The following is a 57,671-nucleotide window of genomic DNA, read 5'->3' on the forward strand; positions in this document are numbered from 1 at the left end:
ATGAAGTGGCTGACATGGATATTGAGGCGCAGTCCCAGCTGCTTGGCGCCCTTGATGGGGGCTCTTTTTTGCGTGTCGGAGGTTCAGAACCCGTGCATATTGACGTGCGCATCATAGCGGCTACCCAGCGCAATCTTGAAGATGAGGTGCAGGCTGGCCATTTCCGTGAGGATCTGTTTTATCACCTCAATGTGGTGCCACTGCATATTCCGCCCTTGCGGGAGCATCGGGAGGATGTGCCAGAGCTCTTAAGTTATTACGTGGACAGTTATGTGGCACATGAGAAACTGCCTTATCGGCGGTTTGATGTTCGGGCTCAGAATTATCTCAGAAACCACAGTTGGCATGGCAATATCCGTGAACTGAAAAACCTGGTGCAACGGCTGCTGATTCTTGGGGCAGGGGATGATATTACTCAGGATGAGGTGGAGGTCGCGCTGGGCAGTGTCGGGCTGGCACTAGAGAGTGGTGCACGTTTCCCTGTCTCTTTTGACCAACCGCTACGGCAGGCGAGGGAGGCGTTTGAAAAGGCCTACCTGGAGTACCAGTTGGAGAAGCATGCGGGAAATGTCAGTCAGATTGCAGCAGAATCGGGGATGGAACGTACCCATCTTTACCGCAAATTAAAATCGCTGGGCATTGATGTAAAGGACAAACGGTAGTAAGTTCGCCGATTTGTGCCGGGCAGCATTTTTCCTGGGTGCGGCTGAAGATCGAATCAACCGGAAAGTGGCAGAACATAAAAAATGAAAATCATCATCTTAGGTGCCGGACAGGTTGGGACATCAGTGGCTAACAATCTGGCCTCCGAAGCGAACGATATTACGGTGGTCGATCAGGATGCTGACCTGTTGAGGGACCTTCAGGACCGCCTGGATCTGGGTACGGTTCAGGGCCATGCCGCTCACCCCGAGGTGCTGATGCGGGCCGGTGCAGAAGACGCCGATATGATTCTGGCCGTTACCAACAGCGATGAGACCAACATGGTGGCCTGTCAGGTGGCCTACAGTCTGTTTCGCACGCCGACTAAGATTGCTCGTGTTCGCGCCCTCGGTTTTACCAAATATCCCCAACTGTTTTCCCCGGAGGCAATGCCGATTGATGTATTGATCAGCCCGGAGCAGCTGGTGACCGACTACATCATGCGGTTGATCGAAAATCCAGGGGCACTACAGGTGTTGGATTTTGCCGGTGGCCGGGTTCGATTGGTAGCTGTCCGCGCATACTATGGCGGGCCACTGGTCGGCAATGAGTTGCGTACCTTATACGAGCATATGCCCAATATTGAAGCCAGGGTAGCGGCCGTTTACAGGCAGGGGCGTGCCATTCAGCCGGAAGGAGATACCATCATTGAGGCCGATGATGAAGTGTTCTTTATTGCGGCCAAAGAGAATATTCGGGCTGTCATGAGTGAGCTGCGTCGGCTGGACAAACCCTTCAAGCGACTGATTTTTGCAGGGGGTGGCAATATCGGCATGCGATTGGCCCATGCCCTGGAGCGTGATTATCAGGTTAAGTTGATTGAACGCGATCGTGACCGGGCGCAGAAAGTCTCTGAAGAGCTTCCCAAGACCATCGTACTGCATGGTGATGTCGCCGACGAAGACTTGCTGATGGAGGAGAATATTGAGGGCACGGATGTTTTCTGTGCTGTCACTAACGATGATGAGGCGAATATTCTTTCTGCCATGCTGGCGAAGCGGCTGGGTGCGCGTAAGGTGATGGCGCTGATTAACCGAGCAGCCTATGTCGACATGGTACAGAGTGGGCCCATTGATATTGCCATCTCTCCTCAACAGGCCACTATCGGCAGCCTGCTGACCCATGTGCGCCGTGGCGACGTGGTGATGGTGCATTCGCTGCGACGTGGTGCAGCAGAGGCGATTGAGGCGGTTGCACACGGGGACCCGAGTTCATCCAAGGTTGTGGGCCGTGCTATCGAGGATATCAAGCTCCCTAAAGGGACCAATATTGGTGCGGTGGTTCGAGGTGATGAGGTGTTGATTGCCCACCACGATACGGTGATTGAATCAGAGGATCACGTCATTCTGTTTCTGGTGGATAAGCGACAGATCCCCGATGTGGAGCGCCTGTTCCAGGTCGGCATCACATTCTTATAAGAGGCGACTAACGATGCCGGTGATGAAATGTTCATCCACTGAGCTGAGGTAGCTGGGCAATATGCAATTCAGTGCCATACAACGCATTCTTGGTATTCTGCTGATGGTGTTCAGCGTTACCATGCTGCCACCCTTGCTCGTCTCTATCTGGTATGACGATGGGGCCTACTCCGCGTTCCTGATTGCCTTCATTATCATCCTGATGGTGGGGGCGGTCTCCTGGATCATGGTGTCAGATCAGCGGCGAGAACTGCGCTTGCGGGATGGATTCATGGTCGTGGTGATGTTCTGGACCGTGCTGGGGATCAGTGGTTCGCTTCCCTTCACCCTCGCAGTCGATCCACACATGTCGCTAACAGACGCCGTGTTTGAGTCAATCTCAGGGCTAACAACAACGGGCTCTACGGTAATCATGGGGCTCGATGAATTGCCACCGTCTATTCTCTTCTATCGCCAGCAGCTGCAGTGGCTGGGTGGCATGGGTATCATTGTTTTGGCTGTTGCGGTATTACCGATGCTCGGCATCGGCGGTATGCAGTTGTATCGTGCTGAAACCCCTGGCCCGATGAAAGACTCCAAACTGACCCCGCGAATTACCGAGACAGCAAAAGCGCTCTGGTATATTTATCTGGGGCTAACAATCGCCTGCACACTGGCCTACTGGGCGGCTGGGATGTCACTGTTTGATGCCATTGGGCATGCCTTCTCGACCATCGCCATCGGTGGTTTCTCAACCCACGATGCCAGTATCGGCTTTTTTGACAGTACCCTGATCGAGATGATCGCGGTGGTATTTCTGCTGCTTTCGGGTGTTAACTTTGCCCTGCACTTTATCGCTATCAGCCGACGTAATCCGAAGGTGTATCTCGTCGACAGCGAGTTTCGTTTTTATCTGGCGGTACTCTTGTTTGTGGCGATTGTTGTAACCGTTGTGCTCTACACAACGGGTACATACAGTGATCTGGGTGAGGCCTTTACTAAGGGTCTTTTCCAGGCGGTGTCGATAGGAACCACCGCTGGTTTTACCACAGCGGATTACTCACTGTGGCCTGGGTTTGTTGCCATTGTGTTGCTTTTCACCAGCTTTATTGGCGGCTGTGCCGGCTCGACGGGTGGTGGCATCAAGGTGATACGGTTTCTGCTACTGATTAAGCAGGGGCTGCGAGAGATCACCCGGCTGATCCATCCCAGTGCCCAGATTCCAATCCGGGTCGGGCAAAAGACCATTACGCCCCGTGTCGTTGAGGCGGTCTGGGGGTTTTTCGCCCTCTACGTGGCCAGCTTTACCTTTATGTACCTAGCCCTTGCGCTGACGGGCCTGGATCTGATGACTTCATTTTCAGCCGTGGCAGCGTCTATCAATAATCTGGGGCCGGGGCTTGCCTCAGTAGGCACAAATTATGCGGGCTTGAATGATCCGGCAAAATGGATACTCTGTTTTGCTATGTTGTTAGGTCGATTAGAGATTTTCACCCTGCTGGTGTTGCTGACACCAGCCTATTGGCGAAAGTAGTAACCTTCATGTCTGAGCCCTCTCTGAGTATGGATAAACCAGCCCTTATTAGGGCACTGCAGCGAGTGCTGCCTGAACGCTTGATTATCCACGAGGACGAGGCGCTACGCCCTTACGAGTGCGATGGTCTTTCCGCATATCGGCAGGTGCCCTTGTTGGTTGTGTTGCCTGAGAACAGTGAACAGGTACAACAAGTGATGCAGTGCTGCCATCAGCGGGGTGTGCCGGTTGTCGCCAGGGGGGCGGCGACAGGGTTGTCGGGTGGCGCGCTGCCGTTAGCCGATGGCGTGTTGATGAGTCTGGCGAAGCTCAACAAAATTCTGGATATCGATCCGCTTAATCGTACGGCTCGGGTACAGCCGGGTGTACGCAATCTAGCGATTTCTCAAGCAGTAGAGGCACAAGGTCTCTACTATGCGCCGGATCCCTCATCGCAGATCGCCTGCACCATTGGCGGCAATGTGGCAGAGAACTCGGGTGGGGTGCACTGTCTTAAGTACGGACTGACTGTGCACAACGTGCTGGAATTGAAGGTGGTCACGGCCTCCGGAGAGTTGGTGGTCTTTGGGGCCGCTGCACTGGATGCACCAGGGTATGACCTGCTGGCCTTGATGATTGGCTCAGAGGGGATGCTGGGCATTGTGGTCGAGGTGTTGGTGAAACTGCTGCCTACCCCACAGCGTGCCCAGGTCTTGCTGGCAGCCTTTGATGATGTGAGCAAGGCGGCGAATGCAGTAGGCGATGTGATTGCGGCGGGCGTGATTCCGGCCGGCCTGGAGATGATGGATGGCATGGCCATCCGCGCTGCAGAGGATTTTGTTCATGCCGGCTATCCGGTCGATGCTGAGGCGATGCTGCTCTGTGAACTGGATGGGGCCAATGATGAAGTCTCGGCCCAGTTAGCCAAGGTACGGCAACAGTTGCTGGATTCTGGTGCAACCGAAGTGCGTACAGCCAAAAATGAGGAGGAGCGGGCGCTATTCTGGAAGGGCCGGAAGTCAGCCTTTCCTGCGGTGGGACGCATTTCACCCGACTATTACTGCATGGATGGCACGGTGCCTCGCAAACGACTGGCGGAAGTTTTGCTCGAGACCAGCCGTTTATCGGAACACTTTCAACTGCCTGTCGCCAATGTGTTTCATGCCGGCGATGGTAATCTTCATCCTCTCATCCTCTACGATGCAAATAAGCCAGGTGAGCTAAAGCGGGCGGAAGATCTGGGTGCGGCGATCCTGGAGCTCTGCGTCAAAGTGGGTGGTACGATCACCGGCGAACATGGGGTAGGACATGAGAAGATCCACCAGATGTGTGTGCAGTTCAGTGCGGCGGAACTGACCCAGTTTCATGCGGTGAAGCACGCTTTTGATCCTCTGGGGCTCTTAAATCCCGGCAAGGCAATTCCCCAGCCGAGGCGCTGTTCTGAGTACAAATCGCTTGGATCAGAAACCCTAACGCCACCCAGTGCGCGGGGAGTCTAAGGTGGGCGTGTCGATTGCAAACCACGATAGCTCTGCCGCACTGGTGCAGACGATAGCGGAGGCGGCTGAAAAAGGTCGGGCTCTGCAAATGACAGGATCTGGCAGCAAGGCCTTTTATGGGCGGCAGGCAACGGGTGACCCGATTGAAGTCTCACCACACTGCGGGGTAATCAATTACGAACCGCGTGAGCTGGTGATAAAGGTCCGCGCCGGTACGCCGATGTCCCAACTGGAGGCGCTCCTCGCATCAGAGGGACAGATGCTCCCCTTCGAGCCTCCCCACTTTGGACCCAATGCCACGCTGGGCGGAACGATAGCCAGTGGCCTGTCAGGGCCCCGTCGCCCCTATGCAGGTTCTGCCAGGGATTTCGTACTGGGTACCACCCTCATCAATGGTCTCGGCCAGCGTCTGCGTTTTGGTGGCGAGGTGATGAAGAATGTGGCGGGCTATGATCTCTCACGCCTGATGGTGGGCGCGATGGGAACGCTGGGTCTGTTATTAGATGTCAGCATGAAGGTACTGCCTTTGCCTGAGATCGAGTGCACCCTGGTGCAGGAACTCAGTGAGGCAAAAGCAATTCTTCTGATGAATCAACTCGCCGGTATGGCGTTACCTCTGTCGGCTGCCAGTTATGATGGACTCAAGCTGTATCTTCGACTGTCGGGTTCTGAACCTGGTGTGACGGCAGCCCGTAGTCAACTGGGCGGTGATTTGTTGGAGGAGGATAACGCGTTCTGGCAAAAAATACGGGAGCACCAACACAGCTTCTTCAATACAGATAAACCGCTCTGGCGGCTTTCGATAGCACCAGCCGCTCCCCCCTTGGCGCTTCCGGGTAAACAGCTGATCGATTGGGGTGGCGCGCAGCGCTGGCTGATCTCGGATCAAATTCCGGCAGCAACGGTTCAGCAGGCCGCCGAGGCACAGGGTGGGCATGCGCAGTTGTTTAGAGGCGGTGATCGTTTAGGCGTGGTGAACCAACCGTTATCTGCAGACTTGATGCTGATCCATCAACAGTTGAAGCAGGCTTTTGATCCCAAGGGCATTCTCAATCCAGGCCGACTCTACCCGGAATTCTAATGCAAACAACCTTGCTGCAATCCTTTTTGAATACCCATGAAGGTCAGGAGGCCGATGCGATCCTGCGCAGTTGTGTGCACTGCGGATTCTGTACCGCCACTTGCCCCACTTATCAGCTGCTGGGTGATGAGCTGGATAGTCCACGAGGTCGTATCTACCTGATTAAACAGGTTCTGGAAGGCCAGCCTGTTACACACAGGACCCAGTACCATCTCGATCGCTGTTTGACCTGTCGCTCTTGTGAGACCACCTGCCCTTCGGGGGTAAATTATTCACGGTTATTGGATATTGGCAGGGTAGTAGTAGAGCGGCAAGTAAAGCGTAAGCCCTTGGCCGGAGTAGTACGCTGGGGTTTGCGGCAGGTGTTGCCCTACCCGCGTCGTTTTGGCCCGTTGCTGCGTTTGGCTAGATTGGTTAAGCCGTTGTTGCCTGCGCAGATGAAACAGAAAATACCGCCGGCAGAAGTGGCTCAAACAAGGCCCGTGACAGGTCATTCACGCATACTGTTGGTATTGGAGGGGTGCGCCCAATCTGTTGCAACACCCAATACCAATACGGCTGCCGCTAGGGTCCTGGATCGACTCGGTATCTCTCTGATTTCGCCAGAGGCACAGGGCTGCTGTGGCGCAGTGAGTCAACATCTATCAGCCGAATCGGAAGCTGCAGGTTTCATGCGACGTAATATTGATGCTTGGTGGCCCCATATAGAGTCAGGCGCAGAGGCAATTTTAGTGACGGCCAGCGGTTGTGGCACTCAAGTAAAAGAGTACGGACATCTGTTGCAGCACGATCCGGCGTATGCAGAGAAGGCCGCTAGGGTGTCGGCGATGGCCAAAGACCTGTGTGAGGTGTTGGAGGGCGAACCGCTGGAGACGCTGAAACCCTCTAAGTCCGGAAAGCGGATAGCCTATCACTCCCCTTGCTCTCTGCAGCATGGGCAGCAACTGGCCGGACGTGTTGAGGCTGTTTTGGGTCGGTTGGGATTTGATCTGACGCCTGTGGCGGACAGCCATCTCTGCTGTGGTTCAGCGGGAACCTATTCGATTCTGCAGCCGGAGCTTTCCAAACAGTTGCTGAAGAACAAACTGGCAGCACTTGAGAAAGATGATCCGGACCAGATTGTTACCGCCAATGTTGGTTGCCAGTTGCATCTCGGGAGTTGCGCTGCTCGCCCGGTCAGGCATTGGATCGAGTTGGTTGATGAGGCTTTGAGCAAGTTGGATGGTTAGTGGGCAGCCATTTTTTTCACCGCTTCAAACAGGTCGTGTAGTTTTTTAGCGGTAACGGGCTTCGGTTCAAAACGATAGAGTGATGAGTCGATAAGGTGCCCGTTTGTACGGCCGCTGCAGATGACGATCTGAATATCGGGATTGATACTTCTTAAATCACTGATCAAGTCCGTTCCGCAGCCATCAGGCAGATTGTAATCCAGTAGCGCCAGATCAATGGTCTGCCGTTCACAAGCGGCCCGGGCGGCCCCGCAACAGTCCGTTGCGGTGACCTGATAACCCAGATCCTCAAACTCCCAGGTCAACATCTGCCGTAGTGAGTGATTATCCTCGACTATCAGCAGATGTCTGGGATGGTTACTCATCTTAGGCTACCAGGGCTTCTTTCAGCTTATTGCGCGCCCGGAACAGGCGGGTTCCTACGCCTGCAGAGGTGATGCCCAGGCGATCGGCGATCTCCTTCTGTGAATAACCACCGATCACTTGTTGCACCAGAGGTTCACGATACTCTTCTGGTAACTCTTCAATCGCCCTGCGTAGCACGAAGGCTTCGGTAGAGGTGTCATAGTAATTGTCCCTGGACTCCAGTGTCTCCAGGGGGATGTCAGACTCCTGCAGCTGTTTGCGCTCAAAGCGACGGGCATTTTCCCGGCGCAGTATGGTGAACAACCAGCCCTTGGCAGCCTTGGGGTTCTGCAGCCGGTGCAGTGATTTCCAGGCGCGAAGCAGTGTTTCCTGAACCAGATCCTCAGCGGTGTGCTTGTCACCGGCCAGCCAGTGTGCGTAACGCTGCAGATCCTTTGAGTAACTCGAGACCAGTTCGTTAAAGAGGTTGTTATTATTAGCAGGTGACGCCTCAACGGTGGTCTGTTCGGTCCAAGTCTGTACAAGGGCTAGGTTGCTCATGCTCTTCTTCCTTTCTCTCAGATTCAAATAATGATTTGCTTGCGGAGAGATAGAGCAGATGCCGTGCCAACTTCATAACACTATGAATAATAAAGAAAATATCAATTATAGGGGGTGCTGTAACGTAACGTTTCGTTGTAACGAAACGTTCAGTATAACGTTCTGTTGGAGTGATTAGCCCTCTGCTTGGGGGTATCCAGGATTCTAAGGCAGGATCAGGTCGTATTTTTTAATTTTGCGATCCAGTGCAGGGCGTGAGATGGCCAGGATATCGCAGCTCTTGCCCTTGTGACCGTGGGTATAATCAAGCACCCGCTGTATATGTTCAGCCTCTACTTGGTCCAATGTGCGCTCGACCAGGCTGCTATTTGGTGTGGTGTTGGCCGATTCTTGTGTGCTATTGACCGGCTGTCTGAACAACAGCAGGTCGGGTGTGAGTACGTTTCCTCTGGCATGTACCAGGGCTTGGGTGAGCAGGTTTTCCAATTCCCGGACATTGCCTGGCCATTGATAACGCTTCAGTGCGGCCAGCGTGGCGTCGGTGAGTTGTGCGGCCGGTTTATGGATTTTGCGGGCGATGCGGCTGATCAATGCATCGGCCAGTAGGGGAATATCCTCCAGTCGCTCACGCAGGGGTGGGAGGTGAATCGAAACAACCTTGAGGCGATAGGCCAGATCTTCCCTGAATCGACCTTCTGCGGCTTCCTTGAACAGATCCCGATTCGTTGCCGCAATGATGCGTGCGTTAGTCTTGATCTGCTGACTACCGCCTACCCGTTCCAGGGTCTGCTCCTGTAGAACCCTCAGCAGCTTGGCTTGTAGAGGCGCCGCCAGTTCACCGATCTCATCCAGGAAAAGCGTACCGTCCTGGGCCAGTTCGAACTTACCCTGTTTACGTTCGGTAGCCCCGGTGAAAGCGCCTTTTTCATGGCCGAACAGCTCACTTTCCAGCAATGTATCCACAATCGCCGCGCAGTTGATAGCGACGAATGGTCCGGTGACCCCAGAGTGATTATGGATCAGTCGCGCCACCACCTCTTTGCCGGTACCGGACTCACCAGTGATCATTACTGTGGCATTGCTGCCTGCGCTGAGTGCAATCTCCTTGCTGACCTGTAGCATCGCCTCACCGCGACCGATCAACTCCTGGTGCGCTTTGGGCTCCTGGTCGTCGGGTTTGAGTGCCTTGACCGCTCGGGAGAGGCGTTGATTTTCCAGGACGCGATCGACGACGTGCTGCAGTTCGCTAATTTTGATCGGCTTATGGATGAAGTCCGCCGCGCCGAGTTTGATTGCCTCAATGGCCAGCTCCAGGTCATGCTGCCCCGTCATCATGATCACGGTCTGGTCGAGCGACTCATCCTTGATTTTCTGCAGCAGATCGATACCGTTTCCATCGGGTAGTTGTTGATCGAGCAGTAGCAGGTCATAAGCGGCCTGCTTGATCTTATCCAAACCCTGATCGCAGCGATTTACCCCCTCAACCATAAAACCCTGCTCCTCGAAATGGAGCTGAAGTATCTGGTTCAGACTATCGTCATCTTCAATGATCAGTAGACGGTGTGTCATGGGTGTTATCGCCTCCAGGGCCATAGCATAACGCAAGTGCAGGATGATGGCAGAGGTTGTTTTGCAGTCTGCTCAGGTCATGGAAAGGAGGGTGGATACCGTTGCCAGTAACAGCGCATAACGCAGGCCTTTGCCCAAGGCTATGAACAGCAGTGCCGGTAATGGTCGGATGCCGGCCCAGCCCGCGGCCAGACAGAGTGGGTCCCCAATTATGGGTAGCCATGAGAGCAGCAGGATAGGGCTGCCATATCGACTCAGGCGGTGCATGGCTTGTTGGTGGCTCGGTTTAACCAGTGCACGGGCAGGATAGCGTTTTTGTATCCACCAGCCAATGAGCCACCCGGTCATTCCGCCAAGTGTGTTACCCACCGTAGCAATCAACCAGAGTAGAGCGTCTGGGGCGAATGCTTCATGGGCGGCATAGACCAGGATCGCCTCGGAACCACCCGGTAGCAGCGTGGAAGAGAGAAAACTGCTGGAAAAAAGCAGCCAGAGGCCGGCGAAATCGGTCATTGTTGGCAGATCTAAAAGGTTTTGGTCTTGATCAGGCCAACGATGAGGCTGAGCCAACCCGCCAGTAGGCAGAGTCCACCGAACGGTGTGATCATTCCCAAAGGCTTAATCCCGCTGATGGCCATCAGATAGAGACTGCCAGAAAAGAGCACTATACCCAGCAGCATCAGCCAGCCGCTGCGCTTGATCCAGGATGAGACGGGTAGTTGGAGCAGTAAGAGTCCAATGACCAGCACGGCGATACTGTGTAGGCCTTGGTACTGTATACCCGTCTGATATGCCGCCATCAGTTCTGGGGGGACAGTTTCACGTAGGGCGTGGGCACCAAATGCACCCAGTGCCACCGTCAGAAACCCACTCAGCGCTGCACCTATCAACAGTGGCTTTGCTTCTACAGGGAGATTCAGTGCAGTCGCTCCTGGTCAAGTGCTTCAATAATTCCCAGAACCAGTTGGCGTGTCTGTTCATTCATCCCTTTGCAGAGCTTGTCCGGGTTTCGCTCGCCATTGATCAGGGGGCGGATCACGGCGGCCAGCCTGGCCATTGGACCGCCGGCTCGCTGCATCTGCTCCGCCATGTCGGCGGTCAGGGTCAGTGCCTCCACATTGCCACTGGCGGCTGCCTGGATCATGCTGGCAAGTCCCGGCGCGGCGAGAGCAGGTTCTGGTTTCTGGTTTGGGTCGGGTAGGGTGGAGGGGTCTTGCAGACCACGCATGATGGCCTCGGCAATCACTTGGTCCTCCTCATCCAGGCCGCGTATCAGACTCATATCTCGTTGACCATTGAGTATCTGTCGAACGGTTTGCACCAATGTCTGCCAGCCAGCCTCTTCGGCTTGCCGTAATGTGGCATCAAGTGAATTGCGAGCGGCGGTGTTTTGTGACAGTTGCACTACCTGGCAGATGAAAGCCGCATGCATGGTAATGATCTGCTGATGTCGGGGTGGGAGATTTTTCATAAGAAACACAGTGTTGGCGAATTGAGTGTTACCTTAACCGAGGGTTGGCGTTGTGAAAAGGGGGTGAGGTAAAAGACTATCCATCAGTTTCTTATCAAGCCAATAAACAGGGCTTATGCAACGCCCAAAACTATTGTTTGGCACTTTTATTAGCAAATCTTTATGTTGTCCTTCCTGATTTCTGGAATGCACTGTTATTCAGATTAGGATTGCAGCCTGGGTTTTTGGCGCGATTCGATCATAATCCAGATTAAAATCAATAGATTAAAAGATTAGTGATCTAACTGCAGCTCATTAATCAGCTCAAGGAAAGAGACGGAATTTGAGATTATTCCCGGAATTATCCGGGTATCGGCTCGAGAAAACGCTATCTGAAAATGGTAGTGATTTTAACACTGCAGTGAAACTAGGAGAAAAAGTACCATGCCTACATTTGTGCGTACTGATAAATGTGATGGCTGCAAGGGTCAAGATAAGACCGCTTGTATGTACATCTGCCCACATAACCTGATGAAACTGGATATGGACGGTTCTTTGACCGGTCATGCCATGAAATCTTTCAACCAGGAGCCTGATCAGTGCTGGGAGTGTTACTCCTGCATCAAGATCTGCCCACAGCAGGCTATTGAAGCCCGTCCGTATGCTGACATCGTCCCACTGGGCGCATCTGTTCAGCCACTGCGTGGTACTGATTCCATCATGTGGACCATCAAGTTCCGTAACGGCACCATGAAGCGCTTCAAGTTCCCCATCCGGACCACCCCAGAAGGCTCTATCGATCCTTACGGCGGCAAGCCAGAAGCTGATATTTCCAAGATCGCTGAAGCCGGTTTCTTCGTACAGTGCAACGGTTTCCGTGCTGGCGATGCCAGTGAGCTGATCAAGAAATAAACACGGCATTGCCGAAAGTTTTCGTAAAGAATTTAGTATAAAGAGGAAATTCAAATGGCTGGTGAATTCGGAAATCCAGAAGTCATCGAGGAAGAGGTAGACATCCTCATTATCGGTGGTGGTATGGGCGCCTGCGGCGCGGCTTACGAGCTGGGCCCATGGGTAGACGCTGCCAAGAAAGAAGGCGTAGACATTAAAGTTAAGCTGGTTGATAAGGCCGCTATGGATCGTTCAGGTGCTGTTGCGCAGGGTCTCTCTGCTATTAACACCTACATCGGTTCAGAGCAGGATCCTGCCGACTACGCACGTATGGTCTCTAACGATCTGATGGGTATCACCCGTGACGATCTGACCTATGATCTGGGCCGTCACGTTGACGAGTCTGTGCATCTGTTCGAAGAGTGGGGTCTCCCCATCTGGAAGACAGACGAGAACGGTGAGCGTTTCGACGGCTCCAAGGGCATGACCCCGCTGAAAGACGGTGGTAAGCCTGTACGTTCTGGTAAGTGGCAGATCATGATCAACGGCGAATCCTACAAGTGGATCGTTGCTGAAGCGGCCAAGAAAGCCCTGGGTATCGAGAATATCCAAGAGCGTGTCTTCATCGTTAAGCTGGTTAATGACAAGAAAGACAAGAACCGCGTTGCCGGTGCTGTCGGTTTCTCTGTCCGCGAACACAAGCTGTTCGTTTACAAGTTCAAAGCCTGTCTGCTGGTAGCCGGTGGTTGTGTCAACATCTTCCGCCCACGTTCAGTAGGTGAAGGTCAGGGTCGTGCCTGGTATCCAGTATGGAATGCCGGTTCTACCTACTCCATGGCTGCAGAGGCTGGCGCTGAGCTGACTCTCATGGAAAACCGCTTCGTACCGACCCGTTTCAAAGACGGTTACGGTCCTGTTGGTGCATGGTTCCTGCTCTTCAAATCAAAGGCTACCAATGCCTTCGGTGAAGTGTACATGGATCGCAATAAGGAGATGTTGGACGACTATCCTCCTTATGGCCAGGCGGCAGTTCCTGCTTCCTGTCTGCGTAATCACTTGATGCTGAAAGAGATGAAGGAAGGTCGTGGTCCTATCTGGATGGACACCGTTACCGCACTCGCCAACCTGCGTGAGACCCTGACTCCTCGTGAAGTTAAGCATCTCGAAGCAGAGGCCTGGGAAGACTTCCTGGATATGTGTATCGGTCAGTGTGGTATCTGGGCTGGTGAAAACGTTGAGCCAGAGAAGAAAAACTCTGAGCTGATGCCAACCGAACCCTACCTGCTGGGCTCACACTCTGGTTGCTGCGGCATCTGGGTTTCTGGTCCTGAAGATGTAGGCGCGCCTACTGACGAGGCACTGCCAGGCGCACCTGAGCATTTGCCAAAGGGCTGGAACTGGGGCTACCGTGGTATGACCACTGTACAGGGTCTGTTCACCGCTGCTGATGGTGTGGGCGCTTCTGGTCACAAGTTCTCATCTGGTTCACACGCTGAAGGCCGTATGTGTGCCAAGTCCATGGTCAAATTCGTTATGGACAACCAGGGTCACACCCCTGAGTTGGACACCAGCGTTGAAGACCTGGTTACTGAGATCTACCGTCCAGTCCGTACCTTCCTGGAGTTCAAGGACTACAGCACCGCGATCGATGTTAATCCCAACTACATCACCCCGCGTATGCTGCAGTTCCGTCTGCAGAAGATCATGGATGAGTATGTTGCCGGTGTTGCTACCTACTACACCACCAACGAGCACATGCTGGCGCTTGCTGAAGAGAAGCTTGGCTATCTGAAGGAAGACTCCCTGAAGATGCGTGCGAAAGATCTGCACGAACTGCTTCGTGCTTGGGAGAACTACCATCGCATCCTGACTGCTGAAGCGCACATGAAACACATTCAGTTCCGTCAAGAGTCTCGTTATCCTGGTTTCTACTACCGCATGGATAAGAACTTTGTTGATGAAGAGAACTGGAAGTGCTTTGTGAACTCCATCTATGACAAAGAGACCAAGCAGTGGACATGCTTCAAGCGCGCCCACGTTGATCTGGTCGACAAAGCTAAGCTGTTCAAATAAGTCTATTTGACAGCCTGATGGCTTAGGAAGTCCGGGTGTCGCAAGGCACCCGGATTTTTTCATTTTGAGCAAAAAACCCAGGGTAGGGTAGAAATAGTTTATTATTGAAAGAGAAATCAGGACGCGCAGGCCAAAAAGTAAAGGCCGGCGGATTTCTTGTCCCGTTAGATTCAAACCGTGCTATCCGAGGCTCCCATGAGCGAAAAATTCGATACTCCCTTTCAAAGTAATATTGTACCTACCATCCTGGAACTGGGTTCAACCCTTAAATTCCGCTGTTATAAAGGTATCTCCTGCTTCAATGCCTGCTGCAAGAATGCAGATATCACCCTGACACCCTATGACATTATCCGGCTGAAACAGCGCCTGGGAAAAACCAGTACGGAGCTGCTAAAAGAGCATACCGTCCCCTTTCAGATGGATCAGGATGGCTTGCCTGGCGTAAAACTGCGTACCACGGATGATGGCGCCTGCCTGTTCATGACCGATGAAGGCTGTAGCGTCTATGAAGACCGCCCCACCGCCTGTCGTTACTATCCACTGGGTAACATGATTCGCCTGGATACCGGCTCGAAAGAGGCGCATGTGGATTATGTGCTGATCAAAGAAGAGCATTGCAAAGGCCATGAAGAAGCACGTGAGCTGACCGTGCATGATTACCTCGTCGAGCAAGAGACCGCGCAGTACGACGAGATGAACAAAGAGTGGCAACAACTGATGCTGATGAAACGCTCCGGCGGCCCCAGCGTCGGCAAGCCTCCTGAGGCCACCTTGCAGATGTACTTCATGTGCGCGTTTGATATGGATCGTTTCCGCCGTTTTGTTCTCAGTGACAACTTCAAGGCCACCTACGACCTGGAAGATTCAACCTACGAGGTATTGGCCAAGGAAGATGTCTCACTGATGCAGTTTGGCAGTCGCCTAATGAAGCAGGTCTTCTTTGGACTGCGCACTATTCCTGAAAAGAACGGTGTCTGGGAGAAGCGTGTCGATGAACGCCAGGAAGTGTGGGATGCTCGTCGCCAGGCCGAGATCCAGCGCCAGCAGCAGACTGAAGATGAGCGGTATAGTGGTGATGATTGATAGGCCGGATATTTGGTAGTTTTAATCACAAAACATAAAAACGGCCACTTAGAGGGCCGTTTTTTTATTCCAGGTTACTAGTCCAAATTTAGCGTACGTGCACTAGCTCTATTATGGCATCAATTAAGTTATTCAAAGGGTTAGGCTAATTTATGCGTGACCAAGGTCCTGTCTTTTATCGATATTAATATCGAGCTAGCAATCAAACAACTTTCTTGCGACGAGCTACACCAATTCCAGCAAGGCCTAGGCCCAGCAGAGCAATAATAGTCGGTTCTGGTACAGAATTAGGATTACTCGGATCATTCGCAGAACGACCGAAGCGCAGGTCATCAAAGGCCAGTATGTCGTTGGTGGCGTTAAAGGTCACACTTGAAATCAATTGGCCGTAATCGATAAAGCCTACAAATGCAGCGCCTCCATTGATGGACGATGGCATGTTGATGGTTTGGGTGACGTTTGAGCCATCGGTGTAGACGATGGTTTGTTGTGGAACAAGATTGGTCTGTAGACCATTAACGTAGAAACCGAAGGCGTCAACTGGGTTAGTGAAGCTAAAAGTCACCGCCCCCCCGCCCACATAGCGGAAAAACGCACCACTCGACGTTGTGTTGAAGCCGCACAACGCACCACAACCCGAATTGTTGGTTGTTGTACCGCCAGTGATGGTGATATTGCCCGGTAGTGGAGACTCAAAATCTACAACATTCAGTGGCCCTGTCACCGCTAAAAAGTTCGCGGCGGCGGCGGTTGAGTTAGTCATATTTGCAAGCGAGGTTGCCGCGTCATCAGCTGCCAAGTAGGTTACGGGCACCGCGTTTGCCGCTAAAGAGAAAGCGTATAGGGCGCCTGCCATGATGAGTTTTGATTTGATTGCCATGTCGTTTCCCTGGTTTAAATAGAAATTCCGGATCTAGACCGGACGTGTTTTTAGTAGGTCAGTAGCTGAACTTCTATAAAGGCAATAATAATGCCATAAAATTATTGTGCAAATTATTCAATAGGTTAGTTGGTTTATCACTTCGGTAAAGATATGCGGTGTAAAAAATATCGACACTAATCGGCTGGTCCATAAGATTGTTCACGCTAGGATCAAGAGGTCTGGGTCAGATAACAAATAGCTTTAATATTCAGTAACCCAATTTCATTTGGCCCCGAATGAGTTAAGGCATGGCAATACTAAATGCTTTGCCTTTATATTTACCGTTGAACGAGTTGGGGTAGTGATCGATAAAGAGGACGGCCAGACTGTTCAGTGAGTGCCTCAATTCTCGGCTCAGTCGAACCTGGGTAAAGTCCAGTGTGGACCCTTTGATCCACGCGCAATAGCCGAGCTGAGAATAGGCAGGCGAGTCCAGCCCTTTGATAGGCCGAGAATTCATGCCACAGGATATATTGGATACCCTGGTTCAGGTCTATTCTGGTCTTGATGCTGGGTATTGCCGCCCTCATACTGGGATACCGTAAATCAAGTGAAAAGAGTGGCCGGGATCAAAGCTTCATTCTAGTTGTGTTGATCCAATGGTTACAAGGATACAAGCTTGCGAATAGTGGATAACTTGAGGGAGCTCGCGCGGCCCAGGGCGGCGAACTGGTTCGAGTTGTACGTTCCCAGATCCCAGACTGTCTATGCAATCGAATCGCTTGCTGCTACCGGAGAGGTGCAGCTTGAGCCCGGTGCGCGACAGGCACCCCGCCTTCACCTGGATAATATTCGCCAGTCGCTGTCAGAACTGGATGATTTCTGCAAGACCCACCAGATTGCACTGCCTGTATATCAAGTCGCCCCCTCAAAACTGCTCTCATCCCCTGAAGAGACTGCAGCGCAGGCATTATGCCATGTACGCCGCTGGGGCGAACGACTTGTTTCATTGCAGGAGGAGATGCACGCACTACAGCAGGAAAAGGAGAATTTGAAATTACTGCAGAAACTGCTGAAAGCGCTCCATGAAGAGGACACTGGAATCGAACTGTTTGCACACCATGGTGATTTTCTGTGCAAGGGAATCTATGCCTGTCCGCACAGTCACCCGATAAATCCGGTTTTGAATGAGACTGTAATTCGCTCGTATGTCCAGGATGAAACGGCGTTTTTCCTATTCGCCACACTTCCGGATCGGCAATCAGATGTCGATCATTTACTGGAGCAATCGGACTGTATCGAAGTAGAGATTCCTGACTGGCTTTCTCCTGGACGATCGGCACAAGAACACGCCGTTGCAGAGCGGCTTGCCATTCTCGAACGCTTGTACCGCGATATTCAACTCAAAATTGAGCTGCATTGGGCCAGTAGTGAGCTGAAAAAGAGCCTGGCGAATGCCACGGTATTGCGCTGGTTTGTCGACAATGCGAAGGAGGTGACCGAGCACGGGCAGTATTGCCATGTAACCGGGTGGAGTACCCTGGAAAAACCTGACTCCGTGGAATCGGTTCTGGAAAGTGCCAATATTCATGCGATAGTTCGCCATCCGTTTCCACCGCTGAACTCCCTGCCACCCGTGCGTATCCTGGAGACCTGGTGGAGCCGGCCGTTTCACCTGTTCCAGGTCTTCTCAGGCACACCAGGAAGCAATGAAATTGACCCGAGCTTTATTATACCGATCGTTGTCCCCCTGCTTTTTGGTTTCATGTTTCCCGATGTCGGTCACGGGTTGATACTGCTGTTAGTCGGAATCATTTTTGGAGTCCGACAGCGAAACATCCGCTTCTTGATCCCCTGTGGTGCCTCCTCGATTATCTTCGGTATATTGTTTGGTGAACTGTTCGGAATGGAGGGGTGGTTGCCAGTGTTGTGGTTTCGTCCGCTTGATGAGCCTTTGCGGGTTTTTGAGGTTTCCCTGTTAGTCGGGTTTGGGTTGATTTTGGTCGGTATGCTATTTTCCGCGGTTGAGGCCAAGTGGCGCGGGGTGGGGCTTGAATGGAGTGCAAGGGAAGCGCCGATAGTAGGATTGTATATCACGGCTGCGGTCGGCATATTATTTAACAAGGCTCTGATAGCAATACCAGTTCTTCTGGTCTGGTACCTGGTTGGTAGCACCTGGGTTCAGAGCCGGCGTGGAAAAATAGACATTTCAGTGACTATCGGGAGTCTGTTGCAGACTGTTTTTGAACTGTTGTTGAACACCATTTCTTTCATGCGAGTCGGTGCGTTTGCACTGGCGCATGCCGGGCTTACTATTACCGTCATCATGCTCGCAGAGAATATAGATAATGAGGTGGGTCATCTCCTGGCTCTCGTTATAGGCCATCTGCTGGTTGTCGGAGTAGAGGGGTTGGTCGTCTTTATCCAGACTACTCGCCTTATTTTCTTCGAGTTCTTTATCCGATTTCTAAGCGTTGAAGGCAGGCCGTTTAAGCCCCTGGAGTCACCGGGGAAGAATAGAGCGGATACGAAGATTAAAAGTGTCAGGCTCGATTAATAGCAGAATAACGGTGCAGATCTATATTATCTGAGATTTCAGGCGGTGCAGCGCTCCTTAATCGCTACATCACCCCAGCAAGCCACTCCCCCAATTTCATATCGACGACCAGGATGTGCTCGGTCAGCCAGTGCTCCAGGTACTCAAAGTCTGCTTCGCTCATCTTTCCGCCGTCCTGCAGATACTTCTGCTGAAATGCAGCGGCGCTCTCGATCAGCTCCCGGTGTTCGGCCTTGTGTCCGGCGAATTTCGGGTAGTTGTATTTCAGCATCAGGCGTTCTTCGTGCTTGAAGTGCCAGACGGTGCAGGCGATCAGCTCCTCAAGTACGGCCGCCCGGTACTCTGGCGATTCATCATCCACCACGGAATGTTTGAAGATGTTAAACAACTCCACCAATCGTCGATGATCCTCGTCTATCTCATCGACTGCGACACTCAGGGTTTTGTCCCAAACCAAATCTCTCATGGCCGTCTTCCTAAACGGGTAGATATTAAACGGATCACTTGGAGCCATATTACTCTTCCATCTTACTGGAAGAAAGGCTATGTGAATTTGTATGACATTAAGTTTAGCAGCATGACAGGCAGACAAAGCTTGTTGGTGTCGCGTTGCAACCAATCATGAGAGGGTAAGCCAGAGAAACATAGTCAGTCTTATTGCCAGACTTCAGAGAGATCTGGGTCAGATAACTAATAGCTTTAATATTCAGTAACCCAATTTCACTTGGCCCGAACAAGTTAATGCATGGCAATACTAAATGCTTTGCCTTTATATTTACCTTGGAACGAGTTGGGATAGTGATCAGTGATCTCCACGATTTTCTTCATGGACTTGCGAAAATTATCGGGATCCTTGCTCTGGCTATAGGCGTGGAAATGGTCACCATGCTGCTGACAGTTACCACATTCTGAGTGCTCGTAGGTGTGTGCTTCGATATAGACCCCTTTGCCAAGCCCCGATACACGTTGGCCATGGTAGCCCGCAAGGATTACGCCTTCTATTTTTGTGCCGCCTTGTAGGCTGATTTTCCAGTTGGTTGGGTTGTATGCCATGAGTACCAGGATAGTTGGCATCTTACTGTGGCCGACAGTGACGGTGACTATACCCTCTGTCTTCTGTCCAGCATACTTTTGGTGGCAGTCCTGGGCCTCGCGCAGATCAATCTTTCCTGTCTGATCTTTTTTGCATTTTGACCACCAGGGCAGGCTTCCACCAGGAACAAAACCCTCGTAGACACCTACCACATGGACCTTAGAATTCTTGCTATATGATTTTCCTATACGTTTAACTTTACGAGTATCGTCAGCCTGTGTTTGAGAAGCTTTTCCAGATACATTTACGCCGCTAGGCATTTGTTTTTGAGATACGGGTGTTCCAGAGAACGACAGCTGGCTGGCTATTGCCCTATCAAAGGGAGAACGAGAGTTGTTCATTTGGACTTTTATTTTGAAGAGCTCTTCTGCGTCACGGTTGGAAGTGAAATCGATCACGGTATGAGAGTCTTTTAGCACCCTGCGGATAAGTTCTTGGGTCTCGGTGGTCATCACAGAATCTGGTGTCGCATGTGCAAGGGACTTGGTTAACCGATGAATCGCAGACCAGGTGTGTAGGCTTTGTAGATTGGCTGAGGCTCCAGCGTTTAATAGGGCGTTTAGAACAGGTGTGTCAGGAAGTTCGAGCGCAAAATCCAGTGGATACCGCTCTCGGCCTGCTAGGTCCTTGATGGGTTTGTTGACGTCAGCCCCAGACGTGATCAGGAGGTTAACGACTTCAACTTGTCTAAGGATAAGTGATGATATGAGCGGTGTATTATTTGATGTTTTGTTGACTTTATTAACGTCTGCACCAAGGCGGTTCAATGCCTTTGCGATTTGTTGGGCTGTAGCGAGTGGGTACTGTGGATGTCTGGAGCTATAAGAATAAATCAGGGTCTCGAAAAGCGGTTTGTCATTCTCCTGTTCGGGCTTAATCACAACATTGTTATCGATCATTGCACTGAGAGTAGAAATATCTCGTTCTTCAATGGACTTATTGATGAGATGGATGTCTGCTTCTGCAATGATGCCAGATGTGATTCCTCTTTCTGCCACAAGGTCAGCCATACCTAACTCTTTGTGGAAGACTAAAAACTTACCGACAGACCAGCCGTCTCCAGTGGAAACGTCGACATTTGCGCCCTTTCGTATGAGGTGCTTTACCAGGGCCCATTGCTTTGTTTCAACTGCCCTCGATAGGGCGGTGCGATTGTCACGGTCTTTTGATTCTATATCAGCACCAGAGCGCAGAAGAAAGTCTGCAGTTTGCGGTTTATTATAATAGATTGCATTGTGGAGTGCCGATCTGCCTATATTGTCCTTCAGCTCAATATCTGCGCCTAGTTCTATGCAGGTTTTTACTAATTCAAGCGATCCCTTAATCGCAATATGTAGAGGCGTTAAGTCTTGCTGATTTCTGCTGTTGATATCCACGCCTTCAGCAACTAAACGTTGTAGGGCATAGGTGTTATTTGATACAGCAGCAAGATGCAGGAGAGACTGTCCATCATGTGTTACGGTATTAATATCGGCTTTATATTGAATAAACTGATCAAGGATTAGTTTGGTTTTAGCTTGGTGTCGGTTGCGTGACTGTTCAATATAGTGGGCAAGTGCTGTATAGCCCTTATTGTCTTTGATATTCACCTCAATTTTTTTCTCTACCAACAGCTGAATAATCTTTTTTAAACTATCGTCAGTCATCTTGTGATGGGTAGAAACTGCTACGTGTAATAAGGATCCACCTGTTTTGTTTACTGGTGCGTTAACATTGTTAGCCTGGTTTGTGCGGAGGAGCATCTCAACCCGAGCAGCATCGCCCATTTGAATTGCTGAGACTACTTCGTTGGTCGAAGAAAAAAGCGGAAAACTGATTGTTATGCTTAAGACAACAATAAGCTGATTTATACGCGTCCCTAGCTGCATTTTTTGAATTCCCTTTATTTGTGCATATTTTTGGAAAGGTGATCTTGGTGCCCACTCGGTCAGTGCAAAGAGATTCTGCAGACCTGTCATTTACCATAGAAAGCGCGTGTATTCTTAATCTATTGGTGTTTGAGGCTATCATGTGGGGTCTGAGAGACTCAAGGAATAAAAGGTTAGGTGTGATGTAAGGTTTCGACTGTGGTAGGTGTAATACTGAACCAATGGTCATCTTCGATTTAAATGACCCATTTTCTATCAATCGAGTCTGATCTCTTGGTATGCAATATTGAGTGCGCACATTTGCGGTATTTGGTAAGCTTTAAATTCATAAGCCCGGTATGCGTGAAAACAAGGACGGGTGACCAAGGCCAAGATAAGGAATAACAACAGTGCCCACGATTTATGATCTAAAACCTCGATTTCAGGCGTTATTGCGCCCTCTTAACGCCAGTCTTGTAAGGCATGGGGTTACCGCCAATGGAGTAACCTTGGCGGCTATGACTGTTTCCATCGCTCTGGGTTTAGTTATTGCATTGAATCCGGGGGCAAGTGAAATCCTCTTATTAATGCCGGTTTGGCTGTTTCTGCGGATGGCGATGAATGCCATCGATGGTATGTTGGCCCGAGAGCATGGCATGCAAAGTAGCCTGGGTGCTATTTTCAATGAACTGGGAGACGTTATCTCCGATGCGGCGCTTTACCTGCCGTTGGCATTGGTTGCCGGTGTTAATCCCGTCAGTGTGGTGCTGCTTGTTGTATTATCGATTATGGTTGAGATGGTGGGAGTGGTCTCGATCCAGATTGGGGGTAGCCGCCGCTACGACGGGCCTTTCGGTAAGAGTGACCGGGCCTTTGGTTTTGGCCTGCTCTGTTTGCTGCTGGGTATTGGTCTAATACCAGGAGGTTGGTGTGACGGGTTGCTCTGGGTAATGCTCTTACTCACCCTGCTGACGCTCGTTAATCGGGGGCGGCATGCGCTCGCTGAAGCAGGGGGTATCCAGTCATGATCGATACTGTGCCGCAGCCCGTTCTATGGGCGCTGGGAGGTGTTTATGCGCTTCTGATTTTTTCTAGTCTGTTGGTGCGGGTATTGCAAAAGCGCACCGGTAAAGATTACCGCGAATTAAGTGACCGTATTCGCTCCTGGTGGGTGATGGTAACAATTTTCACACTTGCCATTGTTGTCAATTCTACCTTATCAATAATCTTCCTGGGTATGGTCTCTTTTCTGGCATTGAAAGAGTTTCTCTCAATGATTAGCACACGCCGGGCTGATCGGCGTGTAGTGCTCTGGGCATTTCTAGCCATCCCGATTCAGTTCTATTTTGTCGCGATCAGCTGGTACGGAATGTTTATCATCTTTATCCCGGTGTACATGTTCCTCTTGATGCCTGCTCGCATGATCATGACAGGTCAGACAGAGGGGTTCCTCAAAGCAGCGGGAGTTTTGCATTGGGGATTGATGACAACGGTCTTTAGTATCAGCCATGCGGCCTATCTACTGGCATTGCCTGTTGAGCAAAACCCTCAGGCTGGGGGTGCCGGTTTGCTCTTTTACTTGGTGTTCCTCACGCAGTTTAACGATGTTGCCCAATTTACCTGGGGTAAGTTGCTGGGTCTTCATCCAGTGGTTCCGAAGGTCAGTCCAAAAAAGACTCGAGAAGGGTTGTTGGGAGGTGTACTAACTACAACATTGATGGCCTGGCTAATCGCACCCTACCTGACTCCGTTATCCTATGAATGGGCATTGGGAGCAGGACTTTTGATTGGGATAGGAGGTTTCATAGGGGATGTGGTGATTTCTGCCATCAAACGGGATATTGGAATCAAAGACAGTGGCAACATGATACCTGGCCATGGGGGCATTATGGATCGGATCGACAGTCTTACTTTTACTGCCCCGTTATTTTTCCACTACATCTACTATCTCCATTATTGATGACTATGAATAAACTGTTCCGAACGCTCTTCTTTATGTTGGTGGTGAGGCCTTTGGTGCTTGTAGTGCTTGGATTGAATGTACGCAGAAAAGCACTTCTTCCTGAAAAAGGCCCTGCGGTAATTATTGCCAACCACAACAGTCATCTCGATACGTTGGCGTTGATGTCGCTTTTTCCGATCAGCATGTTACCTAGGTTGCGTCCAGTGGCCGCGATGGATTACTTCATGACCAATCCGTGGCTCAGTTGGTTTGCGCTCAATATCATCGGCATCATCCCGCTGCAACGCAAGGTGAAAGCTGGAAGCAGTGATCCTCTAGCCGGGGCTGTGGCTGCACTGGAGAATGGCGATATCCTGATCCTTTTCCCCGAAGGAAGCAGAGGTGAGCCGGAACAGCTTGGGCAATTTAAAACAGGTGTGGCTCATCTGGTTAAACGATGTCCTGAAGTGCCCGTTATCCCTGTTTACCTTCATGGGTTGGGTATGGTGTTGCCGAAGGGTGAGTTCATTTTGGTTCCTTTTTTTTGCGATGTGTTTATCGGTGAGTCGCTTGATTGGCAAGGAGACCGTAATCTCTTCATGCAAAGGATGACAAGCGCCATGGACGCATTGGCGGTTGAAGGTGGCTTTCCACCGTGGGAATAGTGGTTGCCGGGATCTGGGGGGTTGCTGAGGCAACACTCTTTTTCCTGGTGCCTGATCTCTGGCTCAGTAGGTTGTGCATTACCCATTCACTTCGTTATGCTGCATTAGCGGCCGTCGTGGCATCGTTAGCCGCTGTGTTTGGTGGTTGTTTGATGCTGCTATGGAGTCAGTATGATTTGATGTCGGCGTTGGCCTGGGTAGAGGCTGTACCCGCAATATCTTCGGATATGACGCAGAAGGTGCATGCTCAATTGAGCGCGCAGGGTTTGGTCAGTCTATTTATTGGTGCGTTTAGTGGTATCCCCTACAAGATATATGCAGTTCAGGTTGCTCACTCCGAACTTTCCCCATGGTTTTTTCTTTTGGCCACAATACCTGCAAGGCTGAGTCGTTTTCTATTGGTCGTTTGGGTAGCACATCGATTATCAGATTGGTTGAGGCGGCGCTACACTCAAAGGGTACTGCTCAGATTATGGGCAGCACTCTGGACTTGTTTCTATGTGGGTTATCTCTGGTGGATGCCTGGTTGAGTTTTGCCAAGAGGAGGATCTTACATTCTAATTGCATTACGAAAACCATCTGGGTGTAAGAGGTCGCTGCTGATGAGTTGCTCATAAGGTGGCGCTGCGTTGGCACACCACCAGAGGCAGCAGAAGAGTGAAGATGAGTGTTATTGTGGTGGCTATTGATAGGCTTGGGATCTGAATCTGACAATTCCAATATACAACAAAACGGCCCTCTAGAGGGCCGTTTTGTTGTATATGTCTCAGCACTAGCGGACTATGAGATTTTGCGATGCTGAGCCAAACGAAAACCTAGCAGGCCTGCAAACAGGATGGCAAGTGTACCTGGCTCTGGTACAGATATAGCTGCACTGCGTACATAGAAGCCGGTATTAATATCGCTGGCTACAGTCTGATTAAGGTGGAAATCATCGCAACAGTCGGTGTGTGCTGCAAACTCGGAAGGACCGAAGGCCCCACCATTTAGCCATACCCAAGGTCCATCGGTGATGCTACTAAGTCCATAACCCAGGGAAGCCATCATTGCATCGGCCTGACTGCTCGAAAAGTCAGTATCGCCATGATTGGATCCATTCCACGCAGCCAGTGGTACTCCGGTAGCGTTCGACAATAGGGTTAAGAATTGCTCAACTGTGGCAAGCGCCCAGTTGGAACTCGCATGGCTAATACCCGCCAGCGCAGTCGCATAATCTGATGTGGTGGTGTATTCCGGTATATGGAGAAACTCAAGGCCTTGGGCGGTATCGGTAGTGGTTGTCGCGCCTACAATAATCGCTGCGTTGGCATTCAGGCAAAGCATTATGCCGATGAAGGCTAGGACTGTAGTTATTTTTTTCATCGTTCTTCCTTAGGGTATGTTTCATTCGAGATTCTTAATCTAATAAGCATAAATCGCACCATGATTTGCAACGTATTGTTTTAATAGGGGTTGTGATGGTAGGTGTGTGTCCATACATAGAAAATGTAAAAAATTTCGACAGAAAATTTGCGGGCAGAGAGTTCCAATAAATTCAAAAGTATATTGGTTTCGTGACTCGGTATCGCCAAGGTAGATGTATCATTGATGCAGTTTGGCCATCGGCTGAAGCCACATTTTTTAGAATTCGTAATAATCTCGAAAAGGGCGCGCCTGGGGGAGGTATGCCGATGGGCATAAAGAGGTGTGTAAGGCCCCGCCAGTACGTCAGATGGATGACTGGATGCTATTCAAAATCAGTTTGGGAAAAGCGTTGGATGTACTTCGCCCGGCTTGGCAAATGAGAACCCCTCTGGGATAGTTACTGCAAGAAAGTCTGCTCAAATTCAAGGCGAGGTTGGCCAACAATGCGGAAGCTTGATAATGAATGACCTTGCCTGTGTTTTTTCTCCTATGTACAACTTGAGGTAAAATGGGTCATGTCTGAGCACAAAATTGATCTTAAGTGGGAGGGCGCGCCCTCATCATTTGACGAATCCACCTACAACCGTAACCACACGGTCTCTTTCAGCGATATGGTGCAGGTAACGGTCTCTTCAGCGCCTGAGTATAAAGGTGATCCCAGCTGTGCAGACCCAGAAAAATTACTCACCAGTGCTCTGGCCAGTTGTCATATGCTGACCTTCCTTGCCATTGCGGATCTCAAGGGTTTCAGCATCGAGAGTTACCAAGACCAGGCCACGGGTTTTCTGGAGAAGGGCGATAGTGGTCGTCCGCAGGTAACTCGCATCGAGCTGCATCCGAGTATTGTATTTGCCGGAGAAGAAAAGCCAGATGCAGCTACCATTAAGCGGATGCATGCCAGTGCGCATAAAAATTGTTTCATCGCTAATTCAATCAAAGCCAAAGTTGATGTGATTGATGTATGACGCTGTTGTATATGGGCGCGCCATATATGCAAACAAAAGGAACAAGCAAGAGGGTGCCGCCACTAAAAATTCGTTTCTGACTCTGCGTCGACTGGAAAAAATATAGAGGGTTCAGCGTGAACCTACTGTTTTTTTGCGTAATCTATTTGGCTTATTACAAAAAAGTCAGATAATTATGGCCTCCTAACTGACGCACCTCTTGGCGGATATCTTGAGCTCTTTTGCTCACATAGTCGGATGGCGGTGTTGCCCGCATGCGTTTGGGATTTGGCAGCACTGCGGCCAGCAATGAGCTATCAGTCAGTGTAAGTTGACTGGCGGGTTTGCCAAATAGTCGCTGACTTGCCGCTTCGGCACCGTAAACACCGGGGGCAAACTCGGCCACATTCAGATACACCTCCAGTATGCGTCGCTTGGGCCAGAGACTCTCTATCAGTAGTGTCAGGTAGGCTTCGACTCCTTTGCGCAGATAGCTTCGCCCTCCCCACAGATACATATTCTTAGCAACCTGCTGGCTAATGGTGCTGGCACCCCGGGTTCGTGTGCGCTTGGATGACAAGGCATCCATGATTGAATCCAGATCGAAGCCGTGGTGTTCGGGAAACGTCTGGTCCTCGGAGGCTACAACGGCGATCGCCAATTGTGGGGAGATCTGTTCAAGTGGAGTCCAGCGATAGTCTATCGCTCTATCCGTCTGCCAGTATTCCGCCAACATAAAGGCACTGCTGGGTGGTGCGATCCAGCGCCAAGGTAGCACGGCCAGCACGCTCAGAAGTACGGCACTTAGCACACTCAGAAAGATCCAGCGCTTGAGTCGCTGCCGCCACGTAGGAACGGTTTTTTGCGTTACTTTGGTCGGCGGCTTGGCCACATCGGTCTCACTAACAAACTAGGATAGGCGGGTCTCAAAAACAGCAAGGGAGGGAGTTACCGTTTTCCCAGGTTTTAACGTGAGACCCATCATAAACGAATGATTCAGCTTAGCAGACTATTATAGGGCAATTTCACCACTGATCACTCCATATCAGTCCGATACTGCCCTTGATGTGCCAAGCTGTTGAGGCGGGCACGTTTCAGCAATGCGGCCTGGGTGGCTGCACGGTTACGGTTGTCTCCTTGCCAAGCCTGCAGGGCTGGTTGCTGGAGTGCTCGCCCATAGGAGATGCTTAACTGCCAGGGTGGACTGGTTGCTAACTGGTTGAGGGCGTTGAGATTCTCTGTGGCCTGTTCCGGGCTCATGCCGCCGGATAAAAAGTTGATGCTGGGTACGGCAGCAGGCACGCAGCGGCGTAGCACACGGAGTGTTTTGGTAGCGACCTCCTTACTACTGGCTTGCGTGAGACACGCTTTTCCGGGCAGTACCATGTTGGGTTTGAGAAGCATCAGCTCCAGCGCCACGCCGTGCCGAACCAGCGCCTCGAACACAGCATGTAGCACCTGTTCGGTTACTTGTGCGCAGCGGTTAATATCGTGCTCGCCATCCATGAGTACTTCCGGTTCGACAATCGGGACTACTCCCACTTCTTGGCAGACAGCGGCGTAGCGGGCTAGCATCTCGGCGTTCGCACTTAATCCCAAGACTGACGGATTATGGTGACTGATGGGATAGACCTCGCGCCATTTAGCAAAACGGGCGCCCTGACTTTTGTAGCCACTGAGGCGATCGGCCAGTCCGTCCAATCCGTAGGTGATCTTGTCACCGGGGGCACCCGGTAATGCGCCTGTTCCCTTATCCACTTTGATACCTGGGACGATACGTTGCTGCACGGCAAGCTCTGGCAGTAGAGTGCCTTGGTCATCTTTCTGCGCCAGGGTCTCCTCGAACAGGATGATACCGCTGATATAATCCCCCAATCCTTCGGTGGTTAGCAGGATTTCACGGTAATCCCGGCGGTTGTTTTCGGTGGATTCCACGCCGATGCTATCGAAGCGTTTGGCAATGGTGGGGTTGCTCTCATCGGCGGCGAGGATGCCGCGGGTGTTGTCGACCATGTCGTTAATGGTGTTTTGCAGTTCTTCTTGGGTTGTCATGTCGCTGATCTCCATTGAGCCTGTATCAGGTCAGGTGGGGCTTAACAGCCTATATAAAATAATAGGTTAACAATCCATTTTCTGCCGACATGATCGTTTGTGAGGCAACCCCATAATATAGTGTTATTTAATTCTACTACTTTTTAATGCCACAAAAAATTGGCCCTCAATTGAGGGCCAGGTTTTTTTATTATGTATATTGCTTTTAGTGGTAACTATTTGCCCGCAATATCTTCCAGCGACTTGGCGCGGATGATCTGACCATCCAGGGCGGAGTCTTTACTGTTACGGCCAAATGCGACACTCATCAGTTGGCTGTAGTAAACAACCGGCATGTTGAACTTGCTGCCGAAGCGCGCGTTGATCTGGTCTTGATAGATCTCTACGTTGGCCTGACACAATGGGCAGGGGGTGGCGATCAAATCGGCACCGTGATCATAGGCCGCTTCAATGATGCCGTGGATCATCTCCTGGGACTTCTCGGGTTCTGAGAAGGCCAAAGCGCCACCGCAACACTGGACCTTTTTCTCGTAGGTGGGAATGGACTCGGCGCCCACACTGTCGATCAGGTGATCGAGGTAGACAGGATTCTCAAATGACTCTTCTGCGATACCAAACGGACGGTTGGTCTGGCAGCCGACATAGCTGGCGATCTTCAGGCCTTCGAGTGGTTTCTTGACCTTGGCGCGAATGGCTTCAAAACCGATGTCCTCAATCAGCACCTCAACCATGTGTCGAACAGGCGTCTGGTTATTGAGTTTCAGGTTGGCTTCATTGAGCGCGGTGTTGGCATCGCGGAACATGTTTTGATCTTCATGCAAACGCTCTTTGGCTTCACGAGTGGAGAGCCAGCAGGCGGCGCAGGTCGCGACCATGTCTTGTCCAGGATTGTGCTGCTCAGAGAGCGCGATATTGCGTGCAGAGAGTGTCAGGCGTGGCAGTTCACCACCGCCGCCGTAGCCAATGGATGCGCCACAGCAGTTCCAGTCCGGGATCTCGTTGAGCGTGATATCCAGCTCATCGCACATAGTCTGGGTGGCACGCATCATGTTAGATGAGGAGGCTCCAGTTTGTGAGGAGCATCCTGGGTAGAATGAGACTTCTTTCTTAGCCATTGTGATATGTCCTCAGTTAGCTGTTGCCCTGGATTTTGGCATCTTCGATTTCCTGGGCTTTCTTGATCATCTTCTGCAGGCCGCTGGTGTCTTTGATGCTGTGTCCACCAAAGAGCTCCATGGCGCTCATGCGCTTGGCCTTCATCATGTTCTGTCCCAGCTTCTGATTGGCCATGGCATTTTTGATGCCTTGACCAAAGCCATCTTTGAAGTACATGGAGAGGCCCAGTTTCAGCTCGTTGACACGGCCTTTTTTCATCAGGTTGTCCCAAAAGATCTGAGCAAACTGTTGAGTTGGCTGGTTCTTCGGCGACAGGCCCAGACGTTTGGCGTAGTGTGCCAGCCCGTGCATGATGTGGGTGATGGGCAGTCCACGAGGACAGCGTGCAATACAGTTATAGCAGGAGGTGCACATCCACATGGCGTCGGATGAGAGTACAGCCTCGCGCTTGCCCGCACGAATCATCATGAACAGTTTCTGAGGGGTATGTTCCCAGGCATTACCCAGGGGGCATGAGCCGGCGCAGACGCCGCACTGCATACACATCTTGACCCATTCGCCCTCTTCGACGTTCGCCTCAACCTCTTTAAGGAAGCTGCTGCGGTACCTTTCGGTCATTGCGGTATTTAAATCGCTCATAATCCGTTTCCCTTAGAACTTGAATGGGCTCAGGCCGATCTTCTCAACCGTCTCAGCCATATCATTGATCAGTTTGGGCGCGCGCTCTACATCAGTAATTGCGACTTCGTAGACTACTACACGCTCTGGCTCTAGGTTGAGTGAAGAGAGCGTGTCTCCCACCTTACCCATACGCTCATGCGCCATGGCGGATCCGCGTACGAAGTGACACTGGTAGTCGTCACCCTTCGCACAACCCATCAGGACAATGCCGTCATAGCCGCTGTTCAGCGAGTCAGTGATCCAGGAGAGACTGACAGAGCCCAGGCAGCGTACGGGGATGACCCGTGCCCAAGGATTGATCTCTACGCCATTCATGGCCGCTTGATCCAGTGCGGGGTAGGCATCGTTCTCACAGGCCAGTACCAGGATGCGTGGCTTCTCGTCGAACTCCTCTGGAACTTCGACGTTCTTGATCTGCTGATTGACGGTCTCAACTGAATAGTTCTCAAACGAGATTACGCGTACTGGGCAGGCGCCCATACAGGTACCGCAGCGACGGCAACGGGACTCGTTGAACATCGGGTAGCCTTTCTCGTCCTCGTTGATGGCGCCGAAGGGGCACTCAACCGTACAGCGCTTACACTGGGTGCAGCCATCCATACGGAATTTCGGGAATGAGAGGTCGCCGGCACGGGGATGGGCGGCCATACCCTTACCTGCATTCTCGGCAGCCTGAATGGCCTTCATGGCGGCACCGGCGGCATCGTCTTGGGCCTGGCGCATGTCCATTGGGCGACGCAGAGGACCAGCAGCATAGATGCCGGTACGGCGGGTCTCATACGGGAAGCAGATGAAGTGCGAGTCGGTAAAGCCGTTCTTCAGATGTGGCAGATCCGTTCCCTGGCGATAATCCAGGTTGAGGATTGAGTCTACGGTGACGGTCGGGGCCTTAACCTCTGCCTCTTCCGTTTTCTCTGCATCTTCGTCAATGACCATTGGGACGGCATAGGGATCAGGTCCGGAGTTGGGCATCATGCCCACATCCAGTACCACCAGATCGGCCTGCATGCTGGTCTCTTCGTCTAGAATCAGATCCTTGAATTTCACTTCCAGGCTGTCACCCGCTACCACTTCGCTCACTTCGCCTTTGGAGAAGGTGACCATCTTCTCTTGGCCGGCACGGTAGAAATCTTCACCGGCCGCACCTGGGGTGCGCAGATTATTGAACAGGATGGTGGTATCACAATCACCATTCTGCGCTTTGAAATACATAGCCTGCTTGATAGCAATCAGGTCGCCGATGCCGGAGTGGTAGGAGAGCTGTCCCTTTTCGGTTGAGCTTTGACCGACATTCTGCACGAAGGCGACAGCCTTGACTTCTTTGCCGTCTGATGGACGCTTGATCGGGCCGCCATTAGATGCCTTGACCAGCTTTTCCAGTTCCCCGTTGGTGATGATGTCGGGGCTGCTGCTGTAGCCAAACTGCATTAGACCTGATGGATCGTACAGATTGAACCCTGTGGCCTGAATGATGGCGCCAAAGGTTTCAGTCACAACAGCGCCTGATTCGGTGGCGATATCAACGCTGAATCGACCCGGTGCACCGGCGGTTTTGGCGACCGTGCTGTTCAGGTGAACCGTGATCAGATCGTTGGCTTCAATCGATGCGATCATCGCAGCAACGCCGGTATCCTGTGGTTCACTGTAGGGAGAACGGGTAGGGATAGACTTAATATAGTCGGCGGCCTGGCCACCCAGTGCGCCGCTCTTTTCAATGATGTGTGCCGGATAACCGGCAGCAGCGGCTTCAATGGCCGCTGTCATGCCGGTGATACCCCCGCCCACAACCATAATGGTCTTGTTCAGCTGCTGCTCACCAGAGGAGGCGGGCTTTGACATAGAGCGTAGTTCAGCGCAAGCCATACGCACATAGTCGTCGGCCATCTCCTGGGTGGTTTCCTGATGCTCATCGGCATCCGGGCGAACCCAGATGACACCTTCGCGCAGGTTGGCGCGGGTCAGGGCGACATCGGTAAAGTTGAATGCCTCGACCTTGGCGCGACGGGAGCAGGCGGCGATCATGACATGGGTCACGGCATCATTGGCGATGTCGTCACGGATCATCTGCACACCTTCGCTGTTGCAAAGCATTTCATGCTGTTTGCAGGATTGCATCTTACCCTCGCGGGTGGCAATCGATTCCAGTTGGCTAGGGTCCAGTCGGTCCCCAATACCACAGCCAGTACAGATATAACCGGCAAATTTCTTTTCGTCAGACACGTTGTTAACCCTCCGTTCCGGCGACGCGGTTGACTACCTGAATAGCGCGCAGTGCGGCGCCCGTGGCTTGCTGAACTGCACGATTGACATCCAGTGCATCAGAGGAGCAGCCGGCAGCAAAGATGCCGCCATTCTCGCTGGCAGGCTCGATAAAGCCCTCCTCATTGATGACGATGTCGACCGGGAAGCTGGCTTTGTCAACGCTGGGTTGCATGCCCACGGCCAGTACGACCAGGTCATGCTCGTTTTCGTAGCGGTGATAGCCCTCGGTATCCACGCCCTTGAGTACCGGGTTGCCGTTCGCTCTGTTCTCGACGATAGAGGCGACCTTGGACTTGATGAACGAGACGTTGGGATTTTCACGCACGGTCTGATAGAACTCCTCAAACCGGTCAATTGCACGAATGTCGATATAGTAGATAGTGGACTTGCCTTCATCCCCCAGCGCTTCCTGAACATAATGGGTCTGTTTCAGGGTGGCCATGCAGCAGATGCGTGAACAGTGCAGCAGGTGGTTCTTGTCACGGGAACCGGCACATTGAATAAAGGCGATATTTTTCGCAGGTGATCCATCGGCGCGGAGGATTTTTCCACCCGTCGGCCCGTTGGGATCAGCCATGCGCTCGAATTCCACATTGGTGATGACATTGCTGAAGCGGTCATAACCGTAGGGTTGAATCTTGTTGGCGTCATAGGGTTGCCATCCGGTTGCCCAGACCACTGCGCCGGCTTTAAAGCTGACGGTCTCTTCCTGCATATCCAGGTCCACGGCATTCACCTTACAGGCCGCTTTGGCCTTTTCAGCGTCATCTGTACCGATAATAGCCGGGTCAATGACATACTGCTGGGGATGGGCCATGCGATGGGGCAGATAGGCACCCTTGCGTTTGCCCATGCCATAGTTGTACTCATCATCGAATTCAGCGGTCACGGCCTTGCCACAGTCGCCACAACCGGTGCAGTTATCGTTGACATAACGCGGGCTGAGCTTGACGCTGGCGGTATAGTTACCCGCTTCACCCTGAATGTCGGTAACCTCGGCCATGGTCAAGATGGTCAGGTTCGGGTTCATCTTTGCCCGGCGCTGATTGATCTCTAATCCACAAGTGGGGTAGCAGAGTTTGGGGAAATATTTATACAGTTGGGTGACGCGGCCACCAACGTAGGGACGCTTTTCAACCAGTACGACCTGTTTTCCGGTCTCAGCAGCTTCCAGCGCAGCGGTGAGTCCACTGATACCACCACCGACTACCAGAATGGTCTGATTGGTTGCAATTACTTCCGTCATGGATTTTCCTCCGTTGCGGAATAGGTTCATTCGAAAAGCTGGGCTGGATATAGCGCCGATGCGGACTGTTCAGTCATCGTACAGGGCACGCAAAAACCCATAATTTAGAATTTGGTAAGATACTCTTAATGGGCTGATCCTGCCAGATCAATCGGAGACTATGTCGATCGAAATTTCCAATGGCGCCATAGGTGTGATGAATGATATCTAATGGTCGGAATAAAAAGCGCTGATGAATGCTTTGGGGCTATAATAAAAGTTAGGGGAACGAAATAACGAAACATGGAATTGAAACTGCATGAAGTGCATTGCACTATTAATGTAAATTCATGTGTTATATAACCCCTGCGGCACCCTCATCGAATACAAAAACAAGGAGAGATCAAGTGAGCCAGGCCAATAATCCCTATCTCCTTCCAAATCGAACGGCACTCGCTCGTGGTGATGATTCCTTTGATCCGAAGCGGTTTAAGCAGCAGGTTCAGGATCTGCCGATGGGCAATGTGGGGCAGGTTGCGCAGACTGTTAAGCATTTGCTGATGCAGATGAATGCCGCCAACATCCCTGTCTCCAATCGGGTGGCAAATATGGAATTGCTCTTGAAACCGCTCTTGTTTACGCTGAGTGCGCTGCATAAGGGCTTTTCAAGAGAGTCGCTACCGCTGAGTAAGCGGGCAGGGGTGATATCTGAGCTCCATGAACAACTCTGCGTCTTAGGTGTGCAGGGATATAAAGTAATTCTGGATCAGTACCACCACGAATCATTGGCTGGGCAGCTGCTGCATAAATCGAATCGTGCATTCGCCCTCCATCATGCGCTCTATTTCCTGGGGCAAAGTCTGCTAAAGGCCTACCAGCTCTATCGTCCTGCCCCCGAACATGTTTGGCGGGAGATTCATGGGATTCATCGCTATGCCTATGACCAAAAGTTGGCGGATCGCCCCGTCGATAATGAAGAGCAAGGGCTTGTAGCAAAATCGTCTGTTAATGACCTTTATAAACAACTGCTGTTGCTCTCACTCTCCGGCCCTTATCGCCTGATGCAGGGCGAGGTTCAGCGTGTTTACTACGCGCTGTTACGCTGGGTAATCTATTCACAGCTGATAGATCTGGGTAAAACATCAGAGGATGCGGGTCAGTTCATCGTGGATATTAGTGTCGATGAACCCCCTCGGCTTAGAGGGGCTGAACGGGATCATCAGGTGCTGAAAGGCTGGGTGCTGGATACCAGTAAGCTGGCGGTAAAGCTTGCCGATGATCTGGAGGCTAGCGAAGCACCGCATGGGGTGATGAGACCGCAGGTGTCGCCTGATAAGATTTCTCCTGATCTGATGGCCAGACTCATGCTGACTTGGGGTATTGGATCCAAAAGGGTAACCGACCGTGATGAAACGCCAGGAGAGGTATCACTCATATGCGGATTAGAGGCTATTTATCAGGTAATTGGGGGGGAGAAGGTGCCCGAGCTGGCCAATAGCCCTGGTACATTCAATGCATCCAACAAGCCTGCGAAGGATGAAAAGAAGCAAAGAGGTGTCCCTCGTGCCCTGTTGGAAGCCGATGAAAGTGTCATCAATGATGACCCTGATCTGGATAATATTCGCAGCTGGATCACGCGGGGCAATGATCCCACTTTGAAACTGCCGGATGCCCCCCCTGTCGTTAAGACCGAAGTGGTTGCCCCGACTGAAAGTGAGAAGGTGTCGGTAGCTAGAAATTGCCTGGTCTATAACGAGAGTGTCAATGGTTATCATCTTGGATGGACCGGTGGCAGTGATGAGCAGATCACTGTGGGCGAATTGGTTGCGGTTAGCGGTCAGGACGGACATGACGCAGAACTACTGCGGCTTGGGGTCATCCGTTGGATGCGTGTTGAGCATCCGGATGTCATCGACTTTGGCGTAGAACTGTTTCCTGGGGATATTGCGCCCGTAATTTTCTCACGTCAGTGGGGGCGTAACAAGCAGCCTGCGTATTGGCCTGGACTACTGCTGCAGCGGCCAAATGAAGATTCCACGCTAATAACTGCCCCCTTCTATTCTGAAGAGAAGGAGAAGACCTGGCTTATGAATCAGGATGACCGACGTAAGATTTTCCTGACCCGGGTTATCGAGGGAACCGCTTCGTTTATCCAGCTCTATTATCAAGACCCGGAAGTAAAAAAAGAGCAGGCTGCAACCCAGACAGAATTTGCTGATGAGGATTTTGATCAGTTATGGACAAGCCTGTAATGCACGAATGCAAAATACCTATGGCAGAGGCTAGGAGAAGTCTTGGGGCTTTAGTCATTGAATTATGTGGTTGAACTCACGGTGGCCATTTGATGTCAGCAATTAGTAGTATTAATCGACTGACAAGCATTTGAGGATGCAATGAACCGGGAGCGCAGTGTTGACGCCAGAGGCATCGGGAGATGGATGATGATCATCTCCTGGGTCATCCTTCTTGCGCTACTCTCATATCTGTTTAGCGGCATGTTGGAGCAGCAGAATAATCCAAATTCAACCCCTGAAACCGGTACGGATCAGCACGGCGCTGCGCAGGTTGTGTTGAAGCGTAATCGGGCGGGTCATTATGTGGCAAGTGGCCAGATTAATGGACATGAAGTGGTGTTCCTGCTGGATACAGGTGCAACCGATGTGGCTTTATCGAGTGAATTGGCAACAAAGCTAAAATTAGCGCAGGGTGCACAACGAATCAGCCAGACGGCAAACGGCGCTGTCATCTCTTGGCAAACCCGGTTATCAGAAGTGGGTCTGGGCGACATTAGACTCAATAATGTCAGGGCTAGCGTACTCCCTTCGATGCAAGGGAATGAGGTGTTGCTAGGGATGAGCTTTCTGAAACGCTTGGAGCTGGTTCAAAAAGGCGATCAGTTAACGCTGAGGAAGCTCTAGCGTTTCCGACGGGTTGTTACATGTGAAGGATGGGTGGTCTGAGGTTACTCAAACCACCCGCTGTTGATTAATTAGGCAACAGTGTCTTTCAGTGCTTTAAGTGCTGTGACTTTGACTACAGTCGTTGCTTTTTTAGCAGCAATCTTGATCGCTTCACCGGTGGCTGGGTTACGGCCCATGCGTGCTTTGCGTGCCGGTTTTACAACGCGGCGCACTTTAACCCCAGTCTCGGGGATTGCAAATTCACCTGATCCGCGACGCATCATGTGACCTTTCACTAATCCACCCAATGCGTTGAAAACATCGCTGACCTGTTTTCTGGTCAGGCCAGTCTCTTCGGCAATTGACTGAAGGATTTGGTTTTTGGTTTGCTTGGTAGCGATCGCTTTTGGTTTTGCGGGTGCGGCAGCTTTAACTGCAACGGCCTTTTTCTTGGCGGGTGCTTTCTTAGCCACAACCTTCTTCTTAGTGGCTACTTTCTTCTTTGCTACGGGTGCTTTTTTTGCAGCAGTTTTTTTTGCAGCTTGTTTCTTGACGGCCATGGAAAACTCCTGAGTTAGACCTGAAGTGTGCGCGCTAAACATAGCATAGTTTTATAGTTTTCCAAGTGTTTATGCATTGAAATCTGCTAAAAACAGGGCTTTTTTCACGTTTTTTTGCGTGTTCGACCGAATAAGGGCTGTTTGTGGGTAATGTGGAAACAGTTTTTTGCGCTTAACTGGAGGGTGATGGCAGAGGCCGTTGGCCTTTAAAAAATGGGGTGGTAAGCATGAAGGTTGATCGCAATCACTGCTGTTTTTCAAGTGCTAAAGGGTATAGCAAACTCCGCCTCTTCTGCTGTCACCTGAACCTGAAAGTACGCCGTTTTTATTGCGCATCACTGAATGGGCGCCGCCATAGAACAGGCTTTTATGTGACCAGAGATTAACCTGCGGGAACTGGGTGCGCAGTTCTGCAACCACGGCTTCGACTGGTCCGGGTTCAATATTCAGTAGATCGTTTTCATAGTGCATGCGGGATTGCTCAACCGCTTCCTCGATAGGCATGTTGAAGTCGATCAGATTGACCAGCACCTGCATAATTGCACTGCGAATGCGGTTTGATCCACCAGAGCCTGTAGCAATTACCTGGCCATCGTTTGTGACTACCAGGGTCGGCGCCATCATGGATGCGATTCTGCTATTGCGCGGCCATTGATGGAATCCCTTCGGATTAAGATCTTCTTCTCCGAGCATGTTATTCAGCATGATTCCACAGCCCGGAAGTACATAGCCTGAACCTTCACCATTGGAAAGTGTCATGCTGGCCATGTTGCCAAAGCGATCTGCCACGCTGACTTGTGTGGTGCCTCTGGAGAACGCTTTATGATTTCGCATGGTATCCCGATAGCTGCTGAGAAATTCATTATCGAGAATCTCTAAGTCGGTACTCAGGTCGTCTGTTGAGCCTATGGCGCGGGTATTGCGAAGTTCATGCGTCAACTGCATGGCATGGCCGATGCGCTGAAGATGGTGGATGCTATTGGCGTTGTACTTGCCCAGTTTTTCGGCTTCAAGAAGCGACAGCGTGAAGGCAATCAAGATCCCTCCAACCGAAGGGGGTGGGTTGGTGAACAGGCGGGCATGGTGGTAGCCCAGTTCTAAAGGTTTTCTTTGCTCAACTGAATAAGATTGGAGATCGGCTGGCGATAGACAGCCGCCGTGGTCGCGACAGGTGTTGGTTAGGAGGCGCCCCATCTCGCCTTGATAAAACAGCGCTTCACCCTCGTGGGCCAGGATCTCAAATCCGTCTGCCATCTCGGAGTTGATAACGACGTCATTCGATTGAGCTATTTCACCAGGGCGCTGACTGCATTCATGCAGGCGGAGTGCATCGGGTGTGGATTTGATGATAGGGGATACCAGGTCGGCAATATGGTGTTGGAAGCTGTTAACCTTAATCCCCTTGCGAGCTGCTTCACAGGCCGGCTGAATTATCTCCCTGAGAGGCATTTTGCAGAGATCGCGATGGATGTTAAAAATGCCTTTTATTGTCCCGGGTGTGGCTATTGAACCCATGCCGATGTGGAACTCCTGCTGCACTGTGCCGAAGTCAGCAACGATGGGGTAAAAGTCCAGATCCTGCTCGGTTGGTCTGCTGTGCGGTGTTTGCACAAAAAAATCGTAAAGAGTGGGCCTTTCGTTTTTGGTCTGGGCCATCAGAAACCCGCCACCCCCCAGTGATGCGAGGACTGGCTCTGCAACACAGCTGGCAAACAGGGCGGCGAGCGCGGCATCAAATGCGTTGCCACCTACACGAAGAATCTCTTTGGCGGCATTGGCGGTGACTTCATGGCCGGCGGCCACAACCCCTGCAGATGACTTCATTGCGCTCATTCCCGGCTCGATTCTGTGTTGTCAGTTCAAGTATTAGTCTAATTATGCCGATAAACTTGCTGTTTCTATAGATAAACAGCGGCATTATCTGAATTCTCCGCTGACAGTATGTCATAAATTAGCGTGAGATTTATGCGGACTTTGTCTGACGATCTGTCAGGTTTGATATATGCTTTCTGTTACCTATCGAGCACCCTCATAGATGCAGAAATGGATTCTGCATCAAGGGTAATGGATAACGATCACACTCAGGCGCATTTTTTGGGGTGATAGGCGACGGGAAAAGGGAATAGCCGGGTTTCAGGGGATGAGTTAAGAGGTAGGGAGTTGGTCTATGGCCGTAGTACCCAAACAGAACGGATTGGATATTCTGCGGAAGCTGGTTCCGCTTAATACGCTCACAGAGGATACTCTGGCCGAGCTGATGGATTCTGTTGAATTTGAGAAAGTCGCTAAGGGCGACACTATATTTAACGCGGGTGATACGGACCCTGAACGGATCTATCTGCTGTCCGGGAAGCTTGGGGTAATTGAAGCCGGTAAAGAGATAGACACTGTTGCGGCAGGCACAAATATGGCCCGCTATCCTGTTGCGCACCACATCCCACGTAAATATTCAGTACAGGCAAAAACGAAAGTGGAGGTTGTTCGTATAGGCAACCGTTTACTGAGTGATCTGCTCTCCCGGGGTGGTAATGCCTTGTATCAGGTTGAAGAGCTGAATACTGACTCCGAAGATGACTGGATGAGTCAGCTGCTGTTGTCGCCTATTTTTCAACGCATTCCTGCGGCCAATATTCAGAACATCATGATGCGTATGGAGGAGGTGCAGGTTACTGCCGGAGAGGTAGTTATCAGACAAGGTGATGAGGGGGACTATTTTTACCTCATTAACCGTGGTCAATGCTCCATCACAAAAGAGGGTAGGAGTGGCGATTTAACTGAACTTGCCACCCTGGGTCCGGGTGATTCTGTGGGTGAAGAATCCCTCCTTTCAGGGCAGAAGCGAGGTAGTACGGTCAGCATGATGACAGATGGTATTCTGTTTCGCCTGGGAAAAAAGGATTTCATCGAATACATCAAGCTACCCCTGGCTAACTCGATCAGCTATGACATCGCCAAGGAGAAAGTTGCAAAAGGGGCGGTTTGGCTGGATGTCCGGTCTGCCTTAGAGTTTGAACGGGCACATATCCCACAGAGTAAAAACATCCCTTTCAATGAGCTTCGCTCCAAACTTTCCGGACTTGATTCAAGTAAAACCTACGTCGTCTATTGCCAGGACGGATTGGTCAGTTCTACCGCAATCTATCTGTTGATGGAGCGTGATCTGGACGGGTTTGTTCTGGAGCGTGGGCTTGAGTCGGTTCCGGATGATGTGATCAATAAAGAGCCTGTTCAGGATGGGGCGCAGATCATTAATCTCCGGCCAGAACAGGAAGAGACCAAGGTAGCACCGCCTGACAGTAAAACCGCACCAGATGATGAGGCTGGGTTACTCCGTCAGCGGTTGCAAAAGACAGAGGCTCAGGCTCAGGAACAGTTACAGCGCGCCCGAAAAATGAAGCTGGCAATGGAGAAGCTCAAAGGGCGTTTGACTGAAATGGAGGAGGAGGGCGAACGCGAAGGCAAAGAGCGCCAACGCTTGGTGACTGAGATAGAGAGTTTGCAGAATAGGCTGCGCGATCGTGATGAAGCACATGGTGCGCTGAAGCAGAAACAATCGGCTGTCAATGAGCAGTTGGGTGAATTGAAAGCAGAGCGGGATCAGCTGCAGGAAGAGTTGACCAAGCAGTGTCAGCATGTTGGGAAACTGGAAAAACGGCTTGAGGGCAAACAGCAAGAAGAGGACGCGCTTAAAAAGGCCCTTACTGAAGGAAGTGAAAAACATCAACAAGCGCTAACAACACTTCAAGCTAAGTTTAATGAAGAGGCCCTGGCGCGTTCGAACTTGGATGAGCAGAGCAGGTCCCTGCAGCAGACGCTCGAAAAATCCAACGCTGAAATTGAAAATCTCAAATCTGAATTGCAGGCTCGCGACACATCAATCATTGAGTTGCAACAGAGTGAACAGGCGCTGCAAGAGGGGAAGCGTGTCCTTGAATCTGATCAGGCCGCGTTACAGGGCGAACTCGATAAAGCCCGAGTCGAAATCGACCGGTTGTCGAGTGATCTACAATCGAAAGGACAATCAATTGATGCGTTAGAGCAACAGCAGCAAGTATTAGGAGAGACTCAGGTTGAGCTTGACAGGCTCAATGCTGAACTGCAGGTCCGTGATAAAACCATTCAGCAGTTACAACACAATCAACAGTTACTAGAAACCGCACAAGCGGAAATTACTGCGCTTGAGTCAGCACGGAGTAAGCTGGAAAGTGAAGGAGAAGCACTGCAGTCAGGTCTTGAACAGGCACGCGATGAAGTTCACAGGCTGACTGATGAAATAGCAAGTCATTCGAAACAAAATGAAGCGCAAGCGAGCAAGCTAGAGCAGTTGGAGGCCGCACTAAAAGAGGCCCAGGATGCAGTCAATACACTGCAGGCCGAACATGCTCACGTCGGTGAGAGTGAGCAGTCTCTGCAGGTGTCGCTGTCAAAGGCGGAGAGTCGCATTGCAGTGCTTGAGTCTGATCTCTCCAATCAGGGAAGTAATAACAACAAGTTGACGGAACAGTTGGCTGTTGCAGAGAAACAGCAACTGCTGCTCAACTCAGAACTGGATCAGTTGCGTGCCGAGCTGGAAGGGACGAGCGCCCAGGTCTCACAGCTGGAATCAGAGCGTACTGAGCTGGAAAAAATACATCAGCAACATAAGACAGAGTTGGAATCGACCCTTAAGCAGTCACTCTATGAGGCGATAGAGGGGCGTACTCAGGCTGAGCATGGCATTCTTTCTGTTACCGATGAGCGGGACCGCTTGGCTGCTGAGTTGACCGTTCTCAAGACGGCGCATAGCCAATTACAACAGCAACTGCTTACACGCGAGAAGGACTTTGCGGAGTTGGACGCTAAGGGCAGTGTAGAGGAAGGTGAAGCACTGCAATCCAGTAAAGCAGAGCAGGCACGACTGGAAGCCTCGCTGGCTGAGGCAACGACGGCATTGGCCAGTTTACAGCAGACGATCGAGGCAAAAGATCAAGAGCTGGCCACGTTAGTGCAAAGCCTGAATGAAAGGCAAGAGGAAGAGGCACATGCCAGTGTGCGATTGAGTGAAGTCGAGAGTGCCGTCACAACACTACAGGATGATGCTCAGGCCCAGGCAGAATTGCTTGCGCTTATGGAGGCCGAGAAACAGCGTCTTGAAAAGGTGCATGAAGATGACCAGAAGCAGATTAAGGCGCTTGAGGCGAGGCTCGCTCAAGATAAAGCGGAGGGACAGTATTCACAGGATGAGTTGTCGGGTTTACGTGTAGAGCTTGAAGAGCTGGCAGCGGCAAAAATGGCCGCAGAAGAGGCCCTGGCACGAGCAGAGCAGCGGAAGACATCGGATTCAAAAGGCAGTGTGGATGTCAGGGCACTACAGGCTGAGCTGGCAACCTTAAATGATGCGTTGGATGAGGCGGATCACTCTTACGAACAGCTGAATGAAGAGAAGCTGGCGCTTGAAGAGGCGTTAGGTCGTTTGCAAGAACAGATCAGTGAACCGGATGATGAGGCGCTGACACAGCAGAGCGAAGAGGTGATAGCGGCCTTGCGTGCAGAATTGGAGTTGGTGCGAGAACAGGCAGAGGCGGATGTTAGTGAGATGCGTGCTGCGCTAAAGGCGACCGAGCACAATGGTGAGCAAATGAAATCGCCTGTAGATTCCGGGGCCATCACTGCACTGCGCGAAGAGTTGGAACAAGCTCGCCTGTCGATCAAGGAGAAAGAGCTGAGCAGCTCAGCGGATGCTGCAGAATGTGAAGTATTGCGACAAGATATTGATAAGTTAAAGCGTTCCCTGGATGAGCGAAGCGCCGAATTGGAGAGGGCGAGGAAAGAGGGGTTGCTGCTGGAAGAGAAGACTGAAGAGCGCAATAGTGAGATTGACCGATTGAAGCTGGCACTGGAGGCGGCACAGGTTGATGCGGATGAAGCACAGTTTAAAAGAGATGAGGCGCTCGAGACAAGAAAGCAGGTGGAAGATGCCCTGTATAAATTACAAAAGCAGGTGGAGAGTGAGCGACCGAGAGATGACCTGCTGGATAAACGTCTTGCCAGTAATGCGGCGAGTTATGATACAGCGCCCGTTTCGAGTGGTAAGCGTACTTTTACCGGTTTAGTGGCCGGTGCTGTGCTGGCTTTTGCGGGTGCTGAGGCGCTTTCTATTTTGGGTGGCAAGGGTGAGATCATCAGTGGCTATCTGGATGGAGGTGAATCAGTGGTGTCGGCTGAATCGCCGGTGTCTGATTCGATTGTTCAGAATGAAAGTGTAATCCCTGCAATTGAAACGCCTTTGTCCCTGCCGGCCGAAGTGTCCTCAGTTGTAGAGATAAAGAAGCAACCAGATCCTCAGCCAGTGATTAAAGAACCGGCCTCGATACCTGTTGTCCCGCCCGTTATTGTGCGTAATCCACCAGAGCCAGTAAAAAAAGCACCGCCAAAATCACGCGAACCAGAAACCGGCAGTCGTATTCAGGATAGATTGTTTGATGGAGGCAGTGGTCCGGAGATGCGCTATGTTAGAGGTGGCGCATTTGATATGGGTAGTCGGGTCAACCATTTGGCGAGTGAAGAGCAGCCTGTTCATGAGGTGAAGCTGGGCAGCTTCAGCATTGGTCAACATGAAGTCTCTTTCAGAGAGTATGAGGTGTTTGCTGCAGCGACAGGGCGTCCCTTACCTGATGATCTGGGCTGGGGGCAGGGGCCGCGCCCAGTCATCAATGTAAGCTGGAATGATGCTAAAGCCTATACGGTTTGGCTGACTGAGCAGACTGGTCATAATTATCGTTTGCCGACCGAAGCGGAGTGGGAATATGCTGCCGCTGCGGGGACTGATACCCCATATTGGTGGGGTTTTGATCTGGGCTCTGGTAAGGCCAATTGTTTCAATTGTGGCAGTCAGTGGGATGGGGTTTCAACGGCTCCTGTCGGAAGATTTGAGGCGAATCCCTATGGTCTGCATAACACCGCAGGAAATGTTATGGAGTGGGTGGATGATTGCTATCACTTCAGTTATGTAGGCGCCCCTTCTGATGGTTCAAGTTGGCAAGAAGCCGGTTGTACCGAGCGAGTTATTCGCGGCGGTGCATTTAATAAGCCGGGAGAGAGTCTCAGGGTCACCAAACGGGGCCGGCATGATGCCAATGCCAAACTCTTTGTGCTGGGATTTCGCGTGGCAAGGGATGTTCGCTAGTATAAATAAATAAGACCCGGGATGCGGCCGCATCCCGGGTCATACACAACGTTTTTTCAGTATGAATTAATCAAAGAAACTATCGATAGGTTTCGTCGCGAGGTCAGGAGTAAGCCGAGCCAGCTTGCAGTTTTGCACAAGTGTCATCTCTTGAAGTTGTAGGGTGGGGCGCAAAATATCGTGTGGTCCGCCATTGAGGACCTGGGTAGGACGTTTCTCGGAGCTGCTCTTCTCGAGCAGTGCTCCACTCGCCATGTCATATGTACAGATCATCTTGCACCCCCTTAGCCGGTGGATTAATCGACCTCATATTATCTAGCGGTCGTCTGATAGATATCTTTAGGACTATTTTTTTAGCGGCTTATTCAAAATTGGGCGACGCTGAAAGTAAATATTTTTCTTCCTTGGATAAGGATTCATTTCGCTTAATTCAATCAACTATACTGTCTGGTATTCATAATGATGGTGTGTCGGTGCGACAGCAGTGCTGTCCAGGGGTGAGATGACAAAAAAGCAAAAACAGGTAAAAGAGCGTGTGCCTGGAGCTGGTCGAGCCAAAATGTTGGTCGCGGCCATGCTTGGAGGATTGCTGCTCAATCCCCCGTTGCTGGAAATTTCCTCGGTAGATCCGATGGCCCGTTTGTTTGGATGGCCGCTGATTCTTTTCTATATCAATGCGATCTGGATATTGTTAATCATCATGGTGCTCATGCCAAAGATCGGTTTGTGGGTAAAGATGGCCGCGGCGACAGTTAAGCGATTATTGGGCAGAGGGTCGGCCTGATGCAGTTTGCCTGGATCGTCTTCTTTATCTCACTGGCCTATCTTGGACTGCTTTTTTTGATCGCGCATTTTGCGGATAGGCGTGCTGCTCAGGGGCGCAGTATCGGGGCAAATCCCTATGTCTATTCACTCTCGCTGGCAGTTTACTGCACTTCATGGACCTTTTATGGCAGCGTAGGAAGGGCCGCTACTGATGGCATTGGCTTTCTCCCGATTTATTTGGGGCCCACGCTGCTGTTTATGGTGGCGCCTTTTTTACTGAGAAAAATTCTCAAGATCGCACAGGCTCAGCGAACAACATCCATTGCTGATTTCATTTCATCCCGGTATGGAAAAAGTCAAATGTTGGCGGGCCTGGTTACTGTTGTGGCGGTGATTGGCATCATGCCCTATATCGCATTGCAACTGAAAGCGGTCTCCAACAGTTTTGACATCCTTGGGCGTTATCCTGAGATCACGGCAACACTGCCGCTCTCTACGGGTGTGCTGGATGACAAGGCATTTTATGTCACCATTTTGCTTGCCCTGTTTACCATATTCTTTGGCACGCGCAGGCTCGATGCCTCTGAGCACCATGAGGGTCTAATGGTAGCCATTGCATTCGAATCGTTGGTGAAACTGTTCGCCTTTCTTGCGGTTGGCATATTCGTTACTTATTTTATGTTTGACGGGTTTGCTGCCGTTTTTGATCGGGCAGCAAGTAATGATGCTTTGTCTTTTTTGATTTCTGGTCAACAACTGTTTGATAACGGTAGCTGGACATTTCTCATGATGCTGTCAGCGCTGGCTGCTTTCTGCCTGCCCAGGCAGTTTCAGGTCACAGTGGTAGAGAATACCCATCGCTCTCACTTGGATAAAGCAATGTGGTTATTTCCACTGTATCTCCTGGTGATCAATATATTTGTTCTCCCTATTGCGATTGCTGGGTTAACAACTTTTCCTGGGGGCGGGATTCATGCGGATACTTTCGTCTTGACCTTGCCTATGTCTGCAGAGCAACCGGCCTTGGCTATGCTGGTGTATATCGGTGGGCTTTCAGCGGCCAGCGGTATGGTTATTGTCGCGGCAGTTGCGCTGAGTACCATGGTGTGTAATGACCTGATTGTGCCGGTGATGATGCGTTTCCGGTTGCTTCATTTCGGGCGTATGGAGTCCAAGACGGCAACGGGTATGCTGAAGGCGCTGAGGCGTATCACCATTATCGGTATTCTGTTGCTCTCTTACAGCTATTTTAAAATTATCGGCGATTCTTATGCCCTGGTGACGATAGGGCTGGTCTCTTTTGCCGCCGCTGCACAGTTTGCACCGCTCATTGTGGGCGGGGTGTTCTGGAAGGGGGCAACTCTAAAGGGGGCATTGGCCGGGCTCAGTGCGGGATTTTTGATATGGGGTTATACCCTGGTGTTACCGGCATTTGCTCAGTCGGGTTGGTTGCCGCTTGCGTTTGTTGACCAGGGTCCGTTTGGTCTGGTTCTGCTTAAGCCGCAGGCCTTATTTGGCGTCAGATGGGACAGTCCCCTGATACACAGCCTGTTCTGGAGTGCCTTTATAAACATCGGACTCTATCTGATCGTTTCGCTTTTTACCCGACAGAGTCTGATTGAACGAACCCAGGCACGGGCCTTTGTCGATGTGTTTCAGCAGAAAAATGACTTTGCAACCCGGCCTTGGGAGGGGCAGATAAGGATTGCTGAATTGGAACGCACAGTGCTGCGCTTTGTGGATTCTGAGCGGGTGTATAAGTTGTTTGAGCGTTATCGTGATAGCAGTTTGTCCGGATACTCGTCAGGAATGGATGCGCCCGCCGATCTACTGACGGAAGTTGAGAAGTTGCTGTCCGGTGTTATAGGTTCTGCATCGGCACGGGTGCTGATCAATACAGGGCTGCGTCGATCTAATATTAATTTGGATAATGTCCTGGATATTATCGATGAGGCCTCTTCGGCCGTAGAGGCGAGCCGAGAAGTTTTAAAATCTGTTATAGAGAACGTCGATCAGGGGATCTCGATGTATGACCGTGAGATGAATCTGGTGGCATGGAATCGACGGTTTGTTGAGATCAACGCCATCCCAGAGCAACTCCTGCGCTCCGGTGTGAGTTTGCGTGATATCTGTCGCTATAACCTGGATAAAGGGGAGTATGGTGAAGTTGAAGATCGGGAGGCATTTATTGAACACTATCTCCGGGATGCCTTTCGGCCGGAAAGGACAGTTTTTGAAAAGATTCGCCCTAATAACACGATTGTTGAAATACGTAGAACACCGCTGGCGACTGGCAGTGTCGTCACTACCTATACGGACATTACTCAGCGTAAACGGGCCGAGCTTGAGTTGACCCGACTGAGAAATCTGCTGGGGAATATCATTGATTCAATGCCATCGGCCCTTATTGGTATTGATGTCGACGGGCGGGTAACACACTGGAATCGGGAGGCGGAACAGATGAGTGGTTTGAGTGCGGCACAGGCCTTTGGCCAGCCGTTATCTGAGTTGTTCCCACTGTTTCCTGATGTCTTGCGGAAGATTCAGCGTGCGATTCAAACGCTCTCGCCGGATCAGGCGAGCAATCTGCGCTGGGAAAATGAACAAGGCGAAGTGCGTTATCTGGATGTCACGGTCTATCCCCTTATGGGTGAACGGGTGGAAGGGGCGGTGATTCGATTGGATGATGTGACTGAAACAGTTCGCATGGAAGAGATGATGGTGCAGTCTGAAAAGATGTTGTCCGTGGGCGGACTCGCGGCAGGAATGGCGCATGAAATTAATAACCCATTGGCCGGTATTGTGCAGAGTGTTCAGGTAATGAATACGCGGCTTGGGCGTGATATGGAGAAAAATCGCAAGGTGGCGGAATCCTGTAATACATCCATCGATGCCGTTGCCAATTATATGGATGAGCGGGGCATTACCGCACTCATGGAGATGATTTCAGAATCAGGTAAACGGGCAGCGAAGATTGTCAGCAGTATGCTCAGCTTTAGTCGGAAAAGTGATCTGAAGTTTGAGTTGCGTGATCTGCGGGTATTGTTGGATGAGACCGTAGAGATTGCTTCAAATGATTACAGCTTGGAAAAAAATTATGACTTCCGCAAGATCATCATTGAGCGAGAATATGCGGATGATCTGCCTGATGCCTGGTGTGAAGGGGGGCAGATTCAGCAAGTGTTACTCAATCTGTTAAAAAATGGTGCGCAGGCGATGTTTGATGCAGCGGCTAAGACAAACCAGGAGGGACGGGCTAATATCTTCCATCTTCGTGCCTATCCACAGGGTGAGTGGGTCTGTGTCGAGGTTGAGGATAACGGACCGGGTATGAGTTCTGCCGTCCGGCGCCGTATCTTTGAGCCCTTCTTTACGACCAAAGAGGTGGGGTCTGGAACCGGTTTGGGCCTCTCTGTCTCTTATTTCATCATTACCCAGAATCATCGTGGCAGTATTGAAGTGAAGCCGGGAAAAAATGGTGGGAGTTGTTTTGTCATTCAACTCCCCCGGATGGCGCCGGATAGCGTTTAATATGATCAGGGTTGTCAAAAGCAGAGTGAATCACTGGATTCTGCCCCATCCGCTGTTGTATTGTCGTCCCCCATATCCAACTTTCAATGTCTGGCAATGAGATGAATAACAGGAGGCTTCTTTGAGCTGGTGGGGAAAATTGGCCGGTGGTGCATTCGGCTTTATGGTAGGTGGGCCTATCGGTGCGCTGTTGGGCGCCGTCCTGGGCCACAATCTTGACAAAGGCCTCAAGGGGCTGGGAGCTGGTGAGCAATTTGCTCCAGGCGACCAGGAGCGGGTTCAGACCGCCTTTTTTACCACCACCTTCTCTGTCATGGGCGCTATTGCCAAGGCCGATGGCAGGGTGTCACCTGATGAGATTGCCCTGGCCAAGTCGGTCATGGCGGAGATGGATCTCAGTGGCGAGATGCGACAGGCTGCAATCAATCTGTTTAATCAGGGCAAGACGGAAGACTTCCCCCTGGATGAAGTCCTGGATCAGTTTCGTACGGAGTGTCACCGGCGCAATACACTGATTCAGATGTTTATCGAAATCCAGCTGCAGGCCGCCTATGCGGACGGCACGCTGGATAAGGCCGAGGAGCAATTGTTGCTGCATATCTGCTCCCGGCTTGGCATACCGGAATTTGCCTTCCGCAGACTGGAAAAGATGATTCGTGCTGAACGCCATTACAGTGGCCAGTCGGGTGGGAGGCGGCGAGCCGAGACAGCGCCATCAGGCCCGACCCTGAAGGATGCCTATGCCATCCTGAATATAGCCGCGGAGGCGAGCGATGCGGACGTCAAAAAGGCCTATCGTCGGCTGCTCAGCCAGCATCACCCCGATAAGTTGGTTTCCAAAGGGTTGCCGGAAGAGATGATGAAGATGGCGACGCAGAAGACCCATGAGATTCGCCAGGCCTATGAGAAGATCAAAGGGGCCCGTGGCCTCTAGTCTGTTCAGTAATCGGCGTAGACTTTTGTGTTGCCCTGGTGATCAAATGTCAGCACTTTATAAGGATCCTTGCGGCCTCCTTCCATGCCCGGAGAACCCATGGGCATGCCAGGAACGGCCAAGCCTGACAGGGCAGGTTTTTCATTAAGCAGGCGCTTGATCTCGGCGGCGGGTACATGGCCTTCGATCACATAACCGGATATTTCTGCCGTATGACAGGAGGCATGCTCCGGGCTCACACCCAGTGACTGTTTAACCTGATTCATGTTGACCGTGTCATGGGCGGTTACCTCAAAGCCATTCTGTTTCAGGTGTTCAATCCAGGCACTGCAGCACCCGCAGGTGGGAGACTTGTAAACGGTAATGACTTCCGCTGCAGCGATTGTGACCCCGCTGAGCATTAGGAGTGTTGTGATAATCAGTTTATGCGGCGATGTCATCGTGTGTTTACCGGTTGTAATAGGGCATGGAGCTGTGACGGTTACTTAACTTCACGATCCCTTACGCCAAGCAAGTAGAGGATGCTATCCAGTCCAAGTGTTGAGATGGAGTGGCGCGCGTTCTCTCGTACCAGAGGCTTTGCGTGAAAGGCGACCCCAAGGCCAGCCAGGCTGAGCATCGGCAGGTCGTTGGCGCCATCACCCACGGCAATGACTTGCTCTAGGCTGATGCCCAGATCAAGGGCCATATCCTGCATCAGTTCGGCCTTCTTGGCCCCGTCAACAATCTCACCCTTCACTTCACCGGTCAACTTGCCGTTTTTAATATCCAGGGCATTTGCAGAGAAGAAATCCACCCCGAGTTTTTTCTGCAGATGGCTGGCAAAATAGGTGAAACCGCCGGATAGAATGCCAACCTGGTAGCCCAGTCGCTTCAGGTTAGAGATCAGTCTTTCGGCGCCTTCGGTAATGGGCAGATTGTCGGCGATCCCTTGAAGAACCGATTCATCTAACCCCTTCAGCAGGGCCATGCGACGCCGGAAGCTCTCATTGAAATCGATCTCGCCACGCATCGCCGATTCAGTGATTTCAGCCACTGCTTCGCCGACGCCTGCGGCCTTGGCCAGTTCATCTATAACCTCTACCTGAATCAGGGTAGAGTCCATGTCAAAGACAATCAGGCGACGATTACGGCGATATAAGTCATCCGCCTGGAAGGCGACATCGACCTCATCCTGGTTACTGATCTCCAGCAGGTCCTGTCTAAGGGCGCTAAGATCATTCGTTTCTCCCCTTACGGTAAACTCAACACAGGCACGGCGATGCGGGTTTGCGCTGCGCAGTGAGAAGCGTCCAGAGAGGCGGGTTATGCTATCGATATTCAGGCCGTGTCGTGATACGACTTGGGCGACATGGGCAATCATCGAGGCTGACAGTTTTCGACCCAGTAGGGTGATGATATAGCGTGGTTTACCCTGCTGCCCGACCCAGCGTTCGTATTCATCCTCATCAATCGGGGTGAAATTGATCTGCAAGCCCAACTGATGGGCCTGGAACAGCAGGTCTTTTACCACAGGGCCCGATTGGGCTTGGGGTGGTATCTCCAGCAGCATGCCGAGTGATAGGTGATCGTGAATGACGGCCTGTCCGACATCGAGAATGTTGACCTGGTGATCCGCAAGCACACCAGTCAATGCGGCGGTCAAGCCCGGGTGATCCTTGCCGGTAACATTAAGCAGGATAATTTCACGCATAATATTAACAGGCCCTAGATAGTCTCGCCGTCATAGAGATCGGGGACAAGATTTGGCGGCATCTGCAGATGGTAGCCGAGTGTCTTGAGGTTGTTGATAACCTTGCTGACATCCTCCCTGGCAAGATAGCGGTCAGGATGCAGCTCAAGTTCCATTACCAGGTGTGGATTGCCGAAGCGTTTCATCAGGGCTTCAGGGAGTCCTGCAAAGTCATTTTCATTGGCGAGATAGAGATACATCTCATCTTTCTTGCTGCTGCGATAGATCCAGCAGGGGGTGGTCTGGCTGTCGGTATCGGTCATGGTATTGAGTTCGGGAAAAGAGGCTATTCTAACCTGATTTGTTTGATTGCGCAGAGATCAGCTGTCGTTTATCCGTGGCGTTGAGCTGCTTCAGTTCCCATTCTCGCCGGCTGGCTGTCGACCGGCAATCGGCCGGCTCAGAATAAACCAGCACAATAGGGCGTCGAGCGCGGGTGTATTTGGCCCCTTTGGGGCTATGGTTGTGCTCGTGCAGGCGGCGTTCAAGGTCGGTGGTTATGCCGGTGTAGAGGGTGTTGTCGCTACACTGCAGAATATAGATGTACCAAGTTGGCATGCGTCAGTGTAAGCGACCTGACCGCGAACGGCCAGGTCTTGGCTGATTTAGAAGAAGTCTTCCTCAGAAATCGACATGGAGGCCTTACCCTCCACCTTGCCACTCTCGGCGAGTCGAATCTTCAATGAGAGATTATTGCGGGAGTCAGCATTGGCCAGTGCCTCTTCGAGGGTAATATTCCCTTCTTTGTAGAGTTTGTAGAGGGCTTGGTCAAAGGTCTGCATGCCGCGCTCTGTGCCTTGCTCCATCGCCTCTTTGACTGCGTGGATATCGCCTTTCTGGATCAGCTCGGCCACAAACGTGGTGAGTAGCATGATCTCTACGGCAGGGACACGCTTGCCATCTTTACTTTTCACCAGTCGCTGTGAGATGACCGACTTCAGGTTCAAGGAGAGATCCATGTAGAGTTGATGGTGCGCAGAATCAGGGAAGAAGTTGACGATGCGATCCAGTGCCTGGTTGGCGTTGTTGGCGTGCAGGGTAGAGAGGCACAGATGACCGGTTTCGGCATAGGCGATCGCGTGTGACATGGTCTGCCTGTCACGGATCTCACCAATCAGAATCACGTCAGGGGCCTCACGCATGGCATTCTTCAGGGCGACCTCATAGGAGAGCGTATCCAGGCCAACCTCGCGTTGATCCACCACGGATTTCTTATGGGTGTGCAGAAACTCAACCGGATCTTCAATCGTTAGGATATGTCCGGTTGCGTTGGCGTTTCGATGGTCAATCATGGAGGCCAGCGTGGTCGATTTACCTGAACCCGTGGAGCCTACAACCAGGATCAGTCCACGCGGCATCATGATCAATTCTTTCAGCGACTGGGGCAGCTTCAGGGCTTCAATGCTGGGGATATCGCCCTTGATATAGCGAATCACCATGGCCACATCGCCACGCTGGCGGAATACGTTGACACGGAAACGGCCCAATCCGTCAATAGAGACAGCCAGGTTACACTCCATGGTCGCTTCAAATTCCTTGACCTGATCATCACTCATGATGGAATAGGCCAACTTGCGTACCGCACCATGCCCCATCGGGGTATCACCAATGGGCATGGTACGCCCCTCGGCCTTCAGATTGGGTGGTGCACCTGTGCTGAAAAACAGGTCAGAACCATTTTTCTGAACCATCAGCTTCAGGTAGGGAATAATCTCCATAATTTAATTTCTCCGATCGGGCTGGCCCATTACTCATTCTTGTTTCATTATAGGCGGCAGATTTTACTAGGAATGAAGGGCGGGTTTGAAAAATAAGTGTGACGGCGGTCACAGCTGATTGGTGCGCACACCCTTTCCGGTCTTTTTGAAGAGTGGCCATGCCTGCCCAGGATCGATCATGCTATTACTGAGAAGGAATATTCATGGGTGAGATGACACTCAGCAGTCTCTATTTTTATCCGGTTAAATCGCTGCGTGGTATCGCGCTGGAAAGAGCCCCTGTAGATGGGCGGGGTATTCACTTTGATCGACACTGGATGGTTGTGGATGCCAAGGGTGATTTTGTCACCCAGCGTCAGCTTCCGCGCATGGCTTTGATACGAACGGCACTGACACCGATGGGTTTACGGCTGACAGCCCCGGAGCAGATGGATCTGGATATTGCGTTTGAGCCTGAACAGGTTGAACAGCAGATTGTTCAGGTGTGGGGTGACAACTGCCTGGCACAGAGCGCGGGTGCGAAGGCCGCAGCCTGGTTGAGTCAGTTTCTGGGTCTGGACTGTCGACTCTTTTTTATGCCGGAGTTAACACATCGGGTGGTTGATCCTGCTTACGCGGCGCCTACTGATCAGGTTGGTTTTGCCGATGGTTTCCCTTTCTTGTTGATATCGGAGGCTTCACTGGCTGATTTGAATCAGCGTCTGGAGCAGCCGTTGCCAATGCTGCGCTTTCGGCCGAATCTGGTGGTGTCGGGTTGCGAACCCTATGCGGAGGATAGTTGGAAACGCATTCGTATTGGCGAGTTGACCTTTAGAGTCGCAAAGCCCTGCTCGCGCTGTGTGATACCGACAATCAATCCTGAGACTGCGGAGAAGTCTGTCGAACCACTTCGAACGTTGAACAGTTATCGGCGCGAGGGCAATAAGGTCTATTTTGGCCAAAACCTGTTGCATGATGGTGTTGGTGAACTGAAGACCGGCATGTTGGTTGAAGTGCTGGAGTGATCGCTTGATTATTCGGGTATCAGGTTGGTAATGCGGTAGTGGCCCCCTTTCGGGGAGAGTCGCTGCTGAAGGCGTGGCAAAAGTGCTTCTAACTCTTTGGGCAGCGTCCAGGGTGGATTAATAGCAAGTATTCCGCTGCCTGTCATGCCGCGATCCGCCGTGTCGGGTGAAAGGCAGAGTTCAAATTGCCATACATCCCTAAAGGGTCGCCGCTGTATCTGTTGGATCATCTTATCGATCTGTGCGCGCTGCACCACCGGATACCAGAGCAGATAGGTGGCATTGGGCATTCGCTTGTATCCCTCCTCCAGGGAGCTAATGACTTGTTGGTACTCCTGCTTTACCTCAAAGGAGGGATCCATCAGGACTAAGGCACGGCCTTTTACTGCGGGTAGCAGCGACCTGAGTGCCTGGTGTCCGTCACTCTGTACAGCCTTGATCCTTCTGTCGGCGGAAGCCCATTTTTCCAGCAGCGGGAAATCGGTCGAGTGCAGCTCAAACAGACGAATCTGATCGAGAGGGCTTAACAGGTCAGCCGCGATTTGGGGTGATCCGGGATAGATTCCCTTGGCGAGATGCCTGTTCAGCACTTCCCCGTAGGGTGAAAACGCTGGGTCTAACAGATCCGCTTTAATGGCGCCGGCGCCTAACGCGTATTCCCCCGTTTTCAGGCTCATGGCATTGTTGAGTGGATAGCGTCCCGTGCCCGCATGGGTGTCGATATAGAGTATCGGGGTCGGCTTTTGAGTCATGTACTCAATGGTCTTTGCCAATACCAGGTGCTTGAGTACATCGGCAAAGTTACCGGCGTGAAAGGCGTGTCGATAGCTGAGCATAAGCTGATCCAAAGCTAAGATGAAACGAACAGTCCTGTGTTACACAAAACTGTTCACTATTTTCGACGAAGATTATTACTTAATAATCAGCCTGCAGATGGAGCTGATCCAGGCTCTTCCGCCTTTTTAACCCGAATCTTGTTGCCCGCTAGGTCATGGCCATTGAGCATCTTCATGGCGGCCTTGGCTTCACCTGGTTTCGGCATATTGATAAAGCCAAAACCTTTCGAGAGACCGGTCTCCTTATCCAGAATAATGGTACAGGACTGTATCGATCCATAAGGCTCAAACAGGGCTTGCAGTTCCTCTTCTGAGGTTGTGCGGGGTAGATTGCGTATCAGGAGTTTCATGGGGATGACCGTTTCGATGGGATGTGTAGGTAATTATACCGCTCTATTCTGGGCACACTGAAAATAATTGTGTCGAGTGCTTCGATGGGTGTGTCTAGAGTCTTAGGCGCGCTCGTTGTGCAGTAAGGTTTCTGCTTCTTCCAACGCCTCACAGGCCATGAGCCAGTGCTCTTCTGCTTCATTCAGCTGTTGGGTGACTTGGGTCTTTTCGGCCAGCCGTTTTTTGAGTGTCTCTTTCTGGCTGGCGTCATAGATGGCTGGGTCGGCCAGTGCAGACTCAAGTTTTCGGGAATGACTGTTCAGGTCATCCAGCTTCTTTTCTAGCTGTTGCACTTGGTTGCGAAGCGGTTGTAGCTGTTTCCGACGCTCGGCTTCCAGGCGTTTTTTCTCTTTACGTGCCGTAGCGCTGTGTTCAGTGTCGCTGTTGTTGCGGTCCTTTCGCAGATCGGCTGAACGATTTTCTGCCAGCCAACGCGGGTATTCGTCCAGGTCGCCCTTGAACTCATCCACGTTTCCGCCATGCACCAGCAATAATTCGTCCGTTGTAGTACGCAGCAAGTGTCGGTCGTGTGAGACCACGACCATGGCGCCTTCGAACTCTTGCAGTGCCTGACTGAGGGCGAAGCGCATCTCCAGGTCAAGGTGGTTTGTCGGTTCATCCAGCAACAGTAGATTGGGCCGCTGATAGACAAGCAGCGCCAGCACCAAGCGCGCCTTCTCCCCTCCTGAGAAGGGGGCGACCGGGCTGTCGGCCCGTTCACCGGCAAAACCGAAACCACCAATGAAGTCCCGCATGGATTGTTCAGTGGCCTTCGGGTCCAGTCTCAGCAAGTGGGCCAGGGCACTCTCTTGCGGATTTAACTGGTCTAGCTGATGTTGGGCAAAATAGCCGATCTTGAGATCCTGTGCCGTTTCGCGCTTGCCGCCGCTGGGTGCAAGTTCATCAGCGAGCAGTTTGATCAGGGTCGATTTGCCTGCGCCATTGGGTCCCAGGAGTCCAATGCGGTCGCCAGGAGACAGATTGAGATTGACCCGATTAAGAATCTGTTTATCACCATAGCCGGCCGATGTTTCCAGCAATTTGAGCAGTGGATTAGGGATTTTATCGGGTTTTTTGAAGCTGAAGTGGAACGGGGAATCCACATGGGCTGGGGCGATCAGCTCCATCCTCTCCAGCGCTTTGAGTCGACTCTGGGCCTGGCGTGCCTTGGTGGCTTGGGCGCGGAAGCGATCGACATAGCGGCGTATATGGGCAACTTCCCGCTGCTGCTTTTCAAACGCCGACTGTTGGTTGGCGAGCCGCTCGGCGCGAATCCGCTCAAAGGCCGAGTAATTACCGGTGTAGAGCGTGATCCGCTCTTGTTCCATATGCGCGATGTGGCTGGTAACGGCGTCCAGAAAATCCCGGTCATGAGAGATCAGTAACAAGGTGCCGGCGTAGCTTTTCAGCCACTCTTCAAGCCAGATAACCGCGTCCAGATCGAGATGATTCGTCGGCTCATCAAGTAACAGCAGGTCAGAGCGGCACATCAGCGCACGGGCCAGATTCAGTCGCATTCGCCAGCCACCCGAGAAGCTATTCACCGGATGCAGCTCTTCTCCGGGCTTGAAACCGAGGCCATGAATCAACCGGGCGGCGCGGGATTGGGCCGTGTAACCACCGATAATGTCGAGCCGGTTATGCAGCTCGGCGACGCGCTCCCCTTGGTGGGCCGTCTCCGCTTCGGCCAATTGCCTTTCTACTAGCCGTAACTCCTCATCACCGTCCAGAACATACTCCAGGGCGGTTCGTGGATCGGCTGGAGTCTCCTGGGCAACATGGGCAATAACCCAATCTTTCGGGCAATAGAATTCACCCCCGTCGGCGTGCAGTTGGTCGCGTATCAGGGCAAACAGGCTGGATTTGCCGGTACCATTGGCGCCCGTCACGCCAACCCGCTGTCCTGGGTGGACGATAAAGGTGGCGTCGTAGAAGAGCGGTTTGATCCCGCGGCGCAGGCTGAGTTTGTCGAATCGGAGCATGGCGGCGGATTCTACCCTGTTATCCGGTAGAACGGGAGCACCCATGCTGTTTTATCTTTGCAGGGAATAATCAGGGATTACTGGGTATTGCCTGGGTTCGTGCGGCCAGTA

The 57,671-nt window shown here is 51.6% G+C and carries 51 protein-coding genes (2 of these 51 only partly in view); 22 read left to right on the top strand and 29 right to left on the bottom strand.

Going from position 1 to position 57,671, the window contains the following annotated elements; all coding sequences use genetic code 11:
- The 6 genes from FHP88_RS05955 to glcF form a co-directional block, all read left to right on the top strand.
- Positions 1 to 662: the end of a sigma-54-dependent transcriptional regulator gene (locus FHP88_RS05955; RefSeq protein WP_144358095.1), read on the top strand. Its footprint begins 706 nt before the window's first position; 662 of the gene's 1,368 nt are visible here — the last part of the coding sequence; its start codon lies off the left edge, out of view; it ends in the stop codon at positions 660 to 662.
- 84 nt (positions 663 to 746) lie between these two features.
- Positions 747 to 2,120, top strand: coding sequence for a Trk system potassium transporter TrkA (trkA, locus tag FHP88_RS05960; protein ID WP_144358096.1), 1,374 nt, complete (start codon positions 747 to 749; stop codon positions 2,118 to 2,120).
- Between the two features lie 61 nt (positions 2,121 to 2,181).
- On the top strand, positions 2,182 to 3,633 hold the full coding sequence (locus FHP88_RS05965) for a TrkH family potassium uptake protein (protein ID WP_144358097.1): 1,452 nt from the start codon (positions 2,182 to 2,184) through the stop codon (positions 3,631 to 3,633).
- A gap of 8 nt (positions 3,634 to 3,641) precedes the next feature.
- Entirely contained in the window at positions 3,642 to 5,111 is a 1,470-nt protein-coding gene (locus FHP88_RS05970) for an FAD-linked oxidase C-terminal domain-containing protein (protein WP_144358098.1), read from the top strand.
- A gap of 7 nt (positions 5,112 to 5,118) precedes the next feature.
- Positions 5,119 to 6,192 (top strand): glycolate oxidase subunit GlcE, encoded by a 1,074-nt coding sequence (glcE, locus tag FHP88_RS05975; protein WP_313957284.1) that lies wholly within the window; start codon positions 5,119 to 5,121, stop codon positions 6,190 to 6,192.
- Positions 6,192 to 7,421 (top strand): glycolate oxidase subunit GlcF, encoded by a 1,230-nt coding sequence (glcF, locus tag FHP88_RS05980; protein WP_144358099.1) that lies wholly within the window; start codon positions 6,192 to 6,194, stop codon positions 7,419 to 7,421. The genes glcE and glcF overlap by 1 nt, the downstream gene beginning before the upstream one ends.
- Here glcF and FHP88_RS05985 read toward each other — a convergent pair.
- The 6 genes from FHP88_RS05985 to FHP88_RS06010 form a co-directional block, all read right to left on the bottom strand.
- Entirely contained in the window at positions 7,418 to 7,786 is a 369-nt protein-coding gene (locus FHP88_RS05985; RefSeq protein WP_144358100.1) for a response regulator, read from the bottom strand. The two genes, glcF and FHP88_RS05985, sit on opposite strands and share 4 nt — an antisense overlap.
- 1 nt (position 7,787) lies before the next feature.
- Entirely contained in the window at positions 7,788 to 8,327 is a 540-nt protein-coding gene (locus FHP88_RS05990; protein ID WP_144358101.1) for a sigma-70 family RNA polymerase sigma factor, read from the bottom strand.
- A gap of 204 nt (positions 8,328 to 8,531) precedes the next feature.
- Positions 8,532 to 9,896: a sigma-54-dependent transcriptional regulator gene (locus FHP88_RS05995; protein WP_144358102.1), complete on the bottom strand. Its 1,365-nt coding sequence runs from the start codon at positions 9,894 to 9,896 to the stop codon at positions 8,532 to 8,534.
- Between the two features lie 72 nt (positions 9,897 to 9,968).
- Positions 9,969 to 10,409, bottom strand: a complete 441-nt coding sequence (locus tag FHP88_RS06000; protein WP_144358103.1) for a YqaA family protein — start codon at positions 10,407 to 10,409, stop codon at positions 9,969 to 9,971.
- Positions 10,410 to 10,420: 11 nt separating this feature from the next.
- On the bottom strand, positions 10,421 to 10,786 hold the full coding sequence (locus FHP88_RS06005; RefSeq protein ID WP_260843178.1) for a DUF423 domain-containing protein: 366 nt from the start codon (positions 10,784 to 10,786) through the stop codon (positions 10,421 to 10,423).
- A 26-nt stretch (positions 10,787 to 10,812) separates the two neighbouring features.
- Entirely contained in the window at positions 10,813 to 11,367 is a 555-nt protein-coding gene (locus FHP88_RS06010) for a hypothetical protein (protein WP_420492990.1), read from the bottom strand.
- A 423-nt stretch (positions 11,368 to 11,790) separates the two neighbouring features.
- On the opposite strand from FHP88_RS06010, the gene aprB reads away from it, so the two are divergent.
- The 3 genes from aprB to FHP88_RS06025 all read left to right on the top strand — a co-directional run bounded on the left by aprB (position 11,791) and on the right by FHP88_RS06025 (position 15,393).
- Complete coding sequence (aprB, locus tag FHP88_RS06015; protein ID WP_144358105.1) at positions 11,791 to 12,258, top strand: adenylyl-sulfate reductase subunit beta; 468 nt, start codon at positions 11,791 to 11,793, stop codon at positions 12,256 to 12,258.
- 54 nt (positions 12,259 to 12,312) lie between these two features.
- Positions 12,313 to 14,310 carry an adenylyl-sulfate reductase subunit alpha gene (gene aprA, locus FHP88_RS06020; protein WP_144358106.1) on the top strand — a complete coding sequence of 666 codons (1,998 nt, stop codon included), beginning with the start codon at positions 12,313 to 12,315 and terminating at the stop codon, positions 14,308 to 14,310.
- Positions 14,311 to 14,505: 195 nt separating this feature from the next.
- The gene (locus FHP88_RS06025; protein WP_144358107.1) at positions 14,506 to 15,393 is read left to right on the top strand and encodes a YkgJ family cysteine cluster protein; all 888 of its coding nucleotides are present in this window, start codon (positions 14,506 to 14,508) and stop codon (positions 15,391 to 15,393) included.
- A gap of 202 nt (positions 15,394 to 15,595) precedes the next feature.
- Here FHP88_RS06025 and FHP88_RS06030 read toward each other — a convergent pair whose 3' ends face one another.
- Together FHP88_RS06030 and FHP88_RS06035 are read right to left on the bottom strand one after the other, a co-directional pair.
- Positions 15,596 to 16,273, bottom strand: a complete 678-nt coding sequence (locus FHP88_RS06030; protein ID WP_144358108.1) for a PEP-CTERM sorting domain-containing protein — start codon at positions 16,271 to 16,273, stop codon at positions 15,596 to 15,598.
- Between the two features lie 283 nt (positions 16,274 to 16,556).
- Positions 16,557 to 16,775 (bottom strand): hypothetical protein, encoded by a 219-nt coding sequence (locus FHP88_RS06035; protein ID WP_144358109.1) that lies wholly within the window; start codon positions 16,773 to 16,775, stop codon positions 16,557 to 16,559.
- A 168-nt stretch (positions 16,776 to 16,943) separates the two neighbouring features.
- On the opposite strand from FHP88_RS06035, the gene FHP88_RS06040 reads away from it, so the two are divergent.
- Positions 16,944 to 18,812, top strand: a complete 1,869-nt coding sequence (locus tag FHP88_RS06040) for a V-type ATPase 116kDa subunit family protein (RefSeq protein WP_260843188.1) — start codon at positions 16,944 to 16,946, stop codon at positions 18,810 to 18,812.
- Between the two features lie 64 nt (positions 18,813 to 18,876).
- On the opposite strand, the gene FHP88_RS06045 is transcribed toward FHP88_RS06040, so the two are convergent.
- Together FHP88_RS06045 and FHP88_RS06050 are read right to left on the bottom strand one after the other, a co-directional pair.
- Positions 18,877 to 19,278: a bacteriohemerythrin gene (locus tag FHP88_RS06045; protein WP_186297626.1), complete on the bottom strand. Its 402-nt coding sequence runs from the start codon at positions 19,276 to 19,278 to the stop codon at positions 18,877 to 18,879.
- 272 nt (positions 19,279 to 19,550) lie between these two features.
- On the bottom strand, positions 19,551 to 21,863 hold the full coding sequence (locus FHP88_RS06050) for an ankyrin repeat domain-containing protein (RefSeq protein WP_144358112.1): 2,313 nt from the start codon (positions 21,861 to 21,863) through the stop codon (positions 19,551 to 19,553).
- Between the two features lie 299 nt (positions 21,864 to 22,162).
- Between FHP88_RS06050 and FHP88_RS06055 the strand changes: the two genes are divergently transcribed.
- The 4 genes from FHP88_RS06055 to FHP88_RS06070 are packed head-to-tail and all read left to right on the top strand — an operon-like array spanning position 22,163 to position 24,889.
- The gene (locus FHP88_RS06055; protein WP_144358113.1) at positions 22,163 to 22,780 is read left to right on the top strand and encodes a CDP-alcohol phosphatidyltransferase family protein; all 618 of its coding nucleotides are present in this window, start codon (positions 22,163 to 22,165) and stop codon (positions 22,778 to 22,780) included.
- Positions 22,777 to 23,712 carry a phosphatidate cytidylyltransferase gene (locus FHP88_RS06060; protein WP_144358114.1) on the top strand — a complete coding sequence of 312 codons (936 nt, stop codon included), beginning with the start codon at positions 22,777 to 22,779 and terminating at the stop codon, positions 23,710 to 23,712. Before FHP88_RS06055 ends, FHP88_RS06060 begins: the two co-directional genes overlap by 4 nt.
- A 5-nt stretch (positions 23,713 to 23,717) precedes the next feature.
- Positions 23,718 to 24,359 carry a lysophospholipid acyltransferase family protein gene (locus FHP88_RS06065; protein ID WP_144358115.1) on the top strand — a complete coding sequence of 214 codons (642 nt, stop codon included), beginning with the start codon at positions 23,718 to 23,720 and terminating at the stop codon, positions 24,357 to 24,359.
- Entirely contained in the window at positions 24,350 to 24,889 is a 540-nt protein-coding gene (locus FHP88_RS06070; RefSeq protein WP_144358116.1) for a hypothetical protein, read from the top strand. The genes FHP88_RS06065 and FHP88_RS06070 overlap by 10 nt, the downstream gene beginning before the upstream one ends.
- Positions 24,890 to 25,139: 250 nt before the next feature.
- Here FHP88_RS06070 and FHP88_RS06075 read toward each other — a convergent pair whose 3' ends face one another.
- On the bottom strand, positions 25,140 to 25,721 hold the full coding sequence (locus FHP88_RS06075) for a PEP-CTERM sorting domain-containing protein (RefSeq protein ID WP_144358117.1): 582 nt from the start codon (positions 25,719 to 25,721) through the stop codon (positions 25,140 to 25,142).
- 557 nt (positions 25,722 to 26,278) lie between these two features.
- On the opposite strand from FHP88_RS06075, the gene FHP88_RS06080 reads away from it, so the two are divergent.
- Positions 26,279 to 26,728 carry an OsmC family protein gene (locus FHP88_RS06080; protein WP_144358118.1) on the top strand — a complete coding sequence of 150 codons (450 nt, stop codon included), beginning with the start codon at positions 26,279 to 26,281 and terminating at the stop codon, positions 26,726 to 26,728.
- A 154-nt stretch (positions 26,729 to 26,882) separates the two neighbouring features.
- Here FHP88_RS06080 and mtgA read toward each other — a convergent pair whose 3' ends face one another.
- From mtgA to FHP88_RS06110, 6 genes are all read right to left on the bottom strand, one after another.
- Complete coding sequence (gene mtgA, locus FHP88_RS06085) at positions 26,883 to 27,599, bottom strand: monofunctional biosynthetic peptidoglycan transglycosylase (protein WP_144358119.1); 717 nt, start codon at positions 27,597 to 27,599, stop codon at positions 26,883 to 26,885.
- A gap of 143 nt (positions 27,600 to 27,742) precedes the next feature.
- Complete coding sequence (locus FHP88_RS06090; RefSeq protein ID WP_144358120.1) at positions 27,743 to 28,759, bottom strand: class I fructose-bisphosphate aldolase; 1,017 nt, start codon at positions 28,757 to 28,759, stop codon at positions 27,743 to 27,745.
- Between the two features lie 215 nt (positions 28,760 to 28,974).
- Positions 28,975 to 29,874: a CoB--CoM heterodisulfide reductase iron-sulfur subunit B family protein gene (locus FHP88_RS06095; RefSeq protein WP_144358121.1), complete on the bottom strand. Its 900-nt coding sequence runs from the start codon at positions 29,872 to 29,874 to the stop codon at positions 28,975 to 28,977.
- Between the two features lie 16 nt (positions 29,875 to 29,890).
- A complete protein-coding gene (locus FHP88_RS06100) occupies positions 29,891 to 30,514 on the bottom strand; it encodes a 4Fe-4S dicluster domain-containing protein (protein ID WP_186297627.1) in 624 nt (207 codons plus the stop codon).
- Between the two features lie 12 nt (positions 30,515 to 30,526).
- On the bottom strand, positions 30,527 to 32,776 hold the full coding sequence (locus tag FHP88_RS06105; protein WP_144358122.1) for a hydrogenase iron-sulfur subunit: 2,250 nt from the start codon (positions 32,774 to 32,776) through the stop codon (positions 30,527 to 30,529).
- A 4-nt stretch (positions 32,777 to 32,780) separates the two neighbouring features.
- Positions 32,781 to 34,064, bottom strand: coding sequence for a CoB--CoM heterodisulfide reductase iron-sulfur subunit A family protein (locus FHP88_RS06110; RefSeq protein ID WP_144358123.1), 1,284 nt, complete (start codon positions 34,062 to 34,064; stop codon positions 32,781 to 32,783).
- 386 nt (positions 34,065 to 34,450) lie between these two features.
- Here FHP88_RS06110 and FHP88_RS06115 point away from each other — a divergent pair, with 386 nt between their 5' ends.
- Both FHP88_RS06115 and FHP88_RS06120 read left to right on the top strand, forming a co-directional pair.
- On the top strand, positions 34,451 to 36,295 hold the full coding sequence (locus tag FHP88_RS06115; protein WP_144358124.1) for a hypothetical protein: 1,845 nt from the start codon (positions 34,451 to 34,453) through the stop codon (positions 36,293 to 36,295).
- Between the two features lie 141 nt (positions 36,296 to 36,436).
- Positions 36,437 to 36,961, top strand: coding sequence for a retropepsin-like aspartic protease family protein (locus FHP88_RS06120; RefSeq protein WP_260843179.1), 525 nt, complete (start codon positions 36,437 to 36,439; stop codon positions 36,959 to 36,961).
- 71 nt (positions 36,962 to 37,032) lie between these two features.
- On the opposite strand, the gene FHP88_RS06125 is transcribed toward FHP88_RS06120, so the two are convergent.
- On the bottom strand, positions 37,033 to 37,503 hold the full coding sequence (locus tag FHP88_RS06125; protein WP_144358125.1) for an HU family DNA-binding protein: 471 nt from the start codon (positions 37,501 to 37,503) through the stop codon (positions 37,033 to 37,035).
- Between the two features lie 264 nt (positions 37,504 to 37,767).
- On the bottom strand, positions 37,768 to 39,327 hold the full coding sequence (gene ggt / locus FHP88_RS06130; RefSeq protein WP_144358126.1) for a gamma-glutamyltransferase: 1,560 nt from the start codon (positions 39,325 to 39,327) through the stop codon (positions 37,768 to 37,770).
- A 343-nt stretch (positions 39,328 to 39,670) separates the two neighbouring features.
- Between ggt and FHP88_RS06135 the strand changes: the two genes are divergently transcribed.
- The gene (locus tag FHP88_RS06135; protein WP_144358127.1) at positions 39,671 to 44,668 is read left to right on the top strand and encodes an SUMF1/EgtB/PvdO family nonheme iron enzyme; all 4,998 of its coding nucleotides are present in this window, start codon (positions 39,671 to 39,673) and stop codon (positions 44,666 to 44,668) included.
- Positions 44,669 to 44,734: 66 nt separating this feature from the next.
- Here the strand turns inward: FHP88_RS06135 and FHP88_RS06140 are convergent, their stop codons facing one another.
- Positions 44,735 to 44,941 carry a hypothetical protein gene (locus FHP88_RS06140; RefSeq protein ID WP_144358128.1) on the bottom strand — a complete coding sequence of 69 codons (207 nt, stop codon included), beginning with the start codon at positions 44,939 to 44,941 and terminating at the stop codon, positions 44,735 to 44,737.
- Positions 44,942 to 45,170: 229 nt separating this feature from the next.
- On the opposite strand from FHP88_RS06140, the gene FHP88_RS06145 reads away from it, so the two are divergent.
- The 3 genes from FHP88_RS06145 to djlA all read left to right on the top strand — a co-directional run bounded on the left by FHP88_RS06145 (position 45,171) and on the right by djlA (position 49,898).
- Entirely contained in the window at positions 45,171 to 45,452 is a 282-nt protein-coding gene (locus FHP88_RS06145; protein ID WP_144358129.1) for a hypothetical protein, read from the top strand.
- Positions 45,452 to 48,964 carry a PAS-domain containing protein gene (locus FHP88_RS06150; protein ID WP_144358130.1) on the top strand — a complete coding sequence of 1,171 codons (3,513 nt, stop codon included), beginning with the start codon at positions 45,452 to 45,454 and terminating at the stop codon, positions 48,962 to 48,964. The genes FHP88_RS06145 and FHP88_RS06150 overlap by 1 nt, the downstream gene beginning before the upstream one ends.
- 121 nt (positions 48,965 to 49,085) lie before the next feature.
- Positions 49,086 to 49,898 carry a co-chaperone DjlA gene (djlA, locus tag FHP88_RS06155; protein ID WP_144358131.1) on the top strand — a complete coding sequence of 271 codons (813 nt, stop codon included), beginning with the start codon at positions 49,086 to 49,088 and terminating at the stop codon, positions 49,896 to 49,898.
- Positions 49,899 to 49,903: 5 nt separating this feature from the next.
- Here the strand turns inward: djlA and FHP88_RS06160 are convergent, their stop codons facing one another.
- Genes FHP88_RS06160 through FHP88_RS06180 form a run of 5 tightly spaced genes read right to left on the bottom strand, consistent with a single transcriptional unit; the run spans position 49,904 to position 53,348 of the window.
- Complete coding sequence (locus FHP88_RS06160) at positions 49,904 to 50,338, bottom strand: DUF411 domain-containing protein (protein WP_144358132.1); 435 nt, start codon at positions 50,336 to 50,338, stop codon at positions 49,904 to 49,906.
- 41 nt (positions 50,339 to 50,379) lie between these two features.
- Positions 50,380 to 51,591, bottom strand: coding sequence for a phosphoserine phosphatase SerB (gene serB, locus FHP88_RS06165; RefSeq protein ID WP_144358133.1), 1,212 nt, complete (start codon positions 51,589 to 51,591; stop codon positions 50,380 to 50,382).
- A 14-nt stretch (positions 51,592 to 51,605) separates the two neighbouring features.
- Positions 51,606 to 51,893 (bottom strand): YcgL domain-containing protein, encoded by a 288-nt coding sequence (locus tag FHP88_RS06170; protein ID WP_144358134.1) that lies wholly within the window; start codon positions 51,891 to 51,893, stop codon positions 51,606 to 51,608.
- 28 nt (positions 51,894 to 51,921) lie between these two features.
- A complete protein-coding gene (locus FHP88_RS19530; RefSeq protein WP_144358135.1) occupies positions 51,922 to 52,188 on the bottom strand; it encodes a GIY-YIG nuclease family protein in 267 nt (88 codons plus the stop codon).
- A gap of 47 nt (positions 52,189 to 52,235) precedes the next feature.
- Positions 52,236 to 53,348, bottom strand: a complete 1,113-nt coding sequence (locus FHP88_RS06180) for a PilT/PilU family type 4a pilus ATPase (protein ID WP_144358136.1) — start codon at positions 53,346 to 53,348, stop codon at positions 52,236 to 52,238.
- A gap of 203 nt (positions 53,349 to 53,551) precedes the next feature.
- Here FHP88_RS06180 and FHP88_RS06185 point away from each other — a divergent pair, with 203 nt between their 5' ends.
- Positions 53,552 to 54,352 carry an MOSC domain-containing protein gene (locus FHP88_RS06185; RefSeq protein WP_144358137.1) on the top strand — a complete coding sequence of 267 codons (801 nt, stop codon included), beginning with the start codon at positions 53,552 to 53,554 and terminating at the stop codon, positions 54,350 to 54,352.
- Between the two features lie 8 nt (positions 54,353 to 54,360).
- Here the strand turns inward: FHP88_RS06185 and FHP88_RS06190 are convergent, their stop codons facing one another.
- The 4 genes from FHP88_RS06190 to FHP88_RS06205 all read right to left on the bottom strand — a co-directional run.
- Positions 54,361 to 55,188 (bottom strand): 23S rRNA (adenine(2030)-N(6))-methyltransferase RlmJ, encoded by an 828-nt coding sequence (locus FHP88_RS06190; RefSeq protein ID WP_144358138.1) that lies wholly within the window; start codon positions 55,186 to 55,188, stop codon positions 54,361 to 54,363.
- An 86-nt stretch (positions 55,189 to 55,274) separates the two neighbouring features.
- The gene (locus FHP88_RS06195) at positions 55,275 to 55,538 is read right to left on the bottom strand and encodes an RNA recognition motif domain-containing protein (protein ID WP_144358139.1); all 264 of its coding nucleotides are present in this window, start codon (positions 55,536 to 55,538) and stop codon (positions 55,275 to 55,277) included.
- A gap of 102 nt (positions 55,539 to 55,640) precedes the next feature.
- A complete protein-coding gene (locus FHP88_RS06200) occupies positions 55,641 to 57,560 on the bottom strand; it encodes an ATP-binding cassette domain-containing protein (RefSeq protein WP_144358248.1) in 1,920 nt (639 codons plus the stop codon).
- A gap of 70 nt (positions 57,561 to 57,630) precedes the next feature.
- A protein-coding gene (locus FHP88_RS06205) for a hypothetical protein (RefSeq protein WP_144358140.1) crosses the window boundary here: on the bottom strand, positions 57,631 to 57,671 show its end. The gene runs 418 nt beyond the window's last position; the window shows 41 of its 459 coding nt (coding positions 419–459); the start codon falls outside the window, past its right edge; its stop codon occupies positions 57,631 to 57,633.

Origin of the sequence: Sedimenticola selenatireducens (assembly GCF_007625115.1) — a bacterium.
In the GTDB taxonomy this organism is placed as follows: domain Bacteria; phylum Pseudomonadota; class Gammaproteobacteria; order Chromatiales; family Chromatiaceae; genus Sedimenticola; species Sedimenticola selenatireducens_A.

What these genes read in the sequence shown, in the direction of transcription:
- FHP88_RS06120 (WP_260843179.1), top strand. Translation starts at nt 36,437, where the DNA reads ATGAACCGGGAGCGCAGTGTTGACGCCAGAGGCATCGGGAGATGGATG.
- FHP88_RS06065 (WP_144358115.1), top strand. Translation starts at nt 23,718, where the DNA reads ATGAATAAACTGTTCCGAACGCTCTTCTTTATGTTGGTGGTGAGGCCT.
- FHP88_RS06060 (WP_144358114.1), top strand. Translation starts at nt 22,777, where the DNA reads ATGATCGATACTGTGCCGCAGCCCGTTCTATGGGCGCTGGGAGGTGTT.
- FHP88_RS06180 (WP_144358136.1), bottom strand. Translation starts at nt 53,348, where the DNA reads ATGGAGATTATTCCCTACCTGAAGCTGATGGTTCAGAAAAATGGTTCT.
- ggt (WP_144358126.1), bottom strand. Translation starts at nt 39,327, where the DNA reads ATGAAGTCATCTGCAGGGGTTGTGGCCGCCGGCCATGAAGTCACCGCC.
- FHP88_RS06140 (WP_144358128.1), bottom strand. Translation starts at nt 44,941, where the DNA reads ATGATCTGTACATATGACATGGCGAGTGGAGCACTGCTCGAGAAGAGC.
- FHP88_RS05985 (WP_144358100.1), bottom strand. Translation starts at nt 7,786, where the DNA reads ATGAGTAACCATCCCAGACATCTGCTGATAGTCGAGGATAATCACTCA.
- FHP88_RS06080 (WP_144358118.1), top strand. Translation starts at nt 26,279, where the DNA reads ATGTCTGAGCACAAAATTGATCTTAAGTGGGAGGGCGCGCCCTCATCA.
- FHP88_RS06195 (WP_144358139.1), bottom strand. Translation starts at nt 55,538, where the DNA reads ATGAAACTCCTGATACGCAATCTACCCCGCACAACCTCAGAAGAGGAA.
- FHP88_RS06125 (WP_144358125.1), bottom strand. Translation starts at nt 37,503, where the DNA reads ATGGCCGTCAAGAAACAAGCTGCAAAAAAAACTGCTGCAAAAAAAGCA.
- FHP88_RS06035 (WP_144358109.1), bottom strand. Translation starts at nt 16,775, where the DNA reads ATGAATTCTCGGCCTATCAAAGGGCTGGACTCGCCTGCCTATTCTCAG.
- trkA (WP_144358096.1), top strand. Translation starts at nt 747, where the DNA reads ATGAAAATCATCATCTTAGGTGCCGGACAGGTTGGGACATCAGTGGCT.
- FHP88_RS06185 (WP_144358137.1), top strand. Translation starts at nt 53,552, where the DNA reads ATGGGTGAGATGACACTCAGCAGTCTCTATTTTTATCCGGTTAAATCG.
- FHP88_RS05995 (WP_144358102.1), bottom strand. Translation starts at nt 9,896, where the DNA reads ATGACACACCGTCTACTGATCATTGAAGATGACGATAGTCTGAACCAG.
- FHP88_RS05990 (WP_144358101.1), bottom strand. Translation starts at nt 8,327, where the DNA reads ATGAGCAACCTAGCCCTTGTACAGACTTGGACCGAACAGACCACCGTT.
- FHP88_RS06190 (WP_144358138.1), bottom strand. Translation starts at nt 55,188, where the DNA reads ATGCTCAGCTATCGACACGCCTTTCACGCCGGTAACTTTGCCGATGTA.
- FHP88_RS06045 (WP_186297626.1), bottom strand. Translation starts at nt 19,278, where the DNA reads ATGAGAGATTTGGTTTGGGACAAAACCCTGAGTGTCGCAGTCGATGAG.
- FHP88_RS06200 (WP_144358248.1), bottom strand. Translation starts at nt 57,560, where the DNA reads ATGCTCCGATTCGACAAACTCAGCCTGCGCCGCGGGATCAAACCGCTC.
- FHP88_RS06145 (WP_144358129.1), top strand. Translation starts at nt 45,171, where the DNA reads ATGACAAAAAAGCAAAAACAGGTAAAAGAGCGTGTGCCTGGAGCTGGT.
- FHP88_RS06170 (WP_144358134.1), bottom strand. Translation starts at nt 51,893, where the DNA reads ATGACCGATACCGACAGCCAGACCACCCCCTGCTGGATCTATCGCAGC.
- FHP88_RS06135 (WP_144358127.1), top strand. Translation starts at nt 39,671, where the DNA reads ATGGCCGTAGTACCCAAACAGAACGGATTGGATATTCTGCGGAAGCTG.
- FHP88_RS19530 (WP_144358135.1), bottom strand. Translation starts at nt 52,188, where the DNA reads ATGCCAACTTGGTACATCTATATTCTGCAGTGTAGCGACAACACCCTC.
- FHP88_RS06095 (WP_144358121.1), bottom strand. Translation starts at nt 29,874, where the DNA reads ATGGCTAAGAAAGAAGTCTCATTCTACCCAGGATGCTCCTCACAAACT.
- glcF (WP_144358099.1), top strand. Translation starts at nt 6,192, where the DNA reads ATGCAAACAACCTTGCTGCAATCCTTTTTGAATACCCATGAAGGTCAG.
- FHP88_RS06110 (WP_144358123.1), bottom strand. Translation starts at nt 34,064, where the DNA reads ATGACGGAAGTAATTGCAACCAATCAGACCATTCTGGTAGTCGGTGGT.
- FHP88_RS06025 (WP_144358107.1), top strand. Translation starts at nt 14,506, where the DNA reads ATGAGCGAAAAATTCGATACTCCCTTTCAAAGTAATATTGTACCTACC.
- FHP88_RS06010 (WP_420492990.1), bottom strand. Translation starts at nt 11,367, where the DNA reads ATGAAAAATCTCCCACCCCGACATCAGCAGATCATTACCATGCATGCG.
- FHP88_RS06150 (WP_144358130.1), top strand. Translation starts at nt 45,452, where the DNA reads ATGCAGTTTGCCTGGATCGTCTTCTTTATCTCACTGGCCTATCTTGGA.
- FHP88_RS06075 (WP_144358117.1), bottom strand. Translation starts at nt 25,721, where the DNA reads ATGAAAAAAATAACTACAGTCCTAGCCTTCATCGGCATAATGCTTTGC.
- serB (WP_144358133.1), bottom strand. Translation starts at nt 51,591, where the DNA reads ATGCGTGAAATTATCCTGCTTAATGTTACCGGCAAGGATCACCCGGGC.
- FHP88_RS06050 (WP_144358112.1), bottom strand. Translation starts at nt 21,863, where the DNA reads ATGACAGGTCTGCAGAATCTCTTTGCACTGACCGAGTGGGCACCAAGA.
- aprA (WP_144358106.1), top strand. Translation starts at nt 12,313, where the DNA reads ATGGCTGGTGAATTCGGAAATCCAGAAGTCATCGAGGAAGAGGTAGAC.
- FHP88_RS06090 (WP_144358120.1), bottom strand. Translation starts at nt 28,759, where the DNA reads ATGACAACCCAAGAAGAACTGCAAAACACCATTAACGACATGGTCGAC.
- FHP88_RS06000 (WP_144358103.1), bottom strand. Translation starts at nt 10,409, where the DNA reads ATGACCGATTTCGCCGGCCTCTGGCTGCTTTTTTCCAGCAGTTTTCTC.
- aprB (WP_144358105.1), top strand. Translation starts at nt 11,791, where the DNA reads ATGCCTACATTTGTGCGTACTGATAAATGTGATGGCTGCAAGGGTCAA.
- FHP88_RS06160 (WP_144358132.1), bottom strand. Translation starts at nt 50,338, where the DNA reads ATGACATCGCCGCATAAACTGATTATCACAACACTCCTAATGCTCAGC.
- FHP88_RS06030 (WP_144358108.1), bottom strand. Translation starts at nt 16,273, where the DNA reads ATGGCAATCAAATCAAAACTCATCATGGCAGGCGCCCTATACGCTTTC.
- FHP88_RS05970 (WP_144358098.1), top strand. Translation starts at nt 3,642, where the DNA reads ATGTCTGAGCCCTCTCTGAGTATGGATAAACCAGCCCTTATTAGGGCA.
- FHP88_RS05965 (WP_144358097.1), top strand. Translation starts at nt 2,182, where the DNA reads ATGCAATTCAGTGCCATACAACGCATTCTTGGTATTCTGCTGATGGTG.
- FHP88_RS06100 (WP_186297627.1), bottom strand. Translation starts at nt 30,514, where the DNA reads ATGAGCGATTTAAATACCGCAATGACCGAAAGGTACCGCAGCAGCTTC.